The sequence below is a fragment of the Actinoplanes sp. NBRC 103695 genome, assembly GCF_030269485.1.
Taxonomy (GTDB): domain Bacteria; phylum Actinomycetota; class Actinomycetes; order Mycobacteriales; family Micromonosporaceae; genus Actinoplanes.
The window spans coordinates 57,672-114,044 of the sequence record NZ_BSTL01000018.1; the positions used below are offsets into that span (position 1 = coordinate 57,672).

The 56,373-nt window shown below is 71.5% G+C and carries 59 protein-coding genes (2 of these 59 running past the window's edge); 23 read left to right on the forward strand and 36 right to left on the reverse strand.

What is annotated here, in order from left to right; all coding sequences use genetic code 11:
* The 5 genes from QSK31_RS30175 to QSK31_RS30195 form a co-directional block, all read left to right on the forward strand.
* Positions 1-1,863, forward strand: the 3' portion of a protein-coding gene (locus QSK31_RS30175) for a BTAD domain-containing putative transcriptional regulator (protein WP_285687898.1). Its footprint begins 999 nt before the window's first position; 1,863 of the gene's 2,862 nt are visible here — the last part of the coding sequence; its start codon lies off the left edge, out of view; its stop codon occupies positions 1,861-1,863.
* A complete protein-coding gene (locus QSK31_RS30180) occupies positions 1,860-2,867 on the forward strand; it encodes a DUF2637 domain-containing protein (RefSeq protein WP_285687900.1) in 1,008 nt (335 codons plus the stop codon). The genes QSK31_RS30175 and QSK31_RS30180 overlap by 4 nt, the downstream gene beginning before the upstream one ends.
* A 49-nt stretch (positions 2,868-2,916) precedes the next feature.
* Positions 2,917-3,318 (forward strand): DUF6907 domain-containing protein, encoded by a 402-nt coding sequence (locus QSK31_RS30185; protein WP_285687902.1) that lies wholly within the window; start codon positions 2,917-2,919, stop codon positions 3,316-3,318.
* A gap of 146 nt (positions 3,319-3,464) precedes the next feature.
* On the forward strand, positions 3,465-3,632 hold the full coding sequence (locus QSK31_RS30190; RefSeq protein WP_285687903.1) for a hypothetical protein: 168 nt from the start codon (positions 3,465-3,467) through the stop codon (positions 3,630-3,632).
* A 134-nt stretch (positions 3,633-3,766) separates the two neighbouring features.
* A complete protein-coding gene (locus QSK31_RS30195; protein ID WP_285687904.1) occupies positions 3,767-4,621 on the forward strand; it encodes a hypothetical protein in 855 nt (284 codons plus the stop codon).
* 144 nt (positions 4,622-4,765) lie between these two features.
* Here QSK31_RS30195 and QSK31_RS30200 read toward each other — a convergent pair whose 3' ends face one another.
* The 21 genes from QSK31_RS30200 to QSK31_RS30300 form a co-directional block, all read right to left on the reverse strand.
* Positions 4,766-5,413, reverse strand: coding sequence for a hypothetical protein (locus QSK31_RS30200; protein ID WP_285687905.1), 648 nt, complete (start codon positions 5,411-5,413; stop codon positions 4,766-4,768).
* 259 nt (positions 5,414-5,672) lie between these two features.
* On the reverse strand, positions 5,673-6,044 hold the full coding sequence (locus QSK31_RS30205; protein WP_285687906.1) for a hypothetical protein: 372 nt from the start codon (positions 6,042-6,044) through the stop codon (positions 5,673-5,675).
* Positions 6,041-7,138, reverse strand: a complete 1,098-nt coding sequence (locus QSK31_RS30210; RefSeq protein ID WP_285687907.1) for a hypothetical protein — start codon at positions 7,136-7,138, stop codon at positions 6,041-6,043. Before QSK31_RS30210 ends, QSK31_RS30205 begins: the two co-directional genes overlap by 4 nt.
* Entirely contained in the window at positions 7,135-8,412 is a 1,278-nt protein-coding gene (locus QSK31_RS30215) for a DUF3560 domain-containing protein (RefSeq protein WP_285687908.1), read from the reverse strand. Before QSK31_RS30215 ends, QSK31_RS30210 begins: the two co-directional genes overlap by 4 nt.
* A complete protein-coding gene (locus QSK31_RS30220) occupies positions 8,409-8,900 on the reverse strand; it encodes a hypothetical protein (RefSeq protein WP_285687909.1) in 492 nt (163 codons plus the stop codon). Before QSK31_RS30220 ends, QSK31_RS30215 begins: the two co-directional genes overlap by 4 nt.
* A gap of 15 nt (positions 8,901-8,915) precedes the next feature.
* Positions 8,916-9,461: a hypothetical protein gene (locus QSK31_RS30225; protein ID WP_285687910.1), complete on the reverse strand. Its 546-nt coding sequence runs from the start codon at positions 9,459-9,461 to the stop codon at positions 8,916-8,918.
* Positions 9,462-9,550: 89 nt separating this feature from the next.
* Positions 9,551-10,021, reverse strand: a complete 471-nt coding sequence (locus tag QSK31_RS30230) for a hypothetical protein (protein ID WP_285687911.1) — start codon at positions 10,019-10,021, stop codon at positions 9,551-9,553.
* A complete protein-coding gene (locus QSK31_RS30235) occupies positions 10,018-10,626 on the reverse strand; it encodes a hypothetical protein (RefSeq protein WP_285687912.1) in 609 nt (202 codons plus the stop codon). The genes QSK31_RS30230 and QSK31_RS30235 overlap by 4 nt, the downstream gene beginning before the upstream one ends.
* 1 nt (position 10,627) lies before the next feature.
* Complete coding sequence (locus QSK31_RS30240; RefSeq protein ID WP_285687913.1) at positions 10,628-11,614, reverse strand: DUF932 domain-containing protein; 987 nt, start codon at positions 11,612-11,614, stop codon at positions 10,628-10,630.
* Between the two features lie 171 nt (positions 11,615-11,785).
* Positions 11,786-12,364, reverse strand: a complete 579-nt coding sequence (locus QSK31_RS30245; protein WP_285687914.1) for a hypothetical protein — start codon at positions 12,362-12,364, stop codon at positions 11,786-11,788.
* Complete coding sequence (locus QSK31_RS30250) at positions 12,361-12,750, reverse strand: hypothetical protein (protein ID WP_285687915.1); 390 nt, start codon at positions 12,748-12,750, stop codon at positions 12,361-12,363. The genes QSK31_RS30245 and QSK31_RS30250 overlap by 4 nt, the downstream gene beginning before the upstream one ends.
* 245 nt (positions 12,751-12,995) lie before the next feature.
* Positions 12,996-14,033, reverse strand: coding sequence for a MarR family transcriptional regulator (locus tag QSK31_RS30255; RefSeq protein ID WP_285687916.1), 1,038 nt, complete (start codon positions 14,031-14,033; stop codon positions 12,996-12,998).
* Between the two features lie 436 nt (positions 14,034-14,469).
* Positions 14,470-15,516, reverse strand: coding sequence for a M23 family metallopeptidase (locus QSK31_RS30260; RefSeq protein ID WP_285687917.1), 1,047 nt, complete (start codon positions 15,514-15,516; stop codon positions 14,470-14,472).
* Complete coding sequence (locus QSK31_RS30265) at positions 15,504-16,322, reverse strand: replication-relaxation family protein (protein WP_285687918.1); 819 nt, start codon at positions 16,320-16,322, stop codon at positions 15,504-15,506. The genes QSK31_RS30260 and QSK31_RS30265 overlap by 13 nt, the downstream gene beginning before the upstream one ends.
* A gap of 62 nt (positions 16,323-16,384) precedes the next feature.
* Positions 16,385-18,019: a type IV secretory system conjugative DNA transfer family protein gene (locus QSK31_RS30270; RefSeq protein WP_285687920.1), complete on the reverse strand. Its 1,635-nt coding sequence runs from the start codon at positions 18,017-18,019 to the stop codon at positions 16,385-16,387.
* Positions 18,016-19,377: a hypothetical protein gene (locus tag QSK31_RS30275; RefSeq protein ID WP_285687921.1), complete on the reverse strand. Its 1,362-nt coding sequence runs from the start codon at positions 19,375-19,377 to the stop codon at positions 18,016-18,018. The genes QSK31_RS30270 and QSK31_RS30275 overlap by 4 nt, the downstream gene beginning before the upstream one ends.
* A gap of 40 nt (positions 19,378-19,417) precedes the next feature.
* Positions 19,418-21,211: a VirB4 family type IV secretion system protein gene (locus QSK31_RS30280; RefSeq protein ID WP_285687922.1), complete on the reverse strand. Its 1,794-nt coding sequence runs from the start codon at positions 21,209-21,211 to the stop codon at positions 19,418-19,420.
* Positions 21,208-22,140, reverse strand: coding sequence for a PrgI family protein (locus QSK31_RS30285; protein WP_285687923.1), 933 nt, complete (start codon positions 22,138-22,140; stop codon positions 21,208-21,210). Before QSK31_RS30285 ends, QSK31_RS30280 begins: the two co-directional genes overlap by 4 nt.
* On the reverse strand, positions 22,140-24,266 hold the full coding sequence (locus QSK31_RS30290) for a conjugal transfer protein TrbL family protein (RefSeq protein ID WP_285688061.1): 2,127 nt from the start codon (positions 24,264-24,266) through the stop codon (positions 22,140-22,142). Before QSK31_RS30290 ends, QSK31_RS30285 begins: the two co-directional genes overlap by 1 nt.
* A complete protein-coding gene (locus QSK31_RS30295) occupies positions 24,266-24,709 on the reverse strand; it encodes a pilin (protein WP_285687924.1) in 444 nt (147 codons plus the stop codon). Before QSK31_RS30295 ends, QSK31_RS30290 begins: the two co-directional genes overlap by 1 nt.
* 301 nt (positions 24,710-25,010) lie before the next feature.
* Positions 25,011-25,844 carry a hypothetical protein gene (locus tag QSK31_RS30300; RefSeq protein ID WP_285687925.1) on the reverse strand — a complete coding sequence of 278 codons (834 nt, stop codon included), beginning with the start codon at positions 25,842-25,844 and terminating at the stop codon, positions 25,011-25,013.
* 678 nt (positions 25,845-26,522) lie between these two features.
* Here QSK31_RS30300 and QSK31_RS30305 point away from each other — a divergent pair.
* From QSK31_RS30305 to QSK31_RS30315, 3 genes are read left to right on the forward strand one after another with little or no spacing between them, the layout of a single operon-like run.
* A complete protein-coding gene (locus tag QSK31_RS30305) occupies positions 26,523-27,263 on the forward strand; it encodes a hypothetical protein (protein WP_285687926.1) in 741 nt (246 codons plus the stop codon).
* A 19-nt stretch (positions 27,264-27,282) separates the two neighbouring features.
* A complete protein-coding gene (locus QSK31_RS30310) occupies positions 27,283-28,206 on the forward strand; it encodes a TRM11 family SAM-dependent methyltransferase (RefSeq protein WP_352244514.1) in 924 nt (307 codons plus the stop codon).
* Positions 28,199-28,390, forward strand: a complete 192-nt coding sequence (locus tag QSK31_RS30315) for a hypothetical protein (protein WP_285687928.1) — start codon at positions 28,199-28,201, stop codon at positions 28,388-28,390. Before QSK31_RS30310 ends, QSK31_RS30315 begins: the two co-directional genes overlap by 8 nt.
* Before the next feature lie 64 nt (positions 28,391-28,454).
* On the opposite strand, the gene QSK31_RS30320 is transcribed toward QSK31_RS30315, so the two are convergent.
* Positions 28,455-28,661, reverse strand: a complete 207-nt coding sequence (locus QSK31_RS30320) for a hypothetical protein (RefSeq protein ID WP_285687929.1) — start codon at positions 28,659-28,661, stop codon at positions 28,455-28,457.
* Positions 28,662-28,986: 325 nt separating this feature from the next.
* On the opposite strand from QSK31_RS30320, the gene QSK31_RS30325 reads away from it, so the two are divergent.
* The 4 genes from QSK31_RS30325 (at position 28,987) to QSK31_RS30340 (ending at position 33,508) form a co-directional block, all read left to right on the forward strand.
* A complete protein-coding gene (locus QSK31_RS30325) occupies positions 28,987-29,421 on the forward strand; it encodes a hypothetical protein (RefSeq protein ID WP_285687930.1) in 435 nt (144 codons plus the stop codon).
* A complete protein-coding gene (locus QSK31_RS30330; protein WP_285687931.1) occupies positions 29,418-29,906 on the forward strand; it encodes a recombinase family protein in 489 nt (162 codons plus the stop codon). Before QSK31_RS30325 ends, QSK31_RS30330 begins: the two co-directional genes overlap by 4 nt.
* Before the next feature lie 65 nt (positions 29,907-29,971).
* Positions 29,972-31,819: a recombinase family protein gene (locus tag QSK31_RS30335; RefSeq protein WP_285687932.1), complete on the forward strand. Its 1,848-nt coding sequence runs from the start codon at positions 29,972-29,974 to the stop codon at positions 31,817-31,819.
* A 165-nt stretch (positions 31,820-31,984) separates the two neighbouring features.
* Positions 31,985-33,508, forward strand: coding sequence for a diguanylate cyclase (locus QSK31_RS30340; RefSeq protein ID WP_285687933.1), 1,524 nt, complete (start codon positions 31,985-31,987; stop codon positions 33,506-33,508).
* A 32-nt stretch (positions 33,509-33,540) separates the two neighbouring features.
* On the opposite strand, the gene QSK31_RS30345 is transcribed toward QSK31_RS30340, so the two are convergent.
* From QSK31_RS30345 to QSK31_RS30370, 6 genes are read right to left on the reverse strand one after another with little or no spacing between them, the layout of a single operon-like run.
* Positions 33,541-35,535 (reverse strand): DUF8189 domain-containing protein, encoded by a 1,995-nt coding sequence (locus tag QSK31_RS30345; RefSeq protein WP_285687934.1) that lies wholly within the window; start codon positions 35,533-35,535, stop codon positions 33,541-33,543.
* 2 nt (positions 35,536-35,537) lie between these two features.
* Positions 35,538-36,131, reverse strand: coding sequence for a bifunctional 4-hydroxy-2-oxoglutarate aldolase/2-dehydro-3-deoxy-phosphogluconate aldolase (locus QSK31_RS30350; protein ID WP_285687935.1), 594 nt, complete (start codon positions 36,129-36,131; stop codon positions 35,538-35,540).
* Between the two features lie 42 nt (positions 36,132-36,173).
* Entirely contained in the window at positions 36,174-36,407 is a 234-nt protein-coding gene (locus QSK31_RS30355; protein WP_285687936.1) for a hypothetical protein, read from the reverse strand.
* Positions 36,408-36,409: 2 nt separating this feature from the next.
* Complete coding sequence (gene dgoD / locus QSK31_RS30360; RefSeq protein ID WP_285687937.1) at positions 36,410-37,558, reverse strand: galactonate dehydratase; 1,149 nt, start codon at positions 37,556-37,558, stop codon at positions 36,410-36,412.
* The gene (locus tag QSK31_RS30365; RefSeq protein WP_285687938.1) at positions 37,539-38,264 is read right to left on the reverse strand and encodes a FadR/GntR family transcriptional regulator; all 726 of its coding nucleotides are present in this window, start codon (positions 38,262-38,264) and stop codon (positions 37,539-37,541) included. The genes dgoD and QSK31_RS30365 overlap by 20 nt, the downstream gene beginning before the upstream one ends.
* A gap of 26 nt (positions 38,265-38,290) precedes the next feature.
* Complete coding sequence (locus QSK31_RS30370) at positions 38,291-39,028, reverse strand: SDR family NAD(P)-dependent oxidoreductase (protein WP_285687939.1); 738 nt, start codon at positions 39,026-39,028, stop codon at positions 38,291-38,293.
* Between the two features lie 100 nt (positions 39,029-39,128).
* Between QSK31_RS30370 and QSK31_RS30375 the strand changes: the two genes are divergently transcribed.
* From QSK31_RS30375 to QSK31_RS30420, 10 genes are all read left to right on the forward strand, one after another.
* The gene (locus QSK31_RS30375; protein WP_285687940.1) at positions 39,129-40,397 is read left to right on the forward strand and encodes an ABC transporter substrate-binding protein; all 1,269 of its coding nucleotides are present in this window, start codon (positions 39,129-39,131) and stop codon (positions 40,395-40,397) included.
* The gene (locus tag QSK31_RS30380; RefSeq protein WP_285687941.1) at positions 40,394-41,275 is read left to right on the forward strand and encodes a carbohydrate ABC transporter permease; all 882 of its coding nucleotides are present in this window, start codon (positions 40,394-40,396) and stop codon (positions 41,273-41,275) included. Before QSK31_RS30375 ends, QSK31_RS30380 begins: the two co-directional genes overlap by 4 nt.
* A complete protein-coding gene (locus QSK31_RS30385) occupies positions 41,272-42,093 on the forward strand; it encodes a carbohydrate ABC transporter permease (RefSeq protein ID WP_285687942.1) in 822 nt (273 codons plus the stop codon). Before QSK31_RS30380 ends, QSK31_RS30385 begins: the two co-directional genes overlap by 4 nt.
* On the forward strand, positions 42,090-42,773 hold the full coding sequence (locus tag QSK31_RS30390; protein WP_285687943.1) for a cellulase-like family protein: 684 nt from the start codon (positions 42,090-42,092) through the stop codon (positions 42,771-42,773). Before QSK31_RS30385 ends, QSK31_RS30390 begins: the two co-directional genes overlap by 4 nt.
* A complete protein-coding gene (locus tag QSK31_RS30395; protein WP_285687944.1) occupies positions 42,770-44,707 on the forward strand; it encodes an alpha-galactosidase in 1,938 nt (645 codons plus the stop codon). The genes QSK31_RS30390 and QSK31_RS30395 overlap by 4 nt, the downstream gene beginning before the upstream one ends.
* Positions 44,708-44,838: 131 nt before the next feature.
* Positions 44,839-45,390, forward strand: a complete 552-nt coding sequence (locus tag QSK31_RS30400) for an RNA polymerase sigma factor (RefSeq protein WP_285687945.1) — start codon at positions 44,839-44,841, stop codon at positions 45,388-45,390.
* Positions 45,387-46,262: a zf-HC2 domain-containing protein gene (locus QSK31_RS30405; RefSeq protein ID WP_285687946.1), complete on the forward strand. Its 876-nt coding sequence runs from the start codon at positions 45,387-45,389 to the stop codon at positions 46,260-46,262. Before QSK31_RS30400 ends, QSK31_RS30405 begins: the two co-directional genes overlap by 4 nt.
* Entirely contained in the window at positions 46,259-46,954 is a 696-nt protein-coding gene (locus tag QSK31_RS30410; RefSeq protein ID WP_285687947.1) for a hypothetical protein, read from the forward strand. Before QSK31_RS30405 ends, QSK31_RS30410 begins: the two co-directional genes overlap by 4 nt.
* A complete protein-coding gene (locus QSK31_RS30415) occupies positions 46,951-47,766 on the forward strand; it encodes an ABC transporter permease (RefSeq protein WP_285687948.1) in 816 nt (271 codons plus the stop codon). The genes QSK31_RS30410 and QSK31_RS30415 overlap by 4 nt, the downstream gene beginning before the upstream one ends.
* Positions 47,767-47,793: 27 nt before the next feature.
* Positions 47,794-48,654: an ABC transporter ATP-binding protein gene (locus QSK31_RS30420; protein ID WP_285687949.1), complete on the forward strand. Its 861-nt coding sequence runs from the start codon at positions 47,794-47,796 to the stop codon at positions 48,652-48,654.
* A gap of 30 nt (positions 48,655-48,684) precedes the next feature.
* Here the strand turns inward: QSK31_RS30420 and QSK31_RS30425 are convergent, their stop codons facing one another.
* The 8 genes from QSK31_RS30425 to QSK31_RS30460 form a co-directional block, all read right to left on the reverse strand.
* Positions 48,685-50,553, reverse strand: coding sequence for a beta-galactosidase (locus QSK31_RS30425; protein ID WP_285687951.1), 1,869 nt, complete (start codon positions 50,551-50,553; stop codon positions 48,685-48,687).
* A gap of 16 nt (positions 50,554-50,569) precedes the next feature.
* A complete protein-coding gene (locus tag QSK31_RS30430) occupies positions 50,570-52,057 on the reverse strand; it encodes a serine/threonine-protein kinase (protein WP_285687952.1) in 1,488 nt (495 codons plus the stop codon).
* Positions 52,058-52,159: 102 nt separating this feature from the next.
* Complete coding sequence (locus QSK31_RS30435; protein ID WP_285687953.1) at positions 52,160-52,522, reverse strand: nuclear transport factor 2 family protein; 363 nt, start codon at positions 52,520-52,522, stop codon at positions 52,160-52,162.
* Positions 52,519-53,652: a serine hydrolase domain-containing protein gene (locus QSK31_RS30440; RefSeq protein ID WP_285687954.1), complete on the reverse strand. Its 1,134-nt coding sequence runs from the start codon at positions 53,650-53,652 to the stop codon at positions 52,519-52,521. The genes QSK31_RS30435 and QSK31_RS30440 overlap by 4 nt, the downstream gene beginning before the upstream one ends.
* Before the next feature lie 60 nt (positions 53,653-53,712).
* Positions 53,713-54,126 (reverse strand): VanZ family protein, encoded by a 414-nt coding sequence (locus QSK31_RS30445; protein WP_285687955.1) that lies wholly within the window; start codon positions 54,124-54,126, stop codon positions 53,713-53,715.
* Positions 54,127-54,136: 10 nt separating this feature from the next.
* Entirely contained in the window at positions 54,137-54,652 is a 516-nt protein-coding gene (locus QSK31_RS30450) for a Rossmann-fold NAD(P)-binding domain-containing protein (RefSeq protein ID WP_285687956.1), read from the reverse strand.
* 182 nt (positions 54,653-54,834) lie between these two features.
* The gene (locus tag QSK31_RS30455) at positions 54,835-55,167 is read right to left on the reverse strand and encodes a YnfA family protein (protein WP_285687957.1); all 333 of its coding nucleotides are present in this window, start codon (positions 55,165-55,167) and stop codon (positions 54,835-54,837) included.
* A gap of 25 nt (positions 55,168-55,192) precedes the next feature.
* Positions 55,193-55,549, reverse strand: coding sequence for an STAS domain-containing protein (locus tag QSK31_RS30460; RefSeq protein WP_285687958.1), 357 nt, complete (start codon positions 55,547-55,549; stop codon positions 55,193-55,195).
* Positions 55,550-55,916: 367 nt separating this feature from the next.
* Here QSK31_RS30460 and QSK31_RS30465 point away from each other — a divergent pair, with 367 nt between their 5' ends.
* Positions 55,917-56,373, forward strand: the 5' portion of a protein-coding gene (locus QSK31_RS30465) for a helix-turn-helix transcriptional regulator (RefSeq protein ID WP_285687959.1). 449 nt of this gene lie beyond the right edge of the window; the window shows 457 of its 906 coding nt (coding positions 1-457); the start codon lies at positions 55,917-55,919; its stop codon lies beyond the right edge, outside the window.

A 56,373-nucleotide genomic window follows, 5' to 3' on the forward strand; every position in this document is an offset into this window, starting at 1 on the left:
CCGAGTACACCAGGGCCGGAAACATCCTCGGGCGAGAGTGAGCCGGGTGCCTCGGCCGCTGCGCCGGATGCCGGGCCGCAGGCCGGCGACCGCAGCGACGAGACGGGCATCGCGCTGCCGGCAGAGGGCTGGGTCAGTCTCGGTCTGGCCGCCACGATCGCCGCTGTCGCGGCCATGCTGCGCCTGCAGCGGCGCCGCCGCGCCCGGTTGACCTTCCCGACGCCGGTGAGTACCGCACCGCAGCCCGCCCCGGTGCCGCCGTCGCTCACCCGGGTCGACACGGTCGGCAGCCGTCACCTCGGCTCGGAGGTCGGCGAGGGTCACCGGCCGGCCGGCCCGGCGGTGCCCGCCCCTGTCGGCGTGGACGCGGACGGCGCTGAGGTGAGTCTGTTCGACCTGCCAGGTCCCGGCATCGCCGTGCACGGCGACGGCGCCGAGGCGGGCACCCGGGCGGTCCTAGCCGCCGTGCTGAGCACCGGCGCGGCCGAGGCGACCGACACACGCCCTGTGGTCGTCACGACCGCTGATCTGCTCGCCCGGCTCCTGCCCGAGGGAGCCCCGGTGGTTGGCCTGGACCCCGATGGCACCGCCTACGACGGAGACCGGCTCGTCGTGCTCGCCGACACCGCCGCGGCGGTCACCCACGCCGAGGAGGAGATGATCGGCCGGCGGCGGCTGCTGGACACCTTCGACGCCGACACCATCACCGACCTCAACGCCCGGACTGACCACGCCGAAACGCAGCCGCCGTACGTGCTGCTCATCGACGCCACCACCCGGCACGCCGCCCGCGTGCACGCGGTCGCCGCGCACCGAACCGCGCTGCACCTGCATCCGGTCATCCTCGGCACGCTCGACGGCATCCCGGCCATCGAGGTCGCCGCCGACGGTACCGTCACCGGCGCCGAGCCGAGCCCCGTGACGCGGCTGTCCACCCTCAGCCCGGACGACCTCGCCGCCCTGCTCGCCATGCTCACCGACGCGATGGCGCGCCCGGAGCCCGGCACCGACGTCGACGACCCACCGGCCGACCCGGCAACGGCGTCCACCGAGGAGGCCGAGCCGGTTCCGGTCCAGCAGGCCGACGCACCGGCCCTGGTCCAGTTGCGGGTACTCGGCCCGGTCACCGTCGCCACTGACACCGGCCCGGTGGCAACCGGGATGCGCAGCGGCTCCTACACGGCCCTCGCCCTGCTCGCCTCGCACCCCGTTGGGCGCACCCTCGACCAGCTCGCGACCGCCCTGCACCCCGACACCGACCCCGCCGTCGCGGTCAAGCGGGTCCGCACCGACATCACCTCCGCGCGTAAGGTGCTGCGCGCCGCCACCGGTCACGACGAACCGATGTTCGTCATCTACGACGGAGCCACCGGCCGGTACCGCCTCGACGCCGAAACGGTGACCGTTGACCTGTGGCAGATGCTGACCGCCATCGAGCGGGCCACCACCGCCGAGGACGACGACGAGGCGCTCGCCGCGCTGCGGCAGGCCGCCGAGCTGTACGGCGGCGACTTCGCCGATGGCCACGACCGCGCCTGGGCGACCGACTACGCGACCACGTTCCGGCACCAGATCCTCACCGTGTACGCGCGCATCGCCGAGATCCTCGAGCCGGACCACCCGGATCAAGCCGTAGCCGCGTTGGAACGCGCGGTCGACCTCGACCCGGTCAACGAGGAGCTGTACCAGCGGATCATGCGCATCCACGGCCGCCAGCACCGGACCGACGCGGTTCGACGCACGCTGCGCCGCCTCGAAGAACGCCTGGCGGACCTCGGTGACGCCGAGCCGTCGCAGGCCACCCGCCGTGTCGCCGAACGGCAGCTCCGGCCCGCTGCCCCGGTCAGCGGAGCGCGGCCATGACCGAGGCCCGACTGCGGCGGCTGCAATGGGCCGTACGGATCACCCTCGCCTTGGGTGTGGCGGCCTCGGTGACCGCGAACATCCTGCACGCCCGCCCCAACCCGATCTCGCAGGCCATCGCGGCGTGGCCCCCGCTGGCCCTCTTGATCACGGTGGAGCTGGTCACCCGTATCCCTGTCTATCGTCGCGCGCTCGGCGTGGTCCGAGTCGTCGCCACCGCCGCTATCGCGGGCATCGCCGCCTGGGTCAGCTATCACCACATGGTCGGCGTGGTGGCCCGCTACGGAGAGACGGGCACCGTTCCCTACCTGCTGCCGCTGTCCGTGGACGGGCTGATCATCGTGGCCTCGGTCTCGCTGGTCGAACTCGCCGGCCGCCGCGACATGAGCACCCCTCGGCTGCCAGCACCCGTGCCAGTGTCGGCCGTGCCCGTCCCTACCCCGGCCGCACCCAACCCGGCCCCGGCTGTGCCCGTCCTGACCCCGGCCGATCCGGCCGCAGCACCCGCGCCGGTAGGTGCGGCGCGGGTGGCGCCGGTGGACCAGCCGCTCGACGCTGGCGAGACGGCGCCGGCCGTCGCTGATCACCCGCCCGAGCACGAGCCCATCGACGTCGAGTTGCGCCTCGACGCGGTCCCTGATGCCGAGCCCGACGACCACGACCCGGATGATCCAGACGATCCGACCGACGACGACAGCCCGGACGACCTCGAAGTCGACCACGATGACGACACAGGTCTGTCCGAGGACCGACCCGATGGGCATGACGGAACGGATGAGGTCGACGCGGACCTCGCCCCTGACCTCGTGCCGCTGCTGCCCGCCGCTCGCGCCGCCCGCGACGAGCTGATCGGTGAGAATCGCGCGGTCAGCCGAGATGCGCTGGCCCGGCGGCTCCGCCGCAACGGCCACTCCATCCGGAACAGCGGCGTGTCGGAGCTGCTTGCCGCGTTGCGCCAGGAGACGCGGTCGGTGAACGGCTCTCGGCCCACCGCATCGGTGTGACGGGCGAGCGTTTGACGACGATGCAAGACCACACGCGAGGAGGCCGCACGTGGACGAATATGCCGGGCAGGCCGGTCCTGCACTCCTGTCGCACCCAGAGCATTGCCCGCCCTGGTGCGAAGACTGCCGCCACTACGACACCGACTCGGCTGCGCCTCCTGCGTGGCTGCACCGAGGGCCGGCCGACACGGTGACTGTGTATGACGAGGGGTGGGACCTGGTCGACGCGGAAGTTCGGCCGGCGTTCTGGGTCAAGGGGCCAGGCTTTGTCGCAACCGACCCGGCCGAATTGGAGCGCCCCTATGTCGAGGTCAGGGTACCCACCGAACGAGAGAGCGAACCGGCCCTTGAGGTGAGTCTCAGCCCGGCACAGGCCCGCCGCCTCGCCGCCGCGCTGTTGCGCGCCGCTGACACTGCCGACGCCTGGCACCCGGTCCCGGCCGCGCCGTGATCCCCCGATCGGCGGGGCTCGGTCTGCTGCCTCTGGCGGTCTGCCGGAACGGGCAGGCTTGATCGCACGGCGGAGGTCCGCGTGGATCGGAACCGGCACCCGATCACGCGGGGGCCGACGCCCGAACGCACAGGGAGGAACCAAAGATGACCGACGCGACACCCGAACGCCGACAGATCGAGGTCGACGCCGACGTGTACGACGTGTTGGAGCGCACCGCCGCCAGCCGAGACACCGACATCAACGGCGCACTGCGCTACCTGGTCGAGGCGCCTACGCCGCCGATCGCAGCCAGCGACGACGACGAGGACTGATCACCGCAACGGCAAGGCGCCGCCGGTCCGCGAAGGCGGCCGGCGGCGCTCGGCGTACTCGGTGGGTGTTCTCGCGAACTTGTCGGGGCACCAACCCGTGGCGGACCGAGATGAGGGGCGGTACAAAAGCCGATATGACAGATTCCTCGTCGTCCGACTGGTCGCCAGCCGACAACCCGTACGCCATCGCTGTCTCGCAGGCGCAGCTATGGCGTGACGTCGTGGTGCTCACCGTCCACCGGATGCGCGACAAGGATGATGATCGAGTCATGTGGTCGAGTCGCCAGCTCGACGCGCACGTGCTTGTCGTGACGCTCCAGCAGCTTCTCACCGCCGAGCAGCTCGAACAGGCAGCGCTAACGGCGCTGGCCACCGATCCGGCCGTGGGCGCGACGCTCGCCGCCGCGCGGCAACGGTTCGAGGACGCGCTTCCTGGTATCAAGTACATGCGCAACGCCCTGATGCACTTCGACGCATGGTCGCAAGGAATGGGACACGGCCCGCAGAAGCAACGGCAGCAAGCCGGGGACACTTTGCGGGAGATCGCCCGCGACTTTTCGCACTTCGGCTATGACCCCACCGCAGGCACGGTCGAGCTCGGCCCCTACACGATTGAAATCGACGTCGCCGCACGCGCGGCCGTCGAGCTGGCCCGAGCGATCAACCTGGCGGCACATGAAGTAGACAAGGCGTCCGTCGCGCAGTTGCGCGCGAAGACGATCGAGGCGCTAACCGATGCCGGCATCCCGCACAACGCGACCGGCCAGGTTCTCCGGGTATCGCCGGGAAACGACCTGCGGGTCTGGTTGTCGTTCTGGCCTGACACTGGCGTGGAGGAACAGAACCTCCGGACGTTGGCTGAGCAGATCGAGAGCGCACTTGCCGACGCGGGGCTTCACCTCGAATCGATCAACCTGGCTGAGCACCTGGAGACGACCGAACGCCTGGTACGCCGTGAGTCTCTGCGCGTAGCCGAGGGCACCAGCTAGGGAGACGCGCGGGCGGCTGGTTCTGCGTGTTTCAGTGCGGGCTGACCTACAGCGGACGCGGACACGCGTACAGGAATCCGCGCGGCGAGTCCTCGCCAAGTTGGCGCGCCGGAGGCCAGAACCGGGTGCGGAGAACACGGCGGGTTAGGGTTGCGCCTCGCCGGTCGTTGTGGACGCGGCGGCAAGCAGGCGCTGCGCAGTGCGCTGCGCAACACCGAGTTGGCGCGCCAGCTCGATGCCCAAACCGCGCCGGTCCCGGCCGGTGGCGTCGGCCTCGCTCAGCAGCTCGACGGCGGCCGAAAGGCGCGGGTCGTCCGCGTACGGGTGCGATTTGCGGGCGCCGGTGGTGCCCGGGGTGCGGCCGGTGGACTGCCGCCCGGTGCGGGCGTCGGCGACGGCCCACACCGTGCGGCGAAACCATCGGCGGCGGATCCTGCCGTCCGACAGCTCCTCGGTGCGGTCCGCGCGGTCGAGCAGGGTATCGGGCAGGTTGCGGTACGAGCCGTAGCCGAGGATTTTCGCCGCCGTACCGGAGCCGACGAGGTCGTCCGGGTGCCCGCGGCGGTCGACCTTCGTCAGCTCGGCGCGTTTCGCCGCCTGGTGCGCGGCGTGGAATGCCTCGATGTCGGCGAGCCAGAACCACTCGGTGCCGTCGTGGGTGAAGCCGTCGGGGAACCCGAACCGGGCACGGTGACGGTGCCAGTGGTTGACCGTGGAGTATGCGGAGCCGGTGTGCGCGACGACACCGGCCCGGTCAAGGGCGGTCCGTCCACCGATGGTGCGTCTGGCCACGGTGTCATCCTCTCCTGGACGCCCGAGACGCTGGTCGTCGCGGCCTGTTCCTCGGGCCACTCGACGGGGTGCCGGCCGTAGCCGAGGGCGGGCGCGGTCCTGGACTCCCCCGTAGGATCGGCGGCACGTCCCGGCCCGGGTAGAGGCGGTGTGTGACCCGCTGGGCGCCCGGGTGGGCGAGGTGGCCGGACGGGGTTGCACGCACCCTCGGGTGTGCCCGCCCGGCCACCGACCCGCCGCCGAGGTCGACCGCCCGCAGCTACACGTGCGGGCGCAGCAGCCGCCACGCCACGTGCGCCATCCGGTCAACCGGCAGCGCGGCCAGTTTCGCCCGGCTGGTGGGTCTGAGCGCGTCGTATACGGTCAGGATCGCTGCGGCGGTGGTCGCGTCCACCACCACCCCGTCGATCTTGCGGAACGCGCCGCGCTGCGCCTCGCGCAGCACCTCGATCACACGCGGGTCACCGGCGCTGGCGTCGTCCGGCAGCGCCTCGATCCAGACCAGGTCCGGGCAGTCCGGGCAGGTCACGAGGTGCCGGTCCTCGGTGACCCGGGTGATCGGCCCGTCGTCGGCGCCGCACACCGGCCCTGCGTAGTGGACCGCCTTCGCGTGCCAGTACCCGGACTTCATCGCTGGTCGCCGTCCCCCTCCGCCGTCATCGGGGCGTCGAGCAATGTCGGGTCGAAGGCGACACCGAGGCGGGTGCTGACGGTGCCGTAGACGGCCAACAGGAGGCCGATGATGTCGCCACTGAGCCGCTCGTCGAAGTCGTGCGCGATCCGGCAGGCGTCGCGCAGTGACCGGCAGGTGTCGGTGAAGGCCGCGACGAGGGCGGCGTGGTCGTCTGTGCGGCTGCATGCGATCACCTCGGCGGCGGGGTACGTGCGTTCCTCGCCGGTCGGGAACCGCAGCCGGTAGCGGTCAACACGGGTTCCGTCCGGCGCGTGACCGATGTCGGTGACGGTCCCGAGGCGGTACTCGACAGCATCCCGGGGTTGCCGTACCCGCGCGCCGAAGTTCAGGTCCATCGAGGGCCTCCGGTCGGTCGGCTCCTCGGCCGCCGGTCGGAGACCGGCGCTGTCCGTGGCCTGCGCTGTATCCGGCATGGGCTGTTGATCTTCCGGCGGCTCCCAGACGCCGAGAGGGTGCCCGGCGGTGATCCGGGCGCGTCCCGGCCGCAGGGTGGCGAAGACGTTGCTGTAGTTGGCGTGCAGGTCGCCGCGTACCCGTAGGAGTTTCTTGCCGCGCGTGTACTTCGCCGGCATGGCGTCGGTGACCCGGGAGATGAGCCCCATGAGGTCCCGGCTCTCGATCAGCGTGGCGCAGCCTTCGCAGGCACTCCACCGTTCGCCCCACATCTGTGACGGCCCGGCGCTGGTCTCGACGCTGCGGGTGCGGGCGGCGAGGTGGCGGCGCTGGTAGTCATGCAGGGCCACGGTTCTCGATGTGACGATCTGGGTGTCGGTCCGCTGGTCGGCGCACCAGTAGATCCACGCGGCGCCCAGGGCCGAGCAGAAGTCACACTCGATGATCGGGTCGACGATCTCGGTCAGCGGTGCCGGGTCCGCCTGGTGGTCGCTGGTCTCGCCGCGCTGCTCGGCAGCGTGGATGAAATCGAGCACCCCGCTCGGCGACAGGCGGCGTTGCAGCGCACGTCGGCAGGTGCGGCAGTACGGCGGAATCTGCTCGGGCTGCACGGCCGCCCAGCCCGGGTTGCTCGTCATGACAGGTCCTCCACGGTTGCCGCCTCGGTCGCCACGGCCGCTGCGATATCGGCTTGGAACTCGAAGGCGTGGTCGGTGCAGAACAGGACGACCTCGGTCCACTCCTGCTCCGGGCTGACGTCGGGCTCGTCCGGTTCGGGCAGCATGCAGGTGCCGTCGCAGCCGCAGGAGGCGCCGTCGTGGCGGATGGTCAGCCGCGACACCGGAGGCTTCGGGCACGGACCGCCGTCGCGCTCCGGGATGAACTCGGCGTTGAAGGTCGGGATGGTGATCCGGCACGTGCACGTGGCGCCCTCGGCCGGCGGTGGGCTCAGCAGCTCTCTGCCGTCGCGGCGGCGACCGTACACATTGACGTACGGAGCCGTGTCGGTCCGACGGCGCGTGACCTCGTTGTTCGACTCGTGTCCGCCGTCGCGGTTGGGCAGTTCGACGGTGAGGGTTTTGGTGTTGACCCGCACGACCGGGTACCAGACGTTGAGGACGCGTGCCTCGTCGCCGGGCCGGAAGTCGTCGCGCGTCCACGAGCGGAAGACCCCGGCCGTCTCGAGGGCGGCCAGTTCGCCGCGCCAGTAGCCGATCTCGTCGGTAAGGTCGGCGAGCGCGACGTCCATCTCGGCCAGGTCCGCGAAGTAGGCGCCGGAGCGTTCCCCGGTCGGGTCGAGCCCGTCGCGGCGGCGTTGCAGGCGCCGCTGTTCGGCCTCCAACCGCTCGACGCGGCCCACGGTCACGCGTGGGTTGTGCCGGTACCGCTGGGTCGACGAGGTGGCCTCGGCCCGGCGCTGCCAGTAGTGGCCGGTGGCGAGCTGCGCGCGGGCCGCGTCCTCGGCCCGATTGAGCCGGTTGAGAAACCCGGCGTACCGGTCGTTGATCACCGGTTGGCCGGGCGGCACCGCCTCGCGGCGGGCATCGACGGCGGCGAGGCGTGCGGTGGCGGAAGAGATCCGAGCGTCGGCCAGCTCGGTGTAACGGGCCGCCCGCCCGGCGGCCCGCACCGCGCGGTCTGCCTCGATGGCCGCCGTGGCGTTGGACGACGAGGTGATCGTGACCTCGACCGTGTGGCCGGCCGCGCGCAGCGCGGCGGCGAGGCGCTCGATGTCGGGCAGGCGGGGACGGCCGTACCGCGAGTGCGGTAGGTACCAGGCGCCCTCGTCTCCGATGAGACGGGAGTATCGCCATCCGCCCGAGGCGGACCCGATGACCGCGTCGGTGCCGTCGTGGCGGGTGGTGCCGAATACCAGGGTTCCGGAGGCGCGGGTGTGCCCGATGCGGATCACGATGGGTCTCCGTCCGGGTTGGGCAGCCCGGCGAGGAACCGTTCGACGTGCTCCCGCAGCCGCGTCACGCGGCCGAGCTCTTCGCGGAACGCGCCGCCGATGGCCCGGTAGCCACTCGGGTAGGGCTCGACGTTGAGGTAGCCGGGCTCGGCCGGCCGGTCGGCCTCCGGGCGCTGCGCCCCGGCGTCGGCCTGCGTGATGGCTTCCCGCCAGCGTTCCTCGACCCCGAGCAGGCAACGCCGCAGGAATGCTGCCTCGTCGACGGGCAGGTACAGCGGCACATCGGTCGGCTCGGAGATGGTCAGCCGGTATATGTCGTTGATGACGTACCGGTCGGCTGCGGAGGCGTACACCGTGAATCGGGTGTCGGAGTCCAGCACGCGGAAGACGAAGGCGTACGCGGCATCGGGAAGAAGGTTGTCGGCCAGGTAGGTGGCAGCGCACTCCGCCCGTACCGGGCCGTCCGGATTGACAATTCGGTATCGCATGAGGGGTACTCCTGGTCAAGAGGTCGTTGGTGCCGCGGCGCGGTCGGACTCGTCGTCCTCCCACGGGCGGAGCAGGGCGTTGAGCGGGGTGGCGATGGCCTCGGTGACGACCCAGACCGGAATCTCCGCGTGTCCGGTGGCGTGCTGCCGGTCGCATACGTGCAGCACGGCGGCGAGGGCCTCGGCGAGCGCGGCGGTTGGCGTACCGGGCGGGTAGTCGGCCTCGATCGCGGCGAGCATCGCCTCGACCCGGGTGACCGGCACGATGCGGTACCGCACGTCGATGGGCAGCCTCACGACCACCTCGCGGTGGTCGCGGGTGCCGAGCACGACCGTGCCGGCTTCCTGGTTGCCGCCGAGTTGGATCACGTAGACCCGGCTGAAGCGGGTCAACGCGGGGGTGACGGTGCGGTGCGGGTAGCCGTGTTCCCGCGCGGTCTTCAGCATGGCCGCGCGGCCTTCGGTGCCGACGAGGACGAGTTCGGGAATATGGACGCCGGTCAGGTCGAGACGCGGGTAGGCACGCGGACCGGCCGTGCGGCGGGGCGTGGTCGAGGGCATCGCCGATCTCCTGAGGTTGATGACGGGCTATGGGCGAGGCGCAGGAGCCGTCGCGCGGGAGGGGTGGTGGACCGCCGTGGGTGAGCGGTTCACCACCGTTGGCTGAGGCGCCGGATGACGTAGGCGAGGAACGCGTCGCGTTCGTGGCCAAAACGCAGCTTCGCGGCGATCTCCGCGAAGGGCTGTACGGCGTCGTCAAGGGCCTTGCGGCGCGCGTCGTTGCGGTCGCGGGCCAGCGCCGCCAGGAGCGCGGAGGCGGCGATGTCGAGGGCTTCCATCTCCCGGCGGGTGCCCTCGTCGACGCGCTCGCCGGTGTAGCGGGCCTCCGGGTACACCGAGACCCGCTCGCCGTCGCGGGTCACCAGCACGGCGTACCGGCCGCCGATCGTGTTCGCCGGGACCTTCGCGTAGTACCGCTCCTGGCCGTGACCGTCCTGCCAGGCGTAGTACTTCTTGCCGTCGCTCTCGCGGCGGCCAGCGAAGGTCCACACCTCCTCGACGCGCCCCGCGCGGGCCGACTCGTCGCCGGCCTGCGCGGCGGGAGTCTGGTCGTCGGTCACGGCCGCGCCTCCGCATCGTTGCTGGCGGTCAGCGGCGGTGCGGCCCCGAGTTGCGGTAGGCCGCCGTTGAGCCGCTGGCCGATGCGGTCGAGGCTGATCGCCGCGTACGCGGTCAAGTGCGCGCCCACGGCGAGCGCCTGCGCGCCGGACAGCAGCACCACGACACGGCGGCCTGCCGTGTCGTGCGCCTGCAACTCGACGTGCCCGTTGGACAGCGGCCGGACCGGCAGGAACTCCTCCGGCAGTGCCGCGCCGGGGAGCGCCGCCTCGATTGCCTCGACCAGTGCCGCCCACCGTTCGCGGACGAGGGTGTCCCAATGCGCGGCGTGCGCGGTCAGGTTGGCGTGTTCGGCGTGGCTCGCCGAGTGCCCGGCGAGGGCGCGGGCGACCTCGGCGCGGGCATAGGCGTCGCAGACCTCGTTGACCAGTGCGATAACCGCCTCGGCCGTCGTCGCCGGTTCGTGCGTCGGTGTGGCGGTGGGCGCGGTGGGGACTGCGGCGGTGCCGGTGGCGGGGTGGCCTGTCGTACCGGGGTGGCCGGTCGTGCCGGGGCCGGGCGGGGTGTCCCCGCCTCGGCCCCCGTGCCGGCCGGTGGGTCGGCGCATGTCAGACCGCCAGCAGCTCGAACGCGCGGGACTTCAGGTCCGCACCGGCACCGGTCAGCGCCCGCGTGGCGCGGGCCACGTCGGTCTTGGCCGGGGCGAAGTGGTCGAGGTACTCGGTGACCGCCTGGAACCCGGCCCACCGGGTGCCCTTGATCGCTTTCTGCGTGTCGGCGTCGCGGATGAGGTACCGCAGCGTCGCGGTCCGCTGTTTGGCGTTGTTCTTCGCGGTGTCGGAGGCGTCGTCGGCGACCGGCCAGAGCTGCGCGACGATCTTCTCGAACTCCCCCATGGTCAGCGCCTCGTTGATCATCTTCTCGGCTTCGGTCTCGAACGCCGCGAACGCCTTCCACATCAGCCCGAGCGCCTGCCGCGCCTCGGCGATCTTGCTGGTGATGTTGGAGGTGTGCCGGAACGTGTACGAGGCCCGGGACCGGCTGTAGGCGAGGCGCTGCGTGTTGGCGCACACGATGCGGACCGGGGTGGCGTCCAGGCGCAGCGAGGCGGTGCCGTCGTGCGAGGTGGTCGCGGCCAGGTACAGGTCGAGGTCGTCGACTCCGGCGACCGTCATCGCCTGCGGCAGTTTCATGGTCACGAAGACGCTCTTGCCCTTGCGCATCGAGCCCGCGGTCTCGAAGTGCGCGCCGGACTCGTCGACCAGGAGGTTGAGGGTCTCGGCGACCTGTTCGTTCTGCACGGTGGTGTAGTCGTCGCCGACGATGCCGAGGTACTCGGTCGCGCCGGTGACCGGGTTGGTCCGCACCGTCATGTACTTGTCGGGGCAGTCGACCTTCGTCACGCCCTTGGTGGTGAGCTCGATGCCCTGGACGGCGATCTTGCGGACCTCCCAGCCGCCGAGCAGCGCCTTGCTCATGACCTGCTCGGCGGTCATGCAGTCGTCGGTGACGGTGCCGAGCTGGTGCCAGGCCGAGAGCCGGGCGGAGGCGAAGGCGGTCTGACCGTTGGCGAAGGTTTCCAGTTCGTGTGCCACGGTGGCGCTCCTTACGAGTCGTGTGACGTTCGGGCGGGCGGCGGGCCGGGGGTTGCAACCCCGGCCGCGCCGTCAACAACAATGTTTCCTACCTCCACGGTCGGATCAAGTCGATCCGGGCCGGTCGATGGAGGTTTCTGCGGCGAATCTGGCGCCGCCGCACGGCGTGGCCTATCGGGTGTCGGTGGCCGGCCGAATGCCGCCGTCCGGGCCGTACACGTACACGCGGACGGTTTTGAACGGCGCCGGTAGGTACACGGTGTAGCCGTGCTCGGGGATGAACCGGGTCCAGTAGGCGCGGGTCATCCCCAACAGGTACCGGTCGGGTTTGTCGCCGTGCGACCCCGGCGGGATGATGCCCGCGCCGGGCCGGTCCGTGCGGGCGCGGCGGTGCCGACCGATGGCGATATGTGGGCACAACGTCACAGCGGCGGTAAGGCACTCGGGGTGTCCGGGCGGGTCGGCGTAGCGCATCAGCTCGGCGGCCCGGGGACCGCCGAGGAAGGCCACCCAATAGCCCATCGGCTCGCCGCACAGCGAGCACCGCCGCTCGACGGCCAGTCGGGTCGAGATGGTGGTGTTGATCGTGGTGAAGTCCACGTGCGACCCGCCGCCGGTCGGGTCGGGGTGCACGTTGACCGGCGGGATCGGCAGGCCGCGCCGCGCGTCGCGGGGACGCGCGGCCAACGCTGCGGGGATCTCGGGCGGGATGCCGGGCCGGTCCGGGCCGGGGGCCGAGGGGTCGGTCACGGCGCACCGGCCGGGCGGGCGGACCGGGCATCGGTCACCGTGATGTGCGGTTGCTGCGAGCGCAACACGGCGAGCGCCTGTTCCCAATCCGCCTCGGTGGTGCGCAAGGTGACCGGTTCGAGGTTCGCCCCGGTCATCGTGAGCGCCATGATGCCGGCCGCGTCCGCCGAGTCGAACACCGCCACCATGTCACCACCGGCGACGAGGAACACCTCGGCGCCACCGGGCACCGGTGCGCCGGTGGTGCCCGTGAGCCGGTACCGGGCGACGGTGCGCCGGGCGACGGCGCGACCGGGGACGGCGCGCGACCGGCGGGGCCGGGCCGGGCGCAACACCGTGACGAGGCACGGGCGGCGGGCGGGCCGGTACCCATTGGCGCCAACCACGGGGCACAGCGGTTCACCGTCTACGTGCGACCACGCCGGGCGCGGCCCGTGTGCGGCAAGCCACCGGCGCGGCGGGCGTGCGGTGGCCGGTTCGTGGCACACCGGGCACGCCGCCCGCGCAACGACGACCCGCCGGTACGTGATGATCTTCATGAGGGGTTCTCCCGTTCCAATCGTGGGCAGAGGCGGGCACGGCCGGGATCGGGTCTGGCCCATGGTGGGCCGGACCCGATCCGGGCGGCGCGCTACGCGGCGAGGGCCTCGTCTGCGGCCGGGGTGACGGTCGTGTCGCCGTCGCTGGCCGGGGCGTCGCTCGTGTCGCCGTCGCCGTCGCCGTCGCTGGCCGGGGCGGCGGCCGGGCGGGTCATCAGTGCGGCCACCTCCGGGGACGGCGCCGGGGGGTTGTCGACCAGGGCGAAATGCACCGGGGCGGGGTTGGTCATCACCAGCACACCGAGCCCGGTGAGCGCGTTCATGGCGTTGAGGCACGCGCCCGAGCTACGCCCACCCAACTCACGCCCGGCCGTGCCGGGGGTGACGTCGTGGCCGGGGCCGAGGTCGCGCATGAACGCCTCGACCAGGTTGCGCAGGCCGTTCTTGCCCAACTTCGGCGACCCGTCGCTGTTGATGTCGCCGGTGGCGCGGCCGGTACCGCCGGTGCGGCGGCCGGTGGCCGAGGGGCGCCGTACCCGGCGGGTGTGCCCGCACGTCGGGCACGTGACGTGCGTCGGGGCGTTGGCCGGGTCCACCGTGGCGAGGTCGCCGTCCCCGCGCACCCACAGTTCCTCCCCGTCGTCGCCCACGGGCAGGCGCCGCGCGGCACCCGCGACCTCCATTGCGGCGAGGATCGTGTCGCCGGTGGCCGGGGCGAGACCGCTCTCGGCGATGGCGACCGCCGCCGAAACGCCGTCCGGGTGGTCGCCGAGCACCCCGGCCATGATCAGGACCTTCAGATCCGGCTGACGCGGCGCGGCCGGTGCGGGCGCCTCGTCCGCCGGGGCCGCCGCGTCGTCCGCCACGGGCGCCTCGTCCGCCGGGGCCGCCGCGTCGTCCGCCACGGGGTGCCAGATGTCGGCGCTCTTGCGGTTGCCGTTGGCGGGGCCGGGGGTGCGGGTGGCGGTGCCGGTGGTTTCCATCGTGGCGAGGGCCTTTGCGGCGGTGGAGGCGCCGATGCCGGCCTCGGTGGCGAGGTCGCGGACGGTGATGCCGTCGGGGTGGTTGGCCAGGGTGCGCGCGACGGTCTCGGCGGTGGTCGGCGCGGTGGTGGGCGTGGTTGTGGTCATGGCGAATAGCCTCCGTACAAATAGGGGTCGGCAATGGCGATTCCGCGTGCGCGTGGTGCGCTTTTGTTTGGCGGTTCGCCGGGGCTGTTTTTGTTGCCCACGTCCATGGACGCTCGATGGCCGATGGTTGTCAACCCCGTTGCGCAAGACTCTTTCTGCGGTACGCATCGCCCCGGTTTCAGTCTCCGTTTCCGGGGGCTATGCCGCCGGCCGGAAACGCTATTTGACGGCCCTGTATTCGTCGCTGCGGCGCGTTCAGCGTGTCTCCGCTGTCCTGTATGGGCTCAACGGCTGACGGGGCGTACGGGCGACATCGGCGGGCAGCGGTTTTCGGCCGCTTACCAAAAACGCGCCGCGCGTCCGGCGGCGGGCCGGATGCACGGCGCGATTGGCACAGACGACATACTCGTATGGTGCGGAAAATCACTTCACTGGTTTATAGGGGTACGCCTTTCTGCCGCATGAACGGAACCGGGTTTATAGCATTCGCCTCGGTGGCCGGATAACCCTCGTGGATCTCGTAGTGCAAATGCGGGCCGGAGGAATTGCCGGAGGTTCCGACGTTGCCGATGGGCTGTCCGGCCGTGACCGTCTGGCCGACGTGCACGATGGGTTGGCGCACCATATGGCAGTAGCGCGACACGATGACTGCGGCGTGCCGGATCTCCACATACCACCCGCACCCACCAAGCCCGGGGTACCCGTCGCGGTCACACGGCATGGAAGGGCTGAACGGGGCGTCCCACGAGTTGCCCGCGATGTTGCACCGCACCTTCACGACCACGCCGCCGGACGCGGCATGGATCACGGTGCCCCGCGCGGCGATGAGGTCGACGCCGTTGTGGTGGGGCCGGTCAGGGGTGCGGAACCCAGAGCCCACGGTGCCCGCGACGGGACGGGTCCACCCGGACGCGGCGATTGCCGCACCGTCACAGGTCGGCAGCGTGCCGCCGGTGTACGCGGAGACGATCTCGGTAGCCCGCGCCTCATGTTTCGCGTACGCATCCGGGTACGCCGATCGTTGCACCCGCTGTGCCGCTTCCGTGAGCGGCATGCTTTGCCACCCGGACACGGCGAGGAGGTGCTCGTAGAACTTCCCGGCGGCGTAATCGGGGTTCATGATCTGTTCCGGGGTGCCCCATCCTTGCGACGGCCGCTGTTGGAACAGTCCCAACGAGTCGTCCGGCCCACCCCCGGTGTTGATCAGATCGGACTCTTGCAGCGCGGTCGCAACGGCGATCACCCACCCGCGCACCGGTACCCGCATCCGCTCACCCACGGCCACGATCACCCCGGCATTGTGGGCCTGCTCGCCCGACAGCCCGGCCGGGGCCGCGCCGGGCGTGGTCACGGCACCGAGACACCCGCCCCCGTCCGCACCGCCGCCGCCGAACACCGACGAGACCACCCCGGCGGCGGCAGCCGTGATCAACACCAGGAACACAACGAGCCCACCCGCGATCCACCCGACTAGCCGTCCCACGGCGCGCCACCCTCGGCGGCCGGGGCGGGCAGCTCGGCCAGCCGGACCCGGCCGGCGTGCCCGACGAGGCGCCACACCGGCCCGGCCGGGCCGCCCGCCCCGGCCGCGTGGTCGGCGGCGGCGGTCGCCACCGTCACCCCGTCCGGCACGCCCGCACGGGTCAGATGGGCGTACAGGTTGCTCTCGCGGGCGGCGGTGGGGAGCCAGAACAGGACCGGGTACGCCCGGCGCGGCGGAAGCGCCGCATAGCCGGTCAGCTTGCCCGCGACCCGCCGCAACGGTTCGGTGCCGAGATCGATCTCGACCCAGAACGGCACCGGCCGCGCGCCGTCAACCCACACGCCGTGACCGTCCGGGCGGACCAGGTTGCCGCACGCCTCACGGCATCGGGCCTCGTTCCACCACGCGGACAGCCGCGCGCCGGGGTTGGTGCGGGCGTGCGCGGACAGCGCGACGAAAAACCCGTTCACCGTCACGAGGTGCGCCAGCGTTGGGGACATCGCCAGCCGGGCCGTGGCGTCGCGTACAGCGGCCGGACGAGGCAGCGCAGCGCCGTTTCCGGCCGCGACAAGGGCCGCGCCGACCGGGCCGAGGGTCCACCTCCACGCTTGCGAGCCGGGCCTCTGGTAGTGCCGGAACCGGTCGAGGATGTCTCGATCATGAAGGGTGTTGAGTCGGTTGCGGGCTCGGCCGGTGGAACCGAAGACCAGGTCGACGAGCTGGTCGGTGGTGAAGGTCTGGTGCTGGTCGAGCAGGTCGAGAATGCGCCGGTCGCGGGGCGTGAGGCGAGCGAGTTCGCCGGCCACGACGGACGCCGTAAGGCGGAAACTGCCGCTGGCAGAGGTACGGGTAGGAGGGATATCTCTTATCAGTCGGCTCCGGTCCATGGGTCCTCCAGCCCGTCATCGACGTGCGCGTACGACGTGTTCAAGGGGGCGTGTTCACCCGAGCGGTCGGACTCGTTGGAAAACTCGTTGGATTGCTCGTTAGAGGTCTCGTTAGACCACTCGCCCTGCTGGACATCAGATGCAGTGAATGTGTTGCGACCGACCAGATCCGGCACCGACCCATCGACAGACGCAGATCGCTCAGGGCTGGTCGTGGCAGTCGCGGTTTCGCTGAGCAGCCGCCGACGATCCTTGATCGGCAGGCCGGTGTGCTCGCGGGCCGCCTGACAGAGGACGGCCGCTCGACCCGGCTGCGCCGGCGGTGGAGGTTCGGTGTCGGCGGTGACCGGCGGCACCACCCGGCCACCGGCGACCGGCCGCAGGACGACCTCGTAGCCGCCGAGCCGGATCAGGTCGCCGTCATCGAGGTACGGCCGCAGGTGCCGGGCCTGGTCGATGGCGTCGCGCGGGGCGAGGGCGAAGTACACCTTGTTGCGGGCGTTGGCGTCGATCGCCTCCACCATGTCGCCGGAGAGCTGCCCGAGGTACTGGTGGGCGAGCAGCCACGAGACGTGCAGGCCGCGGGACTCGGCGAGGGCGTCATCGATACCGATGGGCAGGTGCAGGAAGTTGTGGCACTCGTCCAACACGATCATGGCGTCGGGCCGGTCGTCTTCGGGGATCCGAGCGCGGGCGGTCGTGGCCTGCCACAGCCCGGCCAGCAACAGGGAGCCGACCAGGCGGGTGCCGTCCTCGCCGATGACACCTTTGGGGAGCCGGCACAACATGACGCCGCCGTCGAGGATGTCGGCGAAGGAGAACGTGGTCGCCGGCACCCCGAACAGCGACATCGCCAGGGGGTGCGCCAAGACGAGGCGTAGGCGGGACAGCAGCGGGGCGACCAGGCCGGAGCGCTGCGCGGTGGGCAGCTCGTTGAACCCTTCCCAGAACTCGCCGAGGGTGTTGCCCTCCCATGCGTTCAACCGGCTCGTGACGGCGTTGACCCGGGCGGCGCGCCACCCTGCGTCGGACAGCAGCCGGGGCAGTTGGGCCAGGGTGGCGCCGGGCAGATGGGCGAGGGTGAGCAGCCCGTGATAGCAGATGTCGGCGGTGCGGTGTCCCCACCACCGCGACCAGACCTTCGCCATCACCGCCGTGAGGTTGGCGGCCACATCGTGCGGGCTGCCGCCGTGCACGGCCGGGTCGAGCAGGTTGATCGCCGGTGGGGCTTTGCGCTCGTCCGGGTCGATGCGCACCAGGCGGTCGCCGCAGCTCCTCGGCAGGCGGGCGAGGAGGTCACGGATGAGGTCGCCCTTGGCCGGGTCGAACGCGGCCACGCCACGGCCGGCCTCGACGTCGGCGAGGATCATGTTCTGGAGCAGCGTGGTCTTGCCGGTACCCGTCGGGCCGAGGCAGTGGACGTGGAAGCGGCAGTCAGCCAGGGAGATTCCGACACGCATGCGAGGGCCGGCGTTGGCGACGCCGATGACCTTGCCGCCCAGGCCATGGCGTTCCTCGAGCGGCACCAGGTTGAGCCGGCGTCGGCCCTCGTCCGTCGCCGCGGCCACACGCGTCGCCGAGCGGGCCTTCGTCGGCTCGGACGGGCGGCCGGTCATGCGGGGCTCCAGATGGTCGGCGGGTCGTCGTCCTCGGCGCTGCGATCCGCTGGCACGGCCGGGCGGGCGCCGGCCTCTCGACCGGAGGTCCAGGCGGTGGTGCGGAAGACGTCGCGGGTGGCGGCGCGGCGGCGGGACGCGGCGCCGGGCAGGCCATAGGCGGCCGGCTCGCTGGGCAGCCCGGCCAGCGCGGCGGCTTCGGTGACGGAGACGAGACTCATCCGGGTCTCGGGCACCCACCGGTCGGCCGCCGCGACCGCGCCACGGTGCAGCCGGCGGCGGGTGAAGTGCGCGGAGAGCAGCCCGAAACCGCTGGTGATGTCGGCGGCTGCCGCCCGTGCGGCGGCCGTGGTCGGGCCGGTGGCGACCGCGTGTACGGCGACGAGCAGGTGCGGCGCGTCGGCGAACTTCGCCCGCGCCTGCCGGGCCAGCTCAGCCATGTAGGGGTCAGTCGGCCCGGCGCGTCGCTTCGAGCCGGACGGGCCGGGAACGACGAAGTCCAACACGCCGAGCATCAGCGCGCGCAGCCCATCGGCCAGCAAGGCGGCGGCGCGGGCCGTCCCCTTGGCGCGGCGGGCACGCTCGGGGTTGGTCATAGCGCGGCGAAGTAGCCGCAGCCGCCGGGCGGGTGCCCGGCCGAGGTGGACCTGTAGCAGGGCGCCGCCGGTACGGCCGGCCGAGGCGAGCCCGTCGTAGACGGCGCGCAGCCGGTCATCCTCCGGTGCGCCCACATCGGTACCCCGGCGCGGCGGCGGCGTGACGTCCTCGACCAGGGGAAGCCACTCCGGCTGGGTCGGCCACACCGCCTGGACGGCGACCGCGCCGGTAGTCGGCACACGCGGCGCTCTGGTCTGTTCGGCGCGTACGCCGGGCCAGCCGCGTTGCAGCAGCCGCACCACGGCGGTCGGGTTCACCCCGGGCGGCAGCCACAGCCCGCACCGCATCCCGTCCGGGTCGGCGGCCACCTCCCAGATGAGCCGGGCCGGGCGCCACGCGCGGCTGCGCGGCGCGGGCAGCACCGTCGCGAGTAGCCGCCACAGGCCGACGGTCGCGGCCGGTGTTGCGGTCACCGGCGGGGTGATCTGCAACCACCGCGCACCGGCCGCGTGGCGGCGCCAGACCCGCCGCCGCCAAACCTTCCAGGCGATCCGGACGGCGATCAGCGCCGCGACGGCGGCCAGCAGCACCGGCCACCTGTCCCGGAGCAGATGCCAGGCCGCGCCGGTGGCGTCGTCGCCCCACGTGCCGCACAGCAGCTCGCCGACGAACGAGCCGGGTACGCCGTCGCGGCCCGGCACGCAACCGGCGGGTGCCGCAGGCGGCGGCGCGGACGACGACGGAATGAAGACAGGGATCATCGAGGACTCCGAATCAACCAAGAAGGGAAAGCCCCGGCGGTCAGCGGCGGCGGGCGGCGGGGCCGGCCACCGGACCGGTGAGGATGAAGTCGCTCTCCACCGGATCGGGCTGCGCGCGGAACGCCACCCGCGCGGACCCGGCCGTCAGCAGGGCGTCGCCACGCTGGCAGGACAGCAGGAACGCCCGCTCGCCGTCGGTGAGCCCGAACGCCTCAGCCACCGCCGAGATCGCCTGCGCTGCCTGCCGCAGCAGTATCTGTGTCGCAGCGTTGGACACGACCGCGCGGCCGGTCTTGGTCGCCAGGACATCGGCGGCGTCCTGAGTGACCACCGTCAGGGCGACGCCGTACTTCCGCGCCGACTTCGCGAGGGTCTCCAGGAACACGCCGCCGCGCCCGCCGGACAGCAGCTTCCACGCCTCGTCCACCAGCACCATCCGCAGCACGTCCGGCCGCTGGCCGGAGGCCGTAGCGCCGCGCACGGTCCGCCAGATGGTGTCCAAGGTGAGCAGCGTCCCGACCGCGTGCAGTTGCTCGGGCAGGTCCTTGAGCGCGTACACGACGAGGTGTCCGGTCGCGGCGGTGGTGGTCGGCCCGTCGAACAGGCCCTTCATGCTGCCGGCAACGTACGGGTGCAGCCGGGCGGCGACCCGGCGGCCGGCGTCGTCGAGGCGTTCCAGCTCGGCCATCACATCCGCGAGGAGCGGCACGGGGCGCCGCCAGGTGCGCGGATCGGTGGTGATGCCCTTGGCCCGGTAGGCGGCCAGCACCGCGATATCCAGCGAGCGGGCCTCGTCGCCGGGCAGCGGGACACTGGTGGCGGTGTCACCGGCGCCCATCACCGTGACCAGGGTTTGCATGAACCGTGCCCGCTCGCCCAGCGCGTCATCGTCGCCGGGCGGCAGGTCGAGCGGGTTGATCCGCACCTCGGGGGCGCCGAGCCGGATCACCACCCCGCCGGCCTTGTCCGCGAGGGCCAGGTATTCGTCTTCCGGGTCGATGACGAACGCCTCGACGCCGAGCAGCAGGTTGCACCACAGGTCGTGCTTGGCGATGGTGGACTTGCCTTCACCGGAGCGGGCGAGGATGACCGCGTTGTAGTTGGTCTGCGCCCAGCGGTCCCACACCACCACGCCCGGCGAGTGCAGGTTCAGCCCGTAAAACACGCCCATCCCGGTGTCGGCGGCGGTCTCCGGCAGATCCGGGCTGGTGAACGGAAAGCTCGCGGCGAGGGCGTCGGTGTCGAAGACCCGGTTCATGCCCAGGGCGTCGAACGCGAGGGGCAGGCTGGTGACCCAAGCCTGCAACTGCCGCCACGTCATCGGCGCGGTGTCCAACAGCAGCGACGCCGCCAGGGACCGCACCTCGACCACCCGGTCGGCGAGCTCCTGCTCGCTGCCGGCCCGCACGGTCAGATAGGTACCAACGCGGAACAGCCGTGACTCGCCCCGCGCGACCCGGGCGGCCATCTCGGCGGCGTCGGCCGCCGCGGCGTCCAACTCCGGGTCATCGAGACGGCCGTTGGCGGCGTCCTGCCGGCGCGAGGACTCGAACCGGCCGCGCTGCTTGCGCAACCGCTGCGAGGCCACCACCGGCGGGATCGGCTCGATGTGGAAGCACAGGTCGACCAGTCCCGGGTAGGACAGGATCGGCTCTGCCCACCCCGCCCCGACCTCGGCCGGATAGCCGGTCACCGCGAGGGTCGTGCTGTAGGTGTCAGCGACCCGGACAGACCTGCCGCCGACCTCGACCGCGTCCGGCGAACCCGGGAGCACCGTCGCGGCCTCCGGTGTGGCCCGGCGCTGGCTCGGCAGCACTGCGGATAGCAGGCTCACTGCTGGTCACCTTCCTCGGCAGGTGTTGCATACGTCGTCGTGGCGGCCGGCGCGCCGGGGTCGAGGCTGGCGGACAGCCGCGTCGCCGCATCCAGCCCATCCAGGACCCGGGCGGGAACCTCGCAGCCGCCCAGGGCGCGCACCGCCTCGGCCGCCGCGTGGGCGGTGTGGTGCGGGCCGCGACGGCTCCGCACCGCGACGGTGACCTGCCGGTGCAGCAGCTCCCGCCGACCGGCCAGGTCTTCGAGGAACTCGGCGTGGACACGGGCAGCCTCTTCCAGCGCCGGGTGCGGCAGGGCCGGCGCAGCGGTGAGGAACCGGTCGGCGAGGTAGGTCAGGTCCACCCGCTGCGCCCGCACGACGATCTGCGCGGGGCCGTCGAGGCTGTGCAGCCAGCGGGCGAACCCGGCGACCAAGCCGTTCTGCTCGGCCGGGGTGCGCAGCCCGAACGCCACGGTGGCGGCGGCGACCAGACCGGTGGTGCCGTCCGGGCCGAGGTCGACCAGCCCTTCGCCGGTGATGCCCTTCGCGGGCAGCCGCAGCGGCGCCGGCAGCGGGAGCCGGTCGCCCGGCCCGGCGGTGGTGGCGACCCACGCCGGGGCGGCCACCACCGGTCCATCGGCCGGGACGAGGCGGTGCGGGCTGCGCCGGTGCCGCAATGCCGCCCACACCCAGGCGTCCAGGCTGATGCCGTCGCGACGGCCGACCGCGAGCAGGAACGCCACCGCCGCGACCGGCATCGCGAAGGCGAGGAACACCAGCGGATGCACCCTGGTCGCCACCGCCGTCCATGCCGAGTACAGCAGCAGCCCGGTGACGGCGAGGATCACCAACTGGCGGCCGGTCAGATTGAACGCCAGCTTGTCCGGCCGCTCGACGTCCGCCGGTACCCGAGCGCGCAACGGCGCCTCGTCACTGTGGCGGGTCATTACTGATCACCCCTTTCTCGGGGACGGCGCCGGACCGGTGGGGACCGACGAGCCGGCGGGGACGGCGAGGACGGCGGGGACGGGACGGGACGGCCGGCCGGGACCACCGGGGCCGAGGTCGCCGCCGGGGACGGCGCAGCCGACCGAGGCGCGGACGGGGACGGCGGCGGGGACGGGGATGGCGGACGGGGCGGGTTCACCGACCGGCGTGCGCCCGGGGACGGCGATGTGGACGGCGTCGTCCGTGCCGGTGGGGTAACCGGTGCCCGCCGGGCGGCGGCTGTCCGCGCGGGCGGCGTGCCCGTCGGTGTGGGCGCCGGACCGGACGTGCGCCCGGCCGTGGTGGCACGCCGCGCCGCCGTGGGACGGCTGGCCGGGGTCGCGGCCCGGCGTGGCCCGCCGCCGGTCGCGCCGGCTGGCGGGGCCGAAGAGAACACCGGCGTGACCGGGGCTGGAGGCCGGCGAGGTGCGCTGTGCGGCGCCGACGCGGCCGAGAAGGTCGCCGCCGGAGCGGCGCCGGTCGGCGCCGGCCTCGCCGTGGCGTTTGCCGGCTCCGGTGCGGCGTCGCTGAAGGCGACGCGCGCCGCCGGTGCGGCCGGGACTCGGCGAGGTGTCTCAGTCGGGGACGGGTGGGAGAACTGCGCAGCCGGAACCCCGCCGGACGGCGCCGGGGACGGGGCGGCCGGGGACGGCGCATCGCTGAACGACGGCGGACCGTTCGTCCCGGACGGGGACGACAGCGGCGCCTGGTTGACCGGGGCGTGGCTGAACGCGGCCGGTCCCGCCGGGGACGGACGGGCCGGGGACGGACGGGGCGGACGGGGCGGACGGGCACCGCTGGTGCGCGCCGGGGACGGACGACCACCGCTCGGACGGGACGTCGCTGTCCGTCCCGCTGCCGTCCCGGCGGCACCGACGGCGCTCGCACCGCGCAGCAGTCCGCTCGCCGCGCCGAGCGTCTTGATGGTCAGGTACGCGTGCACAAGCTGACCGAGCAGGCCCCGACCACCACGCTGCCCGAGCGGGCCGAGGACGAACTGCCGCATCCAACCCGGGAGTTTGATCAAGACCCACAGCATCGTGATGCAGACCAGCACCCCGAGCAGCCCGTCTCCGGTGGTCGGCAGGCCCAGCGCGCTCGGCCCCGTCGGCGTGAGGAAGATCTTCACCGTGGCCATCACGACGATGGCCTGAGCCAGTTGCAGGCCCAGACAGGCGGCGAAGGCACGCCACCAGGTGTGCGCGATACCTTCGGTGAGCGGACTGGCGTGGCAGATCAGCGCCGCCGGGGCGATGCCGATGAGCAGGATCAGCGCGGCCAGCCGCAGCACGAACGTGAACTCCAGCACGAGGCACATGACGATCACGGCGATGACCAGCAGCGCCATCATGAACCCGTCGCCCTTCATGGCGTTGTCCACCATTTGCCGGATCGCGGTCGCGGCGGTCGGCCCGTCCACGGTGTTGCCGGCAATCGCCACGGTCAGCGCGTTGGTCCACTCGATGGCCTTGCCGCAGAGGATCAGGCTGCAATTGGCCAGGACCGCGCCGAGGGCGATACGTGGCAGCACCTGCTTGAGGCCGTGCCGGGTTTGCAGCGTCTCCCGCGAGGTGACCAGGAACCCGCCGGCGACGATGAACAGCACGAAGACGCCGTTGGCGGTGACCAGGCTCGTCGTCCAGAAGGCGCTGACCTGGGCGTTGCCGGTCAAATCCGGGGTGGACAACCACGACCGGCCCAGCGCCTCCAGCACCGGCTGCAGGGCCTGGTTGGCGACCCACACGATCAGATCCGCCACGGCCTTCCGGATCTGCCCGTTGATGTCGTACCAGGCGGGATCGTCGCTGCCCGTTGGCGGGCTCGACGTGCCCTGGCTGGGCGGCGCCGGAATCGGACTCGGCGTGACCGGCGCGGACGGGGACGGCGTCGCGGACGGGGACGGTCCCGTCCCGGGCGAGGTCGTCGGCGCGCCTGGAGCCGTGGGCGACGGGCCGGGTGCCGGGCTCGGGTCGGCCCACGCCGACCCGGCCCACAGCAGGGCAAGGCCAGCCAGGACCGCCAGGACGATCAGCAACAGTGCAGTGCGTCGAGACAGCCGGCGCGGTCGCCGGGCGCGGGCCGCCATCAGGCCACCCACTTCGCGATGATGGTCACCAGCAGCGGCGCGAGCAGCGCACCCGCGTAGCCGATGGCGGCGCTGCGCAGGGCCAACTTGCCCTTCTCGACCTCGCCGGGCTCGCCGCTGGTGTAGCGCAGAAACCCCACCGTGAGGCAGAGGGTCGCCCAGGACGCGAGAATCCCGACCAGCCAGAGGCGGATGTTGTTGACCACCTGGTCAATCGAGTCGACGGCCAGCACCACCGTGCCGGGCTCGGCCGCGTACGCGGCGTGCGGCGCCGCGATGACGCACAACGCTGTTGCGGCGCCGCCGAGCAGGACCGCGAGCCCGACGCGGACCGCGCGGGGCGGGTATCGGCGCAGGTGGCGGCCTGTGGGCCGCCTGCGCCGGTCGACCACGAGGCGGCGGCGATCGGCCGCCTCGTGGCGCGGGGACACTACGGGGTTCATGGATTGGGGCACCTCCGGTGCGCACGCCGAAGCCGCCCTTGCGCAGGGCAGGGTCGGGCCAGGGCTGGTGCGCGCGTATGGCTTGGCGAAGGCGGGATCTGGACGTGCGCTCGAGAGGTGACCTGTGCTGCCGACCGGCGCGGCCGTCCTCCTCACCGAGGGGCGAAGGGCCGGGGACCGTACGGGGTGTCAGCGCCGTCAGCGGGTCCGGTCGGAGTAGGTCACCTGCGCGGAGAAGTCCCGCACTAAGGGATTACAAATCCGGGGCTCGGATTGGAAAACCGCAGCTCAGAGGCGGCTGCTACGGGCGCTTGCGGACGGTGGGCACATCCAGGACGACGGTCATGGTGGCCTCGTTGATCACGTCGGCGTACGGGTCGGACAGCTCACCGGCATCGAGGGCGGCCTTCAGTCGGGCCACCGCGGCGGTCCGTCGCTTGTAGAGATTCCATCGAGGCTGACCGGTGGACTCGGCGTGCGCAGTGAGGTTGACGTCCTCCAGGTACGTCACGCCGATCAGTTCCGCCTCCTCCACGGTGAGCACTCCGGCCGTCACCGCGCGGGCCAGCACCAGGTCAGGGTGGCCGTACGGGGCCGGAGGCAGTACCGCGCCGGGGGCGAAGTTGGGTGCCCCGGAGCTGGCCGGCTCCTGGTCCCGCAGCTCGGTGCGAGCCTTCGAGAACGCGGTGGACAGCAGATTGCCGACCACGCCCGGCTTGGACACGTCTACCGTGGCCAGGGCGCGCAGGAAGTGCTCGACGATGGCCGCCTGCACGTCGCCGACGGACAGCTTGGCCAGCAGGTATGCCTTGAACCGCAGGCCCGGCAGGGCCACCCCGACGGCGCCCGCGCGCCACTTCAGGTCGCCGGTGCGGGCGTTGCGCACGAGCAGCCGCCACGCCGCGTCGCGGGCGGCGTAGCCGCAGGCCGGGTGCATCAGGATCGCCGACAGCTCGGGCAAGGCGATGCGGCGGCGGGGCAGGCCGTGGCCGAGGCCGCGCCCGTCCACCGACAGCGGCTTCGGCCCCTGCCCGACCAGCCGGAACCGGTACTCGATGTCGTTGAGCAGCGTCTCGCCACGCGACGGACCGGCCTCAGTGGTCGGTTCCACGGCGTCAGGCGTTCGACGGGTCATGGTGGTGCTCCCTCGTGATGGCGTCGTGCCGTCCGGCGAGAGCGCCGGTCGGCGGTGTGCCACCACGCCACCAGGGGCCTTGAACAGATCATGAACACTCGTGATCTTGTTCAAGGGTCGGCGCGGCCCCGCTCCACCACGCGGCCACGCATCGGCGTCGATGCGGCTCGTCCACGACTCGGCGGACGCCGCGCCGGTCGGCCCGGCGGCAAGCAGGGTGTTCAAGGCGCTCGGCACGGCGACGCTGCCACCGGCGGCAGCGAGCTTGAACACGCTCGCCGCCCCGACGCGCCGGTGGGGCTTGTGCAACCGCTACGGAGGCGGTCCAACCGCCGCACCAGTGATCTTGTTCAAGGTCGACAACAGGTTCGATGATCTTGTTCAAGGTCCGGAACAGCCAGGTGGATCTTGTTCAACCCGCGAGCTGATCTTGTTCAACCCGGCCGTGGATCTTGTTCAAGGGCCACGCCGGTGCACCCCGCTTCGACGGCCGTTTCGCATGAGCCGTGTACCCGACGCGCAAACCTCTGACCTGCGCGTTCAACCTGACTCGATCTTGTTCAAGGGTCGGCACGGACGCTGCGGACCGGGCCGGGGGCGCTGCGGGTTTCCAATTCGGGGGCCGAATTTGTAATCCCTTTATGTCAGCGCTAGTCGGCGGACGTGGCCCACACGCCCATGCCGAAGCCCAGCTCCACCGCCCCCGGTGACCGGCCACAGCCGGTACCGGTCGGCTTGTTCCTCGCCCCTGCGATCCAGCCCGAGACGCCGCGTCACGGTCGCGCGGCCGTGGCCGCGCCGGACTGGAACGGCCTGCCCTCGGCCACCCTCGCCTACCTGATCCGCCGCTACACCCGCTTCGGGGACGTCGTGGTCGACTTCGATGGGCACCCCGGTGTCATCGAGGCGGCCCGGTACCTGCGCCGCGCCCCGGCGCGGCTCGTCGCTGGCCGCCACGGTCCTCGGGTCCGACTCGTGCCACCGCCGAATGGCCGCTGGCCGCGCCGCGTGGTGCGCCGACCCGGGCTGGGCGCCAACCTCGTCCTGGTCACGCTGCCTCGCGCCGGGGCGTACAGCCTGGACCTGCACGGCATGACCCGGGCCATGACCGGATGGCGGCCGTTGCTGCGCCCCGGCGGGTTCCTCGTCGCGGCGTTGACCGCCCACGGCCCTCAGCCGGGCACGGTCAGCCACCGCTCGACGGTCATCGCCGCCGCCCGCGCGGCCGGGCTGCTGTACCACCAGCACCTCCCGTTCATGCGGGTGGGCCTGCCGGAGCACGAGCCGCGCACCGAACCGGAATGGCCCGACGAGGCCGACGACGGACGGCGGCTTTTCCACGGCCGCCACGTGCCGACCTTCCGGGACCTGCTCGTGTTCGCCAGCACCGCCACCGGACAGGAGACCGCCCGTGCCTGAACTGCGTTCGCCGTTCGACATCGCCGCCCTCCACGGTGCCGACCAATTCACCACCGACGCGACCGACCTGGCAACGCTGCTCGCTGCGGGCTACCTGGGTTCGGTGTGGCTGACCGGCCAGACTGCCTCGCGTGACCTGCGGCGCGGCCGGTACACCCCGGAGTCGATGCAGCACCCCGGCAAGATGATCCCGACCATCGCCCGCTACGCCATCCGCACCTACACCGCACCCGGCGAGGTGGTGCTCGACCCGATGGCCGGCATCGGCACCACGGTCGTCGAGGCGATGCGGCTGGGCCGCACGGGCATCGGCGTGGAGTACGAACCCGAATGGGCCGCCAAGGCCGCCGACAACGTCCGACACACCGAGCAGACCGGGGCGCCGGGGCGCGGTGAGGTCTACACCGGCGACTCCACCCGACTGCCGACACTCGTGCCGGCCAGCCTGAGGGGCCGGGTCGCTCTGGTGATCACCTCACCGCCGTACGGGCCGTCCACCCACGGTCACGTCCGCACCCCCGGCGCACGGCGCGGCAAGGTCCGCAAGATTCACCACCGCTACGGCGGTACTGACAACCTCGCCTACCGCAGCCACGACCAGCTCGCCGACGGATTCACCGAAATCCTCGCCGGCTGCCGGGCGCTTCTCCGCCCCGGCGGGCACGTCGTGATCACCGCCCGCCCCTACCGCCGCCACGGCGAGCTGATCGACATCCCGGGCATGGTGGAGGCAGCCGGCGTCAACGCCGGCCTCGACCTGGTCGACCTATGCCTCGCGCCGATCTGCGGCATCCGCAACGGCGTACTCATCCCTCGGGCCTCGTTCTTCCAGCAGAAGAACGTCCGCGACGCCATCGCCGCCGGAGATCCGCAGTGGCTGACGCAGCACGAGGACGTGGTGATCCTGAAGGCACCATCCGGCCCGGTCACCGCCCATGGCTGACCCGTCGTCCGATCCCAACCCGCCGGCCAGCGACGCCGGCCTCCGGCACGAGCTGACGATGCAGTTCGACATCGCCGTCGTCGATGGTGAGGCGGGTCGGCGGCTTGCCGCGCTCCAGGCCGAGGTAATCCTCGACGTGCTCACCTGGCTGCACGAGCACCGGTCCGACGCCACATCGGACTGATTGGAACGGGACGTGCCTCAGCGTCGCGGCACGATAGTCGCGAGGAGTTCCGCTCTGATCGCGATCAACTCTGGTTCCGCTGAATTTCCAAGGACCAGTTGCCCACTCTCCACTCATCGGTCGCGAATTGTGCGACCGCCGCCTGAAGCGCGTCCTGCTCTGCCGTAATTCGCGTCACCGCGCCGGAGGTGACTACTTCCGCCTGGACCCCTATCTTGGCCAGACCGCTTCGGACGTCTGCGCTTTGTTTGGCCTCAGCGGTGTTCTCCACGTCAGGTCTCCTCGCCAGTCAGGACGATACCGATATATACCCTATGTTCCTGGCATCGAGGTGCGGCGCATATATCGAGCAAATCAGTGCTCTGCGGTGGCGCGTGTAGGAAGCCCAACGGTGTCGGGGGACCGCCAGGCGGACGGTTCGCCAGTTAGCGCCCGGTCACCGCCGTCTTCACCCACCGCCGGCTGGTACGCCAGCCGCGACCGGCTTGATCCCTTCACCGAGTTGAGCGGTGATCGACACCCACGGGTCGACCGCCGAACCGGGCGGTCGGCCCGTGGCCTGACCGGACACCGACAGCCACAGGAGGCAACCGATCATGTATGTCACCGTCATCCGCGACGGCACTGGCCGGCTGGCCGCCCACGCCCCCGACGACATACCGACGACGGAACCCGACGACAGTACGATCACCGTCGCTGTCTGCCCGCCCGGCGCCGCCGACCGCACCACCGGCACGCTGGCCCATCCCTACCAGTTCACCGCCGCCGGGGCGGTGCTCGCCGCCGTGCCCGTACGCGCCCCGGTTACCGCCTCCGTGGACGACCTCAACGCGCTCACCGTCGCGGTGTGCCTCCACCCGGTCAGCCACCGCATGTTCGTTGTCGGCCCCTTCACCGGGCCGGACCGCGCCGAGCAGTGGTGGAACGCCCGCACCAACCGGTTCACCGAGACCGGTGCACACTGCCATATCCTCCCGCTGACCGCACCGTCACCCAGCGACATCCCCGACGGCAACGGAGGCCAGGCGTGAGCGCCCGGCTCGCGCCGGTCCGGGCGGCGTTCTACGGCTACACCGCCGACGACACTGATCCCGCCATGGCCGCCCACGTCCTCGCCCAGCAGTATCAGCAGTGCGTCTCCGTGCTGCCGGACGGCGCCGTCACTGCCGTGTTCTACGACGTCGGCGCACGACCTCACTGCTGGCACACGCCCGCGACGCTCAACCTCGGCGGGAGACACGCAGACCGCGCCGGCGGTCTGCAGGCGCTGCTCACCGAGACCAGCCGCCAGGACCGGCGGTTCGACTTCGTCATCAGCACAGCCCTTGACCGGCTGCCCCGACAGGCGGACGCCGTCACCGCGATCCTGCGCACGCTGGCCATCGCGGGCGTCGAACTCCTGCTCGCGTCCGAGCCTCGCGCCGACGACGGCCCGCTGCCGACACCGCTGCGGCTGTACAGCGTCGTCTACCTCGACGTGCTAGCCGGGCTCGTCACGGAAGGAGATTGCCGATGACGGCGTCCCTGCCCGAGTGGCTGCGCCCGGCCACGACCGGCCCGGCCATCGAGCGCACCGTGCGGGTGGCGTTCCTGGGCCGGACTTCCACCGACGAGCAGCAGGACCCGACGCTGTCGATCCCCCGGCAGTTGACCAACAGCGAGCGAGCCCTACTGCCCGGCATGGTCATCGTCGCCCGGTTCTACGACGTCGAGTCCTCCCGCAAGGAACTCGACCAGCGCGGCCGGAGCACCGCGTGGAAGAAATTCGACATCGGCATCCCCCGCGACGGCGGCCTCGGCGATCTGCTGGCCGAGGCGACCTCACCAGACCGCCGGTTCGACGTGGTGATCTGCGAATCGATCGACCGCATCGCCCGGTGGACTCACCAGGGCACCAAGATCGAGCACGACCTGGAACTGGCCGGTGTGCCGCTGCTGGCCGCCGACGAGCCGATCATCCTCAACGGCCAGTCCAACGGCCGCAAGCGCAAGCGCGCCAGTCAGGTACTCCTGCGCCGCACCAAACAGGGTGTCGCCGAGTGGTACATCCTCGAAATGCTCGAAAAGAGCTGGGACGGCTTCGAGGTCCACACCGGGCAGGGCTGGAACATCGGCAAACCGCCCTACGGCTACGAGGCGGAGAAGCACCGCCACCCGGTACCCGCCAAGCGGGCGCAGGGCAAGCACAAGACCAAGTTGAGCATCGACCCCGTACGCGGCCCGGTCGTCGTACAGATCTACACCTGGCGGGTCGACGAGAAGCTCGCCTACCGCGCCATCGCCGAACGCCTCAACACGGACCTCGACCGGTATCCGCCGCCGCAGCCAGTGGACCCAGAACGGGCCGTCGGACGATGGACCGGCTCCGCAGTCCGGGAGATCTTGTTCAACCCGAAGTACACCGGACACATGGTCTGGAACCGCCGGTCCACCAAAGACAAGCTCCACCCCGGCAAGACCAACAGCCGCGAAGAGTGGATCGTGTCCGACACCCCGACCCACCCCGCGATCATCTCCGTCGAACTGTTCAGCTCAGCCCAAGAGATCGCCAAGTACCGACGCCGCTCCCGATCCGAGACATCGGGCACCAACCGCCACCGGCAGACCCGCGTGAGCTACCCCCTCCGGTCCCACGTTCTATGCGAGTTGTGCGGCGGCCGACGCATGCACGGCAAGTGCAATCACGCGAAGACGCCTTACTACTACTGCCAGCCCCGCGAACGCGATCGGCCCGAGGGACACCCGGCCACCATTTGGCTGCGCGAGGACGAACTCCTCGACGGTCTAGCCACCTTCTTCAACCGGCACCTCCTCGGCCCCGACCGGCTCAGCCTGGTCAACAGCAGCATCGACGCCAAAACTGTCCGCCTCGCCGAGAACCACAACCAACGGATCTTGGCCGTCCGCCGCGCGGTCGGGGACGTACAGCAGCGCCTGGAACGACTGACGACCGTCTTGGAAGAACGAGACGACCCCGACGGAACCGTCTTCAGCCGCATCCAAGCCCGCCTGGCCGACCTCGAAGGCCAACTACGCGAACGCACCGCCGAGCTGACTTATCTCGAAGAGTCCGCGCCTCCGGACCCCGTCGGACAGGTTGACCTGCTGGCACACCTACCCGAGATCGAGATCAACTTCTTCTCGCTTCCCGACGACCGACTCCGCCGGCTACTCGACGCGTTCGCCGTCCAGATCAGCTACGACAAGCTTGCGCATCGAGCTACCTACCGGGCACGGGTCAGCGGACACCTGATCCCGCAAGCGTCGCAGATGATCATGACAAGCGCCCGCGAATCCCACCCCAAACGCCAACCGGCCGGTGGCCCCGTCGTTGACGGGGCCACCGGCCGATCCCTGCACAGTTCTGTGACATGCCCTGCCGGGGGCACGACAGCTCACCAGAACTTTCGGGCCACTGACCAGCGATAGCGCGGTTGGTGGCCTTTTCCACGCCCGGCCGTTCCGACCCCCACGGCGGTCTGAACCGAGGACGTACCGAAGTCACCGAGGCCTCGCGCTGACGCGTCAGCGCGGCTGCCATGATCTTGGTTCGCAAGGATCAGGTCTCGGGCATCCGTGCCGAATAGCTGAGACATGCCGCTGCCCGTTCCCGCCGACTCCCACGGGGTGTTGTTCGGGTACGCGCTGGAGGTGCACAACCTCACCACGAACGGGCGGCACTATGAAGCGCTGCTGCTCGGTGACCGGGTCGAGGCGGTGCTCCTCGGCCTGGGCGACCGTTCGGCCTACCTGATCGCCCGCCAGGCCCGGATGTACGCGCTGCTGGGGCTGGGGAGGTTCGACGAGGCGCTGGCGATCAGCGAGGAGCTGGCCGCCGCCCGGCGCCTCTCGGGGCCCCGGGGCAACCTGGTGAAGATCCTGGCCGACCAGGCCTGCATCTACATCCGGCTGGGCCGCACCGACGAAGGGCTGCAGCTGCTGGCCCGCGCCACCACCGAACTGGATCTCCTGCCGCGCCACGGCCGATACTTCTCCGCGCTCTGCTCGGTCAGCGACGCCGCGCAGACCGCCGAACTCTACGAGCTGGCCGACCAGTGTGCCCGGGACTCCGCCGCCGACCCTGTTTTCCAGGCAAGCCTGCGGCTGATCCACGCCGAAACCTTGCTGGAGTGGGGCATACGGCTGCAACAGGTGGGCGCCGTCAGCGAGGCCCGGGCACGGCTCACCCGCAGCGTCGCCCTCGCCAGGCAGCATCTGATCGACGAGCCGGACACCCCGGCGGGTGTGGGACTGCTCGCCGCCGGCCTGGCGCGGACCGGTGAGCCCGACGAGGCGGTCCGGCTGGCCGAGGAGCATCTGCTGCCGCTCCGGGCGCAGGGGTTGCGGCACGAGGCGCGGTTGCTGCACCTGGCGTACGGCTCGGCGCTGCACGTGCTGGGCGATCTGCGCGGGGCATACCGCGAGATGATCGCGGCGATGGAGCTCTCCGAGCACACCGGCCATCGCCTGATCATCCGTTTCGAGCTGGCCCGGGTCGCCGCCGCGATGGACCCGGGGGAGGCGACCCAGACGATGCTGGACACCTTGCGGGAGCAGGTGGCCCTGTTGTGGCGGCAGCGCCTCGACCGGCGGCAGATGCTGCGACAGGCCCAGCGGCGTGCCGAGCTGGAGGCGGCCCGGGACCAGGCCGAGGGCGTCGCGATCTCGGACGCCCTGACCGGGCTGGGCAACCGGCGCGCCTTCGACGCCTGGATGGGCCGGGCCGGCGGCGGCACCTCGCTGATCCTGGTCGACGTGGACAAATTCAAGGACATCAACGACACCTTTTCGCACGGCGTCGGCGATCGGGTGCTGCGCGCGGTAGCCGACGTGCTGCGCGCGCACTGCCGGGAGGGCGACGTGCCGGTTCGCTTCGGCGGGGACGAGTTCGCCGTCTTTCTCGACGCCGACCTCAGCACGGCGGCCTCGATCGCCCATCGGATCCGCGCGGCGGTCAACAGCTACGACTGGGACGGCCTGATGCCTGGCCTGCGGGTGACGGTGAGCATGGGGGCGGCCGCGTACGCCGAGGGGATGAGCGGCCCGGATCTGTTCGACCACGCCGACCGGCGGCTCTACGCGGCCAAGCACCAGGGCCGGGACCTCGTCGTCGCCTGAACGGGCCCGCGGCACCGGCGACGGGTGCGGGATCAGAGGGTGGTGCGGTGGATGTGGTTGTCGATGCCGCGCAGGACCAGCGTGGCGCTGCCGGACACGCCGGGCTCGGCGCCCACGGGGCCCTGGATCTCGTCGGTGGCGAACTCGGAACGCGGGAACCAGCCACCCCACGCTCCGCCGACGTGGTTGTTCTGCCAGAGCCTGCGGTCGGCCGCCACCGCGAAGAGGTAGATCCGGCCCTCGGTGGTCACCGCGGTCGGGCTGGTGTTCAGGGTGCCGCCCAGGTTCTGCCACGAGGACCAGGTCCCGCCGGTCAGGACTCGGTCCCAGATCTCGTCGGTGGGCGACCGCACCGACACGTGGATCGCGCCGGCGCCGTCGATCGATGCCGTGGGGCTGTCCTGGATCGGGCCGTCGTACGGCGCTCCGAGAGACGTCCAGCCGGGGCGGGTACCCCGGGACTTGACCTGGCCGTCCGCGGATCGGGCGAAGAGCGTCCACGAGGTCGGCGAGGCGAACGCCACCGACGGCGAAGAGGTCAGGGCGCCGCCCAGGTCGGCCCAGGTCCGCCGGCGGCCATTCACGAGCGTGAGCTGCCAGGCGCGGTTGTCCCGGCCACGGACGAAGACGTCGATGCGGCCGCCGGCCGACGCGTACGCCGCGGGCCGGCCCTGGATCTTGCGGCCCAGGCCCCGCCAGGCGCCGTCGACGTACTCCTGGAGCACACCGTCGGCGCCTCGGGTGAAGACGTGGCCGCCCGCCACCGACGGCGAATCGGTGCCGGCGGCGCCCAGGTCGTCGCCTCGGACCTGGTCGGTGCCGGTCAGCTTCAGCATCGCGGTGCCGTGCGCCGGCACCTCGATCGTGTACGAGCCGGTGAACTCGCCGAGAGAAGACCGACTCCACAGGTCGCGCACCTGCACCGGGCCGGTCAGGGCCACGTCGGCGAACGTCACCGTGATCCGGCGGGCGGTGTCGCCCCGGTTGAGCAGGGCGACCGCGCGCCGGCCCGTACCCGACAAGGTTTTGCTCCAGACGTCACCAGCGACCTTCACGCCCTGCCGGACCAGCGGGTCCTGGTCGACCGCGATGATCTCGGGGTTGCGCAGCGCCTCGAGCATGGGCGCGGGCAGCCCGCGCGGGTCCGAACCGATGATCAGCGGCGACGCCATGATCGCCCACATGCCCAGCTGGGTGCGCGACTCCTCGAAGGTGAGCTCGCCGGGGCGCATCGGCAGCAGGTAGTCGGGGTCGTTGAAGTGGCCGGGCGACGTGGCCGCGGGGTGGTAGGCGTTGACGTCCATGTTGCGCAGCACCCAGTCCCACTGCCACCGCGGCTCGGAGGTGACCAGGCCGACATCCGTGTAGGTACGCCACGAGTCGGCGATCTCCGGCGCGTACGTGTAGCTCCAGGTGGACAACTGCTGCGGCGTGTAGGGACCGCCGCCCCAGTCGCTGCTCACCGGATTGCAGATGTTGAAGATCATCGGCCGGGGTGACCTCGTGACCTCGGCGGCCAGCGCGCGGAACGTCGTCTCCGGGTCCATGCCGGACGCCCGGCCGCACAGCCAGTCGGCCTTCAGCGCGTCGAAGCCCCAGCGGGCGAAGAGCCGCACGTCGTTGCGGTAGTGGCCGTAGGAACCGAGGCCGCACTGGCCCTCGAGGTACGGGCCCGCGTCGGTGTAGATGCCGGCCTGGAAGCCGCGGTCGTGCAGGTACTTCGTCAGCGCCGGCATGCCGGACGGGAAACGTGCGGGGTCGGCCACCAGGTCGCCGCGGGCGTTGCGCGGGGTCGGCGCGGCCCAGTTGCCGTCGATCCAGATGATCTTGTAGCCGGCTTCGCGCAGGCCGTTCGCGGCCATGAAGTCGGCGATGCTCTTGACCTCGGTCTCGGTCGGGTCGCCGCCGAGCCCGAAGTAGGTGTTCCACCCCATGTAGGGGGTCGGGCCGGGTGCGGCCGAGGCGGCTTCGGGAAGCGGGATCAACACCAGGAGCAGGGAGAGAGCAAGGGTACGGAGGATGCGCACGGTTACTCCTCGAGGAGGGAACGGACCTGATCGCGCTGGGCTTCGTCGGCCAGCGCGGCACCGAGCGCGACAACCCGCGCACCGGCGGCGTAAAAGGAGGGGGCGTCGGCGACGGTGAGGCCGCCGGTCGCCACGAACTCGACGTCGGGGAACGGGCCGAGCAGCCCGGAGATCCAGGCCGGTCCGAGCGCCTTCGCCGGGAACGCCTTGAGCCAGCGGCATCCGGCCAGCCACGCGTGCTGCACCTCGGTGGCGCTGCCCACGCCGGGCAGGTGCGGCATCCCGTTGGCCAGCGATGCCGCCAGCACAACGGGATCGAAGCCGGGGGCCACGGTGTACTGCGCGCCCGCATCGGCCGCCGCGCCCACCTGCTCGGGCGTGATCACCGTGCCGGCGCCGACCCGCAGGCCGCGTTCGGCGGCGGCGGTAACCGCTGCGCGCAAGCCGGCAATCGCGGCGGGGGTGCCGATCGGCACCTCGAGCACCGTGACACCGTTGTCCCACAAGCGATTGGCGACCGCGACGGTCTCGTCCGGCGGTAGGCCGCGCAGGATGGCCATGACCCGGGTCCGGCCGAGGATCTCGTCAAAGTTCATCGGTGATTTCTCCCAGTTCTGCGACGTCGCTGCCGACGTCGATCACGACGTACCCACCGTCGGCCGCCACTCGCACAGGCCGGAGTCGCCGGCGGTGGCCGGGTCGCCGGTCCGGTCCCCTGACGGTCGCAGGCACTCCTCGACACCGCCCGCGTCCACAAAGGAGTCTCCCGGCCGCCCACGCGAGCGGGCCGGATCGGGGCGGTGCCACAGCCAGTCGCGGCCGGCCGCACGCAGCGAGGTCCAGCGTCCGCCCAGCGCGGGGTCGGTCGTCACGGTCACCATTCGCTGAACGACCCGTCGTCCTGCCGCCACACCGGGTTGCGCCACGTGTGACCCGCTTGGTCCGCGTGGCGTACCGCGGCCTCGTCGACCGTGATGCCGAGGCCGGGCGCGTCGGTGCGGGCGATGTGCCCGTCCACGATCTCCAGCGGCGCGCGGTCGGTCACGTAGTCGAGCAGGTCGGCGGTGCCGTGGTGATAGTGGATGCCGATGCTCTGTTCCTGGATCAGGAAGTTGGGCGTGGCGAAGGCGACCTGCAGGCTGGCGGCGAGCGCGATCGGGCCGAGCGGGCAGTGCGGGGCGAAGAGCGCGCCGTACGTCTCGGCGAGCGACGCGATCCGGCGTACCTCGGAGATGCCACCGGCGTGCGACAGGTCCGGCTGCACCACGCTGACCCCGGCCTGGAGGGCGGGCAGGAAACCGGCACGGTCGTACAGCCGCTCGCCGGTCGCGACCGGCACGGGCGTGCACCGCACCAGGTCGCCGAGCAGGTGGGTCTGCTCCGGGACCAGCGGCTCCTCGACCAGCATCGGGCGCAGCGGCGCGACCGCGGGGAGGATCAGCCGCGCGGCCGGGAGGCTGGCCCGGCCGTGCAGGTCGATGGCCACGTCACGGTGGTCGCCGAGGGCGGCGCGGGCGGCGGCCACCCGCTCCACGATCCCGTTGATCTCGGCCACGGTGGGCACCGGGGAGAGCCGGCCGCTGGCGTTCATCTTGACCGCGGTCATGCCGGCCTCGACGTGCGCGGCGACCGCGTCGGTGATCTCGCCGGGCTCGTCGCCGCCGACCCAGGCGTACACCCGGGCGCGATCTCGGACGGCGCCGCCGAGCAGGGCGTGCACCGGCGCGCCGTACGCCTTGCCGGCGATGTCCCACAACGCCTGGTCGATCCCGGCGACGGCGCTGGAGAGGATGGGCCCGCCGCGGTAGAAGCCGCCCTTGCTCAGCACCTGCCAGTGGTGCTCGATGCGCAGCGGGTCCTCGCCGATGAGGTATTCGGAGAGCACCTCGACGGCGGCCCGGACCACCTCGGCGCGCCCCTCGACCACCGGCTCGCCCCAGCCGACGAGACCGTCGTCCGTGCTCACCCGGCAGAACAGCCACCGGGGCGCCACGAGGAAGGTCTCAATTCTGTCGATCTTCACGATGCGCCGTCCTCTCCAGCCGGGCCACGTCCTCGACGGCCTGTTCGAGCAGGCGGCCCATCGCGCGGGAAGCCTGCTCCGGCTGACGTCGCCGGATCGCGTCCAGCACGGCTCGGTGGCTGGGAACCGGATCCTGGGAACCGCCGGCCGCGCCGTGCACCATGCGGTCACGTTCGGCGAGGCCGGTCTCGATCACCACCTCCATGCGCTGGACGAGCTCGTTGTGGGTGGCAGCCAGCAGCGCCCGATGGAACGCCAGGTCGGCGGCCACCGCGGCGGCCGGGTCGGTTCCGGCGGCGGCCATGTCGGCCAGCGCCTGGTCCAGGGCGGCCAGGTCCTCGTCGGTGGCCCGCGCGGCGGCCAGGCTGGCGGCGCCCGGTTCGACGATGCCGCGCAGCTCGTGCAGGTCGTCGAAGAGCCCGGGGCGCTGCGCGCGGGTGAACTGCCAGCGCAGCACGTCGCTGTCCAGCAGGCTCCAGGCGGACCGCGGCCGGACGAAGGTGCCGCGCTTGGGCCGGGCGTCCACCAGGCCCTTGGCGGCGAGCACCCGCAGCGCCTCGCGCAGCACGGTCAGGCTCACGTCGAACTCGGACTGCAACGCGTTGAGGTCGAGCGTGCCGCCCTCCGGCAACGAGCCGTTGAGGATCCGCTGGGCCAGCACCTCGACGGTCTGGCCGTGCACGCCACGGGCCACGTACTGCTGCATCCGGTCCTGCCTCCCTGTAACGGCTTTCATCCCGAGGACTTCGCGGCGGTCCAGCCACCGTCCACCACCAGGCTGGTCCCGGTCACGTACGCGGCGTCCGGCGAGGCGAGGAAGGCGATGGCGGCTGCCACCTCGCCGGGCGTGCCGAACCGGCCGGCGACCGTGGCGGCGACGCTGCGCGCGTGATCCTCCGCGGACACCTGTTCCCAGGCCGGCGTCAGGATCGGGCCGGGCAGGACGGTGTTGACCCGCAGCGCCGGACCGTACTCGACGGCGAGCTGCCGGGCCAGCGCCACCAGGCCGCCCTTGGCCGCCGCGTACGCGGGCCGGCCGGGCAGCCCGACCAGCGCGTGCACCGAGGAGACCGCGACCACGGCGCCGTCGTGCGTGAGCAGGTCGGGCAGCAACGCCTTCACGCCGAGGAAGGTGCCGGTGAGGCTGACCGCGATCTGGTGCTCCCAGGAGGCGAGGGTGGTCGCGTCGGCGGGGGCGATCTCCACCGCGTACGCATTGCTGACCAGCACTCCCACCGGGCCGAAAGTCTCACGCGCCGTAGCGGCCACCCGAGCCCAGTCGTCCTCGTTGGAGGCGTCCGCCCGGATCGCGACGGCTCGCCCGATCTCCGCGGCGAGCACGTCCGCCGGCGCCACGTCGGCGAGCACCACCGCAGCACCTTCGGCGGCCAGGCGACGTGCGGTTGCGGCCCCGATGCCCGAGGCGGCTCCGGTGACCACAGCCGTCCTACCTGCGAAGCGACCCGTCATGCACACGCCCCCATTCCGAACTCTTCATTAATTACGAAGATATATTGACAGGCCGGCAACCGTGATGCAACCTTCTGGAAACACGACCTCGGAGGCTCACATGATCTCTGCACCCGTCAGTCGCCGCGGGTTCCTGGCCGGTCTCGGTGGCATCGGAGCGGCCGGAATCCTCGGCGCGTGCGCTACCGGGAGTGACGACTCCTCGGGCGCCGCCTCCGCCACCCTCACCCTGCAGTCCTCCCTGTCCGACCCCGATCCCAAGGCCGCGCTGACCGAGGTCGTCAAGGGCTACGCCAAGACGCCGGTCACGCTGAACACCATCGCGATCGAGACCTTCCGGGCCCAGCTGCCCACCTACCTGAACTCCGGCAACCCGCCGGACGTGCTCACCTGGTACGCCGGCTCGGTGGCCCGCGACTACGCGAGCAAGGGCTTCCTGCTCGACCTCTCCGACCTGTGGACCGGCAACGGCCCGTGCGCCGGCTTCTCCCCCGCGCTCAAGGAGCTCAGCACCAACGACGGCAAGCAGATCTTCGTGCCGACGAACTGGTACTGGTGGGGCCTGTTCTACAAGAAGTCGGCGTTCCAGGAGTGGGGTGTGCGGCCCGCCGAGACCTGGGACGAGTTCATCACCCTCTGCAAGACGATCAAGAGCAAGGGCGTCCACCCCTTGACCATGGGTACGGGCTCCACCCAGTGGGTGGCCTCCGGCTGGTTCGACTACCTGAACCTGCGTGTCAACGGCGCCGACTTCCACCGGGAACTGCTGGCCGGCCGGCACTCGTTCGACGATCCCAAGGTCAAGACCGTGATGGACCACTACCGGCAGATCCTGGAGTTCATCGACCCGAAGGGCCGGTCGTACTCGTGGCAGGACGCGGTGACCCCGCTGAACGCCAAGAAGGCCGGCATGTACCTGATCGGCGCGTTCATCACGACCGCAATGCCGGGCGACGACCTCGACTTCTTCCGGGTGCCGGTCATCGACAAGAACGTGCCGCTGGCCGAGGAGGCGCCGACCGACGGCTACTTCGCCAGCGCCAAGTCCCGCAACGCGCAGGGCGCCAAGGACCTGATCGGCTACCTGGCCGCGCCGGAACAGCAGCAGAAGTTCATCGAGCTGTCCAAGTCGTCCAACCTGCCGACCTCGTCCAAGGTGGACACCACGAGGTTCTCGCCGCTGGTGCAGAAGGGCATCAAGATGCTCGGCGAGAGCGCGTCGCTGACCCAGTTCTTCAACCGCGACTCCAGCGACCAGCTGCAGACCGTGGCGGACACGGCGCTGACCAAGTTCCTCGACGCGCCCGAGGACGTCGACAAGATCCTGGCCGACTGGCAGGCCGGCGCGAAGAAGGTCCTCGGGCGATGACCACCACCCTGCGCCGGGTTCCGCCGGTCGTCTGGGTCTTCCTCGCCGTACCGGCCGCCGTCGAGCTGGGCATGGTGTTCTGGCCGGCGCTGAACAGCTTCTACCTGTCCTTCACCCAGTGGAACGGGCTCGGCGCGGCCAAGCCCGTCGGCCTCGACAACTTCCGCGCGCTGGGCAGCGACGAGATCTTCCTCGGCGCGCTGAAGAACAACGTGCTCTGGGCGGTCGGCTTCGGCGGGCTGTCGGTGCTCACCGGGCTGGCGCTGGCGGTGGCGCTGAACCGGCCCCGCCGCGGCGTCGGCCTTTACCGCAGTGCGATCTACCTGCCGATGGTGTTCTCGCTGGCGGTGACCGGACTGTTCTGGCGGGTGCAGTACCAGCCGGACGGCACGATCAACACGGTGCTCGGCGGGCTCGGCCTCGGTGGCTGGGAGAAGCAGTGGCTGGCCGACCCGGACACCGCGCTGTGGGCGGTGCTGGTCGCGGCCGTCTGGCGGCAGGCCGGGTACGTGATGGTGCTCTACCTGGCCGGGCTGAAGAGCACCGACCCGTCGCTGGACGACGCGTCCGCGGTCGACGGGGCGTCGCCCTGGCAGCGGTTCCGCTTCGTCACCTGGCCGCAGTTGCGCGGCGTCAACACGGTCGTCTTCGCGGTTACCGTGATCGACTCGCTGCGCACCTTCGACATCGTCTGGGCGATGACCCAGGGCGGGCCGTACCACTCGTCGGAGCTGCTCAGCACCTACATGTTCCAGCAGGGCTTCACGTTCCTGAACCTGGGCTACGCCTCCGCGATCGCCGTCGTCATCTTCGCGATGGCCCTGGTCTTCATCATCACGTATCTGGTTCGAGCGACCAAGAACGAGGTCGAGGCATGAGGGGCAAGTCCGGCTGGGGTTTTCATGCCGTCATGGCGCCGCTGACCCTGCTCTGGGTGGCGCCGATGATCTTCGTGGTCGTGGTGGCGTTCCGGTCCTTCGACGACATCACCCTGCACGGCGCTTCGGCCTTTCCCCGCAGCTTCACCTTCGACGGCTTCTCCACCGCGCTGGGCACCGGATCGATGGGCCGGGCGATGTGGATCAGCGCCCAGGTCACCGTCCCCGCGGTCATCCTCAGCCTGCTGCTGAGCTCGTTCGCGGCGTACGCTCTGAGCCGGTACCGGATCCCCGGCCGCCGGGCGATCCTGCTGACCATGCTGGCCGGCAACCTGCTGCCGCCGCAGATCCTGCTGATCCCGGTGTCCCGGGTGATGGAGTCGCTGGGCATCTACGACACGCTGGGCGCGCTGGTCCTGATCCACGTCGGTTTCGGGCTCGGCTTCTACACGTTCGTGCTGCACGGTTTCATGCGCTCGATCCCGGCCGAGCTGACTGAGGCGGCCCGGATCGACGGCGCCGGCCCGGTGCAGATCTACGCCCGGATCATCATGCCGCTCTGCCGGCCGTCGCTGGCGGCGCTCGGCGCGCTCGCCACCACCTGGATCTTCAACGACCTGATCTGGGCGATCACCGTGCTGCGCACCGAGGCCAAGCTGCCGGTCACGGCCGCGCTGCTCAACCTCCAGGGCGGGTACGTCAGCAACTGGAACGTGGTGGCCGCGGCCTCGATCGTTGCGGCCGTACCCACCGCGATCGTCTTCTTCGCCTTCCAGAAACACTTCGTCTCCGGCCTCCTGATGGGCTCGACCAAATGAGAGCCGTCACGCTCTGGGACTTCACCTGGTACACCCGGACCGGTGTGGGGCAACCGTTTCACGACCTGGACGAGGCGTTCCGGCAGGCGGTGGAGCGCGGTTTCGACACGGTACGGATCTGCGCGATGCCCGTGCTGCTCTTCAGGTCGGGACTGGACACCACGGCACTGCGATTCGACGGGCTCGCGCTCCGGGACGTCTCCCGCCCGTACCCTCAGGATCGGGCCTTTGACGAGCTGCTGCGGGACGGTGCGCCGCGGCTGGAGGACTGGCGGGCGCCGGACTCCTGGAAGACCGCCGCGACGGTGGTGCCGCACCGCGAGATCTACACCCACGACTGGTGCGATCCGGACAAGTGGGACCGCTGGCTGTACGACCGGTACGGCGAGCATCGGCTGGCCATGCGGGAGACCCTGGACCTGTGGCTCGACGTGGCCGCCGACTTCGCGGCCGGCCGGGGCATCCCGCTGGTGTTCGGCGAGGGCTGGGTCGGCTACACGCCGCTGCACGCCTGGTTCGAGGAGGGCCCGGTCGGCGCGGAGATCTGTGAGCACGCGGTCGGCCGCGCGCGGGAGCTCGGCGCCTGGGGCACCGTGGTGTGCTCGAACGCGGCCCCGCACCATCCGATGTGGAACAACGCGGCGTGGCTGCGCCGCGTCAACCTTCAGGAGAACCGTTGAGCACGTGGACCATCACCGGGGCGACGACCGAGTACACGGTGGCGCGGGCCGGCGACCGGCTGGACCTGGTCGCCTGGGGACCGCACGGGGTGAGCGACGGGCCGTCGCCGCTGGCCTTCCACGGCAAGGTGCAGTACATGGCCGACGCGGACGTGGCGCCGGTCGAGTACGCCCCGGACGGCCTGCGCCCGTTCCTCGGCTTCGACCTCGCCGTACATGGAAAGGTGCTCTTCCTCAAGCTGACAACCGTGGCGGCCGGCCACGCCGAATACGTCGACGAGATCTCGGGTCTGCAAGTCGATCTGCACTGGCGGTTCGCACCGGGTACGGATGTCATCGAGCGGTGGGCGGTCCTCCGCAACGACGGCGCCGAAGCGATCGCCCTGACCCGGCTCGACTCGGCCAGCTTCAACATCCCCACGCCCGAGGGCGCCACGCTGCACTATCTGGTCGGCCAGTGGGCGCAGGAGTTCACCACCGCGTCGACCACGCTGAGCCGCGGGCGCTTCGAGATCGGCAGCGCCCAGGGCGTGACCGGGCACCAGTTCTCGCCGTATCTCGCCGTCGACAACGGCGATGCGGTCTACGGCGTGCAGCTGGCCTGGACCGGCTCGTGGCACCTGACCGCCGACGCCGACGCGGCCGGGATGACGCGGGTACGGGCCGGGCGCGCGCTCGCCGACGGACCCGTGACGATCGGCCCCGGCGAGACGATCACCACCCCGGTGGCGGCCGGGGCGTACAGCGCGGAGGGGCTGGACGGGCTGGCCCGGCAGTGGCACGCCTACGAACGGCACCTCGCCGGCGAGCGCCTGAACCGGACCCGGAAGGTCATCTACAACTCGTGGGAGGCCACCTGGTTCGACGTCACCGCGGCCGGGCAGCTCGCCCTCGCCGACGTCGCCGCCGAGCTCGGCGTGGAGACGTTCGTGGTGGACGACGGCTGGTTCGTGGGACGGCCGGACGACCACAGCGGGCTCGGCGACTGGACCCCGGACCCGGCGAAGTTCCCGGACGGCTTCGGCGCCTTCGCCCGGGCGGTCCGCGAGCGCGGCATGGATTTCGGGCTGTGGGTGGAACCGGAGATGGTGAACCCGAAGTCGCGGCTCTACGCCGAGCACCCGGACTGGATCTATCACACCGACGGCCGGCCACGGACCATGGTTCGCCACCAGTACCTGCTGAACCTGGGCCGGGACGACGTCCACGATTTCATCCGCGACACCCTGGACGGATTGCTGACGGCGTACCCCATCACGTATTTGAAGTGGGATTTCAACCGTCCCCGCACCGAGGCCGACCGCGGCGTGCCCGACCTGGACGGCGCGCACGTGCGGAACCTCTACCGGATCCTGGACCACCTGCGCGAGCGGCATCCGCACGTGACCGTGGAGAGCTGCGCGGCCGGTGGCGCCCGGGTCGACCTGGCGATGGCCGCGCGCACCGACGTGGTCTGGCCGAGCGACAACACGGCGCCGCTGGACCGGCTGCGCATCCAGCACGGCTTCCTGTCCGCGCACGCGCCGCACCTGATGAGCTCGTGGGTGACCGACTCGCGCGGGCTGTTCGACGACCGGCCGCGCTCGCCGGCGTTCCGCTTCGTGCTGGCCTGCGCGGGCGTGCTCGGCATCGGCGCGGACATCACCAAGTGGTCGCCGGCCGAGAAGGAGGAGGCCCGTACCTGGATCGCCCGCTACAAGCAGGTGCGCGACGTGATCACCGGCGGGACCGTGCACCGGATCGGCGGCCCGTCCGAGCGACGCTGCGCGGTGCAGTACACGCTCGGCGACCGGATCGTGGTGCTGGCGTGGAATCCCGGACCGCTCGACGGGCTCGGCACGGTGCCGGCGCGCGACGTGCGACTACCCTGCGTGGCCTTTCCCCGTCGGCCCGCTACCGCGCCGGTGACGTCATCTGCTCCGGCAGTCATCTGATGGCGGCCGGGTTGCCGGTGCGGTGGACGCCGACGTACGACGCCGACCTTCTTCAGCTGGAGCGCGCATGATCCTGCTCTGAACCTTTCGCCCGGGCGCCCGCTACCTACCTTGAGGCGGGAGGTGAGCGGATGGACCCGGGCGGCGACGACGCGTTGCTGCGGTCGGTCGCGGCCGGTGACGCGGCCGCACTGTCCCGCCTGTACGAGCGGCACTCCGGCGCCCTCTTCGGCTACCTGTTCCGGCTCGCCGGCGACCGGATGACCGCCGAGGAGATCCTCCAGGACACCATGCTCGCGGTCTGGCGGTCGGCCGGCGCCTTCGAGGGCCGGGCGAAGGTGACGACGTGGCTGTTCGGCGTCGCCCGGCGCCAGGCGCACAACCGGCTGCGCGGCCGGGCCTCCCCCGAGCCCGCCGGCGGCGACCTGCCCGACCCGCCCGACCGGGGCGCCGGCCCCGAGGAACTCGCGATCGCGGCCGCCGGTGGCACACCCGTGGCCGCGGCCATCGACCTGCTCCCCGGCCACCATCGTGACGTGATCGCGCTGGTGTTCGTGGCCGGCCTGCCGCTCGCCGACGTCGCCGAGGTGCTCGGCATCCCGGTCGGCACGGTGAAGAGCCGGCTGCATCACGCCCGGGCCGCCGTCGCCGCGGCGCTCACCGCTCAGGAGGTGCCGGAATGAAGGATCTGCTGCCCGCGTACGCCGCCGGATCGCTGCCCGAGGCCGACCGTGACCGAGTCCGCGCACACCTCGCGGACTGCACCCGATGCCGGGCGGACCTGGCCACCTGGCAGGCGATCTCGGCCGCCGCGACACCGTCCGCGCCGCCACCGGACCCGGCGTCGCTGCTGCGGGCCGTGATGACCCGGAGCGCAACGATGCCGTCGCCCTCCCCCAGCCGGCCGCTGCGCCATCTCGCATCGTTGGTGCTGGCCGAGGCACGGCTGATCCGACCAGCAGTGCCGATCGCGTCGGCGCTGGTGATGGCACTCGGGGTGGCGGTCGTCCTGCTGCAGGCCACCGCCGGGGGCGACCTGGTGCTCTCGCTGATCGCGCCGATCGTCGCCGCGGCCGGGGTCGCGGGCACGTACCGCTCCGGGCGCGACCCGGCCGCCGAACTCGTCGCCGCCACCCCGACCTCCGGACGCCTGCTGCTGCTCGTCCGCATCGCGCTCGTGTTCGGGTACGACCTGCTGCTCACCCTGGCGGCCTCCGGCGCCCTGGCCGCATCCGGCGCGGCCGGGACGGCGAACCTCAACGCGCTCGTCGGCGCCTGGCTCGGCCCGATGGCGTTGCTGTCCTCGCTCAGCCTGCTGTTCGCCGTCTTCTTCGGGCCGGACGTCGCCCTCGGCGCCGCAGTCGGAGTCTGGGCCGTGCGCGTGTTCGCGGGTGGCGTGCTGATCCACGACGGATGGCCGGCACAGCTCATTGTGGACTCCTGGTCGACGAACGCCCCCGTACTGACGGTCAGCGTCGCCATCGCCGTCGTCGCGGTGATGATCGCCGGATCCGGTGAACCACGCGACGGCCGGGGCGCTACTCACCGGATGTGAGACCACTGACCCTCTGGCGGTACGAGATACGCCGAACCGGCTGGACGGCCCTGCTCGGCCCGCCGATCGCCGTCGCCCTCGGCATCGCGGCCGCGCTGGCCAACCCGCAGCCCGGCGACACGACCACCGCCCGCATCCTGCTCGGCGCCCTGGAGATGGCGATCCCGCTCGCCGCCGGCGTCTCCTGCGCCTCGCTCATCGGCCGCGACCCCGCCGTCGAGATCCAGCTGACGTCGCCGACGGCGTACCGCGTGACCCTGGTGCGGCGGATGGCCGTCACGCTCGGCTGGACCGCCGCGGTGGCCATGCTGATGGCGGGCGTCCTGATCGTGACCGGCTGGTGGGACCGCTGGCCGGCCAGCCACGGGCCGGTCGCCGGACAACTGACCTGGCTGGCGCCGACGCTCGGCCTGAGCGGGCTGGGTTTCGCCGCGGGCGCCGTGCTGCGCAGCCCCGGCGGGGCCGGCGCGCTGGTCACCTCGGTGTGGGCGATCCAGCAGTTCTTCGCCGGATCCGCGCAGGAGAACCTGCCGGGCCGGCTGCTCTACCTGTTCGCGACCACCCGGGGCGCGGTGCCCGGCGACTGGACCGCGAACCGGCTCACCCTGCTCGGCGCGGCAGCCGTGCTCATCGCCCTCGCGCTCGTCGTGGTGGGCCGTTCGGAACGTCTCATCGATGGGGAGGACGAATGACCGTGTTCGGCGCGAGCCTGCGGTACGAGTTCCACATGCAGGTCCGTAAGCGGTCGGTGTGGATCGTGCCCGCACTGATCCTGGTGCTCTTCGTGCTGATCGGGGGAAGCCTGCTCCGCGACCTGTTCGATCCGCGCGAGCGGGCCGCCGACCCGCGGACCGCCGTGGTCGCGCTGGCGGTCCAGATCTTCGGGCTGCTCGCGATCGGGTTCGGCGGTCTGCTCGCCGATCGCTTCGTCCGGGACGACCGCCTGCGGGTGGCGCCGATCCTGGACGCCACGCCCGCCTCGCCAGGCGCCCGCCTGCTCGGCAAATATCTGGGCACCGGCGCCGCGACGGCCATCCCGATCGCGGTGGCCTACTTCGGTTTCGCCACGGCGTACGCGGTCGACGCCGGCGCCCCGGCGGCGCTCGGCTGGGCGCTGGCCGCCTTCGCCGCGGTGTTCGTCCCCGGCCTGCTGTTCGTGGCCGCGTTCGCGCTGGCAGTGCCGATGGTCATGCCCGCGCCGCTGTTCCGCGTGCTGTTCGTCGGCTACTGGCTGTGGGGCAACGTCGTCTCGCCGGACATCATGCCGACCCTCGCCCGCACCCTCATCCATCCGCTGGGCGGCTACCCGCTCGCCGCGCTGTTCGACTTCCACGGCATCGACGGTCAGGACACCTGGGCCGGCCCGATCCCGGGCGCCACGCTCAACTTCCTGCGACCTGACCCGACACCGGCCCTGGCCTGGCTGTCCATCGCGCTGCTTCTGATCCTCGCGGCTGCCGCGCTCGCCGGCGGCCAGGCCCTGCGCGCCCGCCGGCTCCGCTGACCCCCGCTTCCTGAAAGGCAACCCGACATGCGTATCGAGATCTCCGGCCTGACCAAGAAGTACCGCGGCGGGGTGGCCGCCCTGGACGGCCTCGACCTGACCGTACCCACCGGCATGTTCGGCCTGCTGGGCGCCAACGGCGCGGGCAAGACCACGCTGATGCGCATCCTCGCCGGCATCGTGCGGCCGACGTCCGGCGCCGTGGCGGTGGGCGGGCACGACATCGCGACCGGCGCCGGCCGGACCGCCGTGCAACGCACCCTCGGCTACCTGCCGCAGGACCTGGGCGTCTACCCCGATCTGACCGCCCGCCAGTTCCTCGACTACGTCGCCCTGCTCAAGGGCATGGACGACCGGACGACGCGGCGCCGGCGCGTCGGCGAGCTGCTCGAGGTGGTGGCGCTGACCGAGCACGCCGACCGCCGGTTGCGCGGCTTCTCCGGCGGCATGCGGCAGCGGGTCGGCATCGCGCAGGCCCTCCTGGCCGACCCGCAACTGCTGATCGTGGACGAGCCGACCGCCGGCCTCGACCCGGAGGAGCGGATCCGCTTCCGCACGCTGCTGTCCCAGTTCGCCGGCCGCCGCACCGTGCTGCTGAGCACGCACATCGTCGACGACATCGGACAGACCTGCCGGGAGGTGGCGGTGCTCGCCAAGGGCCGGCTCATCTTCCGCGGAACGGTCGAGGAGCTGACCCGCCACGCCCAGGGCCGGGTCTGGTCGGTGGTGACCGACGGGCCGGCACCGACCGAGGGCACGGTGGTGTCCGCGCTGCCGCAGGACGACGGCATGCGCTACCGCATCGTGTCCCCGGCCGCGCCGAGCCCGGAAGCCCGGCCGGTCGAGCCCGGCCTGGAGGACGGCTACCTCGCGGTCATGGCCCGGTAGGCCCGGCGGGGCGTGTCCTCGGGTTTCGGCTCAGCGTTTCGTGATCTTGTAGCCGTAGCCGGGCAACGTCCCGCCGTCCACCTCGACCGCGGTCGCGTTGTGGTTGATCAGCGTGACCATGTCGCCGCGGGCGCAGGCCTCCACCCGGTCGGGCAGCCCGGCCCGCACCGGCTCGACCCCGGCATGCCCGGCCAGCGTCGCCACCACCGCGGCCTTGCCCGCGTCGTCGGCCAGCACCGCCAGGTAGTGCGCGCCGCCGCGCCGGGTGAAGGCCGCCTCGCCGTCCGCGAACGTCGCCAGCACCTCGGCGTCGTCGACCCGCAGCACCTCGCGCAGCGTCGAGCCGCGCTGGTCGCCCCAGGTGACCTCGTCGATGCCCTCGTACTCGAGCACAGCCACCCCGAGCGCCCCGCCCAGCCGCGTGGTGAAGCCGCCGGGCAGCAGCCTGTCGTATTCGTCGACCGCGTCGGTGAACGCCGTCGCCAGGAAGGTCCGGCCCGATTCCGCGTACGCCCGCAGCGGGCCCGCGTCCCGGATCAGGTAGAGCGACGGTGCCACCACCAGGTCGTAGGAGTCGAATGGTCCTTGGGGTCCGACCAGGTCGACCTGGATGTTGCGCCGGTGGAAGGCGGCATGCCAGCCCTGCACCTCGGCCGCGTAGTCGAATCGCGCCGGGTGATCGGGCTGGTCGATCGCCCACCAGTTCTCCCAGTCGAAGATCACCGCGACCCGCGCCTCACCGCCGGGTGCCGGAAGGTCGCCCAGCTCGGCCAGTTCCGCGCCCAGCTTTTCGATCTCGCGGAACGTCCGGGTTCCCGTCCCGGCGTGCGGCAGCATCGCCGAGTGGAACTTCTCCGAGCCGGCCGCGGCCTGCCGCCATTGGAAGAACAGCACCCCGTCGGCGCCGCGGCCGACCGCCTGCATGCTCAGCGCCGCCATCTGGCCGGGCGCCTTGGGCGCGTTGTTGGGCCGCCAGTTCACCGCGTTCGGCGCCTGCTCCATCAGCAGCCAGGGCGTGCCCGGCTTCAGCGAGCGCATCAGGTCGCGGGAGAACGCGGCGCCGCGGAACGATTCCGGGTCGCGCGGGTCGAAGTAGTTGTCGTCCGAGATCACGTCGAGTTCGGCGGCCCACGCGCGGTAGTCGGCGTGCGGGAACGCGCCCATGAAGTTGGTGGTGATCGGCTGGGTGGCGCCGGCCTCGCGGATGATCGCCTTCTCCATCCGGGCCAGGTCCAGCAGCGCGTCCGAGGAGAAGCGCCGGAAGTCGAGCAGGCCGCCCGGGTTGACGCTGGCCGGGGCGAGGCGGGGCGGCAGGATCTGCTCGAAGCTGGTGTAGCGCTGCGACCAGAACCAGGTGCCCCACGCGTCGTTCAGCGCGTCGATGTCGTCGGCGTACCGGGCGCTCAGCCAGACCCGGAACGCGTCCGCCGCCTGGTCCGAGTAGTCCAGCGCGGCGTGGCAGCCGAGCTCGTTGTTGAGGTGCCACAGGACCACCGCCGGGTGGTCCCGGTAGCGCTCGACGGTGGCCCGGGTCAGTTCGGCGGCCAACCGGCGGTAGTCCGGCGAGGTGGCCGCGTAGTGCTGCCGCCCGCCCGGCCAGCGCGTCGCGCCCTCCCGGGTCTCGGTGAGCATCCGCGGGTACTTCTGAGCGGCCCACGGCGGCGGTGACGCGGTGCCGGTGGCCAGGTCGACCGCGATCCCGCCCTCGTGCAGCCGGTCGATGATCCGGTCCAGCCAGCCGTAGTCGTACCGGCCCTCGGCCGGCTGGATGCGCGCCCAGGAGAAGACGCCGACGGTGGCCATCGTGACCCCGGCCTGTCGCATCAGCCGGACGTCCTCGGCCCAGACGTCCTCGGGCCACTGTTCCGGGTTGTAGTCGCCGCCGTACCAGATCGCCATGCGATCCAGTCTGCCCCTACAACGGCAGGTTGACCGAAGTCGGCCGTCCTCCGACGCAGGTGACGGTCATCCGGAACCGCTGGTTCCTGTTCTTGAAGATCGCGCTCGCGGCGACCACCGGACCGGCGTTGACCCGGTCGAGCTTCCACGGGTCGGCCGGCTCGTAGGCCAGCAGATGCGCCTTGCCGGCCTTGGTGCACTCGGCGGTCACCTGCCCGGCCTTCGAGGTGAGCACCTTCGTCCGCGCTGGGGTGGCCGAACTGCTGGCGGAGGGTTCGGCGCTCGGTTCGGCGCTCGGCGGCGGGGTCTCGGCGGCCGGCGACGTGGCCGGCCCCGCGCTGGTCGGTGCCACCACCGCGTCGTTGCGTCGCGGCGGCGCCTGGCCCGGTTTCGTGGTTGTCCGGGTGCCCGGAGTGGTCGCCGCCGGGGTCGAGATCGGCTGCTCCGACGGCGGCGGGAGGACAGCGGCCGGGTTGTCCGCCTGGCCTTCGCCCTCCGCCGACTGTGGGAGGAACGCCCAGGCCAGCAGGGCCGCGATCACTGCTGTGGTCACCCCGCCCGCGGCGATGATCCGGCGCCGTCGCTGGTTGCCCTTCGGCGCGACGGTACGGACATTGCCTGTTCTGTCCCCTCTGACGCGGGCGACATTTCCCGCCTTGAGCGCGGTTCCACCAGCGACGGGAACGACGGGTTCATCGGCCGCGTCCAGGAGGGTCTCGGACGCCTCCGCCGCGGTCGGGCGCTCGGCCGGGTCCTTGCGCAGACACCGGTTGACCAGGTCGACCACCTCGGACGGGACATCGGTCAGCTCGGGCAGCGGCTCCGGCTCGACGTAGACGTGCGCGTCCAGCATCTGCGTGGTCGTGTCGACGCTCCACGGCGAGTTGTTCGCCAGCATCCGGTAGAGCAGGACGCCCAGCGCGTACACGTCGGAGGCCGGCTCGATCCGGTCGCTGAGCAGCCGCTCCGGCGCCAGATAGGCCGGGGTGCCGAGCAACTCGTCGTCTGGCCGGCCGGGACCGGCCGAGGCCGCGATGCCGAAGTCGACCACCTTGGCCCGGGCCGGGGTGACCATCACGTTGGCCGGTTTGATGTCGCGGTGCACCAGCCCGTGCGCGTGCGCCGCGGCCAGCGCGGCCGCCACCTCGCCCCCGATCCGGAACGCCGCCCGCGGCGGGACCGGGCCCTGCACCACGCGCTCGGCCAGCGTCGGTCCGTTGATCAGTTCCATCACCACGTACGGCAGGCGGGCCTCGTCGTCGTCCGACTCGCCGTAGTCGTAGACCTGCGCGATGTTGGGGTGCGAGATGGTGGCGGCGGCACGGGCCTCGGCCTGGATCCGCGCGCGTGACTGCTCGTCGCCCGCGTACCGCCCGGCGAGAACCTTGATCGCCACCGGCCGGTTGAGAACCTCGTCGTGCGCCTTCCACACCACGGCCATGCCACCACTGCCGAGTTCATTCAGCAGTTTGTAGCGATCGCCGAGCCTCTGCTGCACCTCCACCCGAGGCAGTCTGCCAACCGGGAGCGGAAATGGCGAACCCTGGCGACACGGAATTCAATTCACATTGCTGGATTGAGCAACCGCCGTGTCGCTTTTGCGAGGTCAGCTAGCCTGTGATTGGTCCATCCACCACTCGGTGAATTGCCGCGCCTGACCGGCATTGTCCAGTCGCAGAACCCACAGATTCGAGTATTTCCGGTCCGGATAAACCGTCTCACCTTCAAGCATCGCCACCTCGTCGGTGACAATCAGCGGGTGCCAGGTGAAACTCCACGTGCCGGCCACGTCGCGGCGTTCCCGCCACTTGGCCACGATCTCGTCCCGGCCGCGCCACGGCGTCGCCCACGGCTCCGGGAAGTACGCCGCGTCCTCGGCGAAGAGACCGGCGACGTCGTCCGGATCGTTGCTCGTCCACGCGCGGCGGTAGCTGTCCACCCACGCGGTCACCGCGTCCAGATTCGTCATGGCTTGTCCGCCAGCCTGGTGAACTCCTCCATGCCACCGGACCAGAGGAAGGGCGACACCTGGGTCATGGCGATCGCGATCAGCCCCTGCGCCGGGTCGACGAGGAAGTCGGTGCCGTAGCCACCGGCCCAGCCGTACCGCCCCGAATCGAGAACCACCCCGAGGCCCATCCCCCAGCCGCTGCCGCTCAGCAGGAACGCGCCGCTCGCGATCTGCTCGGGTGACAGATGGTTCGTGGTCATCAGCTCGACCGAGTGCTCGGACAGCAACCGGGTGCCGCCGTGCACCCCCCGGTTCAGCAGCAGCCGCGCGAAGGCCAGGAAGTCGTCCACGGTCGAGGCCAGCCCGCCCGAGCCGGACGGGAACGGCGGCTCCGCCAGCCAGTGCTCCGGCGCGGTCGCGAGGTTTTCCACCTTGCCGTCCAGGTACTGCGCCGGCAGCCGCTCGGCCAGCTCACGCGGCAGCGCGAAGCCGGTGTGCGTCATCCCCAGCGGCTCGAAGATCCGGTCGGCCAGCACGGCGCCCAACGCCTGCCCGGTCGCCCGGGAGATCAGCGCGCCGAGCACCAGCGTCCCGGTGTTGTACATCCACTTCTCGCCCGGCTGATGGATGAGCGGAAGGCTCGCGAACCGGCGCACCCACTCGTCCACGCCGAACGGCGACCGCGGCTCCGGCGGCCCGAACATCAGGTCGAGCTCGGCGCCCCGGCGCACCACCGGCACCGGCGGATCCATCTCCGGCTCCACGATCATGCCGTGGCCCAGCCGGAACGTGAGCAGGTCGTCCACGGTGACCGGACGGCTCAGCGGGACCGTGTCGTCGAGCTCAGCGTCGTACGCCCGCAGCACCCGCTGGCCGGCCAGCTCTGGCAGCAGCCGGTGGACCGGCTCCTCCAGGTCGAACAGGCCGTCCTCGACCAGCATCAACGCGGCGGCGGCCAGGATCGGCTTGGTCATCGAGGCGATCCGGAACGGGGTGTCCCGGCGCATCGGGACGTCACCGCCGAACGCGGTCACACCGATCGCCTCGACCGTGACGTCGTCGTCGCGGGCCACGAGGGTCACGATGCCGGGCATCTCGCCCCGCTCGACCCGGGCCGCCATGGCGGCGTTCAGCTCTTCGGCAGGCATGGGATCAGCCTGCCAGAGCTTCGCTCTCCTGGCGCGCCGGCCGGAGCACCCTCGTCCTGTTCAGCCGGCCAGGGCTTTGCTCTCCCGGCGCGCCAGCCGGAGCACCCACCAGCCGATCAGGGCGCCGCCGGTGTTCGCGATCAGGTCGTTGATGTCGACCGTACGGCGGGAACCGAGCGTGATGTCGAGCAGCAGCTGGGTCAGCTCGATGCTCAGCGACGCACCCAGGGCCAGCCAGCCGAGCCGGGCCGCCGTGGCGCCGGCCCGTCGCCAGATCAGCGGCACGAGCACGCCGAACGGCACGAACATGACCACGTTGAGGATCATGCTCAGCGGGTCGACGACGAACGGAACCCAGCGGATCATCGCCTGCCACGGCACATGGCCCCAGTAGTCGAAGGCGCGCACCGGCACCACCGTCACGGCGAGCACGCCGGCGGCGTACGCCAGGAAAAGTAGTCGGAGCCGCAGCACACCCGCAAAGCTAGCCAACCGCCGGTAGTAACCCCCCGTCACTGCAGTCGACGGCTCCGCGGAGGTCCCCGACATCACCAAGCTCCCGCCGGAGATCAAGGCCGTCATCGCCGACGTCCACGGCCAGGCAACGGCCGACCTGTTCCTGGTCGGCGCCGTCTTCGGTTGGTCGACGTGAACCCTCATCGTCGGGTGGCAGTTCCTCGAACGCGATCGGGCGGCCCACCATGTCACCGATGATGCTCACCTGTTCGGCCTGGCTGAGTGACTCGGGGCCGGTCAGGACGTAGTCACCGCCGACGTGCCCGTCTTCGTACAGGGTTCGCGCGACGACCTCGGTAACGTCCCGGTCGTCGACGGGGGCGGTCTCTGCCGCGCCGTGCGGCCACCGGACCACGCCGTCGCCGCGGATGGAGGCGGCCCACCAGGACAGCGCGTTCGATGCGAACATCCCGGGCCGGATGATCGTCGACTCGAGTCCGGTGGCCGCGATGAGCCGCTCGATCTCGGCGTGCAGCGCTGCCATCGGGTTCGGCTGCCGGAAGAACGGGTGCGGGGTCCGGTGCGGGGCGGAGAGGCAGAAGATCGCCGGCGGGCGGACGGCACTCGATGTGCGATCCGAGGCGATCGCCGACGCCGACGCCGACCAAGCCTTTGCCGGGTTGCGCCACGGAGAGGGCGGTTGTTAGTCCACTTCGACGAAGGGCGTCAGCCGCGCGGGGCGTACATGATGATCGCGACCCCGACCAGGCAGATGGTCGCGCCGGTCACATCCCAGCGGTCCGGCCGGAAGCCGTCGACCAGCGTGCCCCAAACCAGCGAGCCCGCGACGAAGATCCCGCCGTAGGCGGCCAGGATCCGGCCGAATTGCGGGTCCGGCTGGAGCGTCGCCACGAAGCCGTAAGCGCCGAGGGCCAGCACGCCGAGCCCGGCGAAGAGCAGTCCACGATGTTCACGGACGCCCTGCCAGACGAGCCAGGCCCCGCCGATCTCGGCCAGTGCCGCGAGAAGGAAGAGCACGATGGACCGCAGGACGTTCATGTCCCACAGTCAACCCGAGGACCGGTCAGGCCGGGCGCAACCCCACCGAGGTGCGCGGCGACGGCGGCTCGGCGCAGCCCAGGAGGCCGACCAGCCCGGACACCCAGAGCTGGCGGTAGACCGTGGGGCTGGGATGGCTGACCACCAGCTTGACGTTGCTGGCGGCGGCCGCGTGGAAGCACGCGACCAGGATCCCGATGCCGATGCTGTCGATCAGCATCACGCGTTGGAGATCGAGGCAGATCTTGCCCGGCGTGGTCGAGGTGAGGACGTCGTTGACGGCGTCCCGCATCACGTGGGCGTTGTCGAGGTCGATCTCGCCGCTCGGCGCGATCTCGACGGTGCCGTCGGCCAATTGGCGCGTGGTGATCGGCAGATACACGGCTGCCCTCTTCCTGGCGTCGTACGGCCGACGCCGGCCTCTCGCGGGGATGCATCGCGCTGAACTGCCGCGTATGCGTAGCGCCCTGCCCAAGGCGCCCCGGGACCGCGTTCAACAACAATCCGCTGGTCTGCAAGTTACGCCACGTAGGCGTGGAACGCCAGAGTAGTTCATATGGCCGGAATGTGCTGGAACGGTCAGGAGCAGTGATGAACGTTGACGCTTGGCTGTCGGTTGCCCTTTACTCTCGGTATGCGGTGGATCGCCTTCAGCCATGAATGACTCTCATGCCCGGAACGCTCCGGGTACCTGGGATCCACCCCAGATGTCGCACTTCAACAGCGCGGACATCGATCAGGTGCGGACCATGCTAAATCGGTTCTACTATCCGATCTCGGTCGGTGCGCCGGAGGGCCACGACAGCTTCAAGATCGGTGCCGAAGTGATCCAACTCGGACCCGTGACGATCGGGCACCTCACTTTCGGGGCTCCGGTGACGCTGATCGCGTCGGAACTGGACGCCTACCATGTCACGATCCCGACCACCGGCCGCATGCAGTCGCGACACGCCGGCCACGAGGTTTTCGCGCACCCGTCGACGGGCGCCGTGTTCGGTCCGGGCAGCCCGGTCTACACGTTGCACGGCGCCGATTCCGCCGAGCTCGACGTGAAGCTGGAGCGCCCGGCTTTGGAGGCGGAGCTGGCGGCGCTGCTGGGTCACCCGGTCGAGGGACCGCTCGGCCTGCCGCCGACGATCGACGTCTCGGACGGCCCGGGTCTGAGCTGGTGCCGGCTGGTACAGAACATGCACGACGAGTGCGCCC

Bases quoted from the DNA above. Each gene is read 5' to 3' on its own strand.
- QSK31_RS30195 (WP_285687904.1), top strand. From the start codon at position 3,767: ATGACAGATTCCTCGTCGTCCGACTGGTCGCCAGCCGACAACCCGTAC.
- QSK31_RS30380 (WP_285687941.1), top strand. From the start codon at position 40,394: ATGACCACCACCCTGCGCCGGGTTCCGCCGGTCGTCTGGGTCTTCCTC.
- QSK31_RS30205 (WP_285687906.1), bottom strand. From the start codon at position 6,044: ATGAAGTCCGGGTACTGGCACGCGAAGGCGGTCCACTACGCAGGGCCG.
- QSK31_RS30210 (WP_285687907.1), bottom strand. From the start codon at position 7,138: ATGACGAGCAACCCGGGCTGGGCGGCCGTGCAGCCCGAGCAGATTCCG.
- QSK31_RS30385 (WP_285687942.1), top strand. From the start codon at position 41,272: ATGAGGGGCAAGTCCGGCTGGGGTTTTCATGCCGTCATGGCGCCGCTG.
- QSK31_RS30225 (WP_285687910.1), bottom strand. From the start codon at position 9,461: ATGCCCTCGACCACGCCCCGCCGCACGGCCGGTCCGCGTGCCTACCCG.
- QSK31_RS30220 (WP_285687909.1), bottom strand. From the start codon at position 8,900: ATGCGATACCGAATTGTCAATCCGGACGGCCCGGTACGGGCGGAGTGC.
- QSK31_RS30325 (WP_285687930.1), top strand. From the start codon at position 28,987: ATGTATGTCACCGTCATCCGCGACGGCACTGGCCGGCTGGCCGCCCAC.
- QSK31_RS30275 (WP_285687921.1), bottom strand. From the start codon at position 19,377: ATGATCCCTGTCTTCATTCCGTCGTCGTCCGCGCCGCCGCCTGCGGCA.
- QSK31_RS30300 (WP_285687925.1), bottom strand. From the start codon at position 25,844: ATGACCCGTCGAACGCCTGACGCCGTGGAACCGACCACTGAGGCCGGT.
- QSK31_RS30295 (WP_285687924.1), bottom strand. From the start codon at position 24,709: ATGAACCCCGTAGTGTCCCCGCGCCACGAGGCGGCCGATCGCCGCCGC.
- QSK31_RS30370 (WP_285687939.1), bottom strand. From the start codon at position 39,028: ATGACGGGTCGCTTCGCAGGTAGGACGGCTGTGGTCACCGGAGCCGCC.
- QSK31_RS30340 (WP_285687933.1), top strand. From the start codon at position 31,985: ATGCCGCTGCCCGTTCCCGCCGACTCCCACGGGGTGTTGTTCGGGTAC.
- QSK31_RS30400 (WP_285687945.1), top strand. From the start codon at position 44,839: ATGGACCCGGGCGGCGACGACGCGTTGCTGCGGTCGGTCGCGGCCGGT.
- QSK31_RS30235 (WP_285687912.1), bottom strand. From the start codon at position 10,626: ATGCGCCGACCCACCGGCCGGCACGGGGGCCGAGGCGGGGACACCCCG.
- QSK31_RS30405 (WP_285687946.1), top strand. From the start codon at position 45,387: ATGAAGGATCTGCTGCCCGCGTACGCCGCCGGATCGCTGCCCGAGGCC.
- QSK31_RS30315 (WP_285687928.1), top strand. From the start codon at position 28,199: ATGGCTGACCCGTCGTCCGATCCCAACCCGCCGGCCAGCGACGCCGGC.
- QSK31_RS30180 (WP_285687900.1), top strand. From the start codon at position 1,860: ATGACCGAGGCCCGACTGCGGCGGCTGCAATGGGCCGTACGGATCACC.
- QSK31_RS30270 (WP_285687920.1), bottom strand. From the start codon at position 18,019: ATGACCGGCCGCCCGTCCGAGCCGACGAAGGCCCGCTCGGCGACGCGT.
- QSK31_RS30415 (WP_285687948.1), top strand. From the start codon at position 46,951: ATGACCGTGTTCGGCGCGAGCCTGCGGTACGAGTTCCACATGCAGGTC.
- QSK31_RS30365 (WP_285687938.1), bottom strand. From the start codon at position 38,264: ATGCAGCAGTACGTGGCCCGTGGCGTGCACGGCCAGACCGTCGAGGTG.
- QSK31_RS30350 (WP_285687935.1), bottom strand. From the start codon at position 36,131: ATGAACTTTGACGAGATCCTCGGCCGGACCCGGGTCATGGCCATCCTG.
- QSK31_RS30435 (WP_285687953.1), bottom strand. From the start codon at position 52,522: ATGACGAATCTGGACGCGGTGACCGCGTGGGTGGACAGCTACCGCCGC.
- QSK31_RS30440 (WP_285687954.1), bottom strand. From the start codon at position 53,652: ATGCCTGCCGAAGAGCTGAACGCCGCCATGGCGGCCCGGGTCGAGCGG.
- QSK31_RS30375 (WP_285687940.1), top strand. From the start codon at position 39,129: ATGATCTCTGCACCCGTCAGTCGCCGCGGGTTCCTGGCCGGTCTCGGT.
- QSK31_RS30420 (WP_285687949.1), top strand. From the start codon at position 47,794: ATGCGTATCGAGATCTCCGGCCTGACCAAGAAGTACCGCGGCGGGGTG.
- QSK31_RS30190 (WP_285687903.1), top strand. From the start codon at position 3,465: ATGACCGACGCGACACCCGAACGCCGACAGATCGAGGTCGACGCCGAC.
- QSK31_RS30255 (WP_285687916.1), bottom strand. From the start codon at position 14,033: ATGACCACAACCACGCCCACCACCGCGCCGACCACCGCCGAGACCGTC.
- QSK31_RS30390 (WP_285687943.1), top strand. From the start codon at position 42,090: ATGAGAGCCGTCACGCTCTGGGACTTCACCTGGTACACCCGGACCGGT.
- QSK31_RS30455 (WP_285687957.1), bottom strand. From the start codon at position 55,167: ATGAACGTCCTGCGGTCCATCGTGCTCTTCCTTCTCGCGGCACTGGCC.
- QSK31_RS30285 (WP_285687923.1), bottom strand. From the start codon at position 22,140: ATGACCCGCCACAGTGACGAGGCGCCGTTGCGCGCTCGGGTACCGGCG.
- QSK31_RS30305 (WP_285687926.1), top strand. From the start codon at position 26,523: ATGCCGAAGCCCAGCTCCACCGCCCCCGGTGACCGGCCACAGCCGGTA.
- QSK31_RS30290 (WP_285688061.1), bottom strand. From the start codon at position 24,266: ATGGCGGCCCGCGCCCGGCGACCGCGCCGGCTGTCTCGACGCACTGCA.
- QSK31_RS30425 (WP_285687951.1), bottom strand. From the start codon at position 50,553: ATGGCGATCTGGTACGGCGGCGACTACAACCCGGAACAGTGGCCCGAG.
- QSK31_RS30450 (WP_285687956.1), bottom strand. From the start codon at position 54,652: ATGGCAGCGCTGCACGCCGAGATCGAGCGGCTCATCGCGGCCACCGGA.